Raw genomic sequence first — 53,202 nt, forward strand, 5'->3', positions numbered from 1 at the left:
TACGACACCAACACAACAGCCGAAGAAGGACTCTGGGCCCGATCAGGATGGGCCGGCAGAGCATGACACGCCCGAAGCCATCCACACGTTTTGGCCGATAAGCCGCGATAACCAGTGCCAACGAACGAGCCTGGTGACGGTACGACGGCAAATAAAAACCCGTTACCCCGCGAGTGCGAAGTGCCGGGTTTTCTTGGTGGTGCACCTCCCCGGACTTGAACCGGGAACCCACTGATTAAGAGTCAGTTGCTCTGCCAATTGAGCTAGAGGTGCGTGGCTTGGTTTCCTTCTCAGGGCAACCGAGGAACAACGTTACCATGAGTTAAAGCGACTAAGGAGCACAATGACCACGGAACCCACTCGACTTGCCGCAGGCACCCCCGCACCAGGCTTCACCATGCCTGATCAGGACGGAAAACCGGTGTCACTGAGCGACTTTTCTGGCAAGAAAGTGATTCTGTATTTCTACCCAGCAGCCATGACTCCCGGATGCACGACACAGGCTTGCGACTTTCGCGATCAGCTCGGCTCGCTGCAGTCAGAGGGCTACGTTGTGTTGGGTGTTTCGCGCGATACCCCCGAGAAGTTGACCAAGTTCCGCGAGCAGGAGGCGCTCACATTCCCGCTGCTCAGCGACCCCGACCATGAAGTGCACGAGGGGTATGGAGCCTGGGGCGAAAAGAACCTGTACGGCAAGCAAGTAGTTGGCGTCATCCGCTCCACCTTCGTCATCGATGAAGCCGGCACGATCGTTCTCCCGCTCTACGCAGTGAAGGCCACTGGCCACGTCGCATCACTACGCAAGAAGCTCGGGCTCAGCTAAGGAACATCGGGCGGAGGCCACTCATCGCCGTACAAGTTCGCCCTGACAGCTTATTGTACGCGCGAGAGTTACTCAGTCTTGGGATGCGCGAAGAGCCCCAACAGTTCGCCCACTCGATAATCTGTGTCAAGTGGGTGCCGCAACGGCATTGACGTGTTGAGTCGATAGGTGTTTCGGCGGCCTTCGCGCTCGCGTTCGAGATACCCGGCTTCTTCGAGTTCGGTCACGATTCGCTGCGCCGCACGCTCAGTGATTCCCACCTGAACCGCGACATTCCTCAACAGCGCATTCGGGTTCTCAGAAATGCACATCAGTACGTGCGCGTGATTTGTGAGAAAAGTCCACTGTGCCATGCCCAAATTGTACCTCAGCCGAAAAATATAACGTCATACGTAATTCAGGACTTAGAACATGTGCTACGTTTTTCGCGTATTAGTATTCGTCTAACGTGAGGATGTGGTGTGGATCTTTGGAGCCTCAGCGCCGCCGTGGCTTCGCCGTGGTTCGCAATCATATGTGTGGGTCTCCTTTCCCTGACAAAAGCGACCCCCCACGCCCGGGGGGTCGCTGCAAGCTCGATTACTGCCGCAGGCTTCGGTGTGGTCATCATCACCTCAGTGATTCCCAGCAGTTTGATGAGCGCAGGCACAAACGCACCCCTAGCACTCACACTTCAGTGGGACTCATTGGCCCAAATCATGTCGATGCTCGTGCTCGGCCTCAGCACGCTCATCCAAGTGTTTGCGCTTCGCTACCTCCGGGGAGATGCGCGGCAAACATGGTTCGTCACCTCCACCAACGCAGTAACTGCATTTAGCGTTCTTCTCGTGTGCGCTGGATCGGTCACATCTTTCGCTCTCGCGTGGCTTGGCGCCGGTTCGGCGCTTGTGGCGCTGCTGGGCACGTATCGGAATCTCGACCAAGCACGAGACGGGATGCGCCGTACGGCACGCCGATTCGCTATCGCAGATTCAGGACTACTGATTGGCTTGGCATTTGTGATCGTCCCGGCGGGAGGCGACGTGCCACTCAACGAAGTTCCCTCACAAGTAGCAGCCATGCCCAGCGCCATCCAAATGCTCATCGCGCTGCTATTGGTCGCGAGTGCTCTAGCTCGGTCAAGTCAGCTCCCGTTTCACGGATGGCTACCATTTACTCTTGCCGCGCCCACGCCAGTTTCTGCTCTCATGCACGCCGGAGTGGTTAATGCCGGCGCAATCCTGTTGTTGCGGTTCTCCGGAACAGTAGGGATTCACCAAAGCATCATGATTGTGATCTTCGTTATGGGATCGGCAACCGTGATTTATGCCTCTGCAGTAAGGCTTGTGCGCCCTGACGTTAAGGGCCGTCTGGTCTTTTCAACCATGGCGCAAATGGGCTTCATGATCATGACGTGTGGCCTAGGGCTATACGCAGCCGCAATCTTCCACCTCATCGCCCATTCACTTTTCAAGTCGGCGCTCTTCCTAGGCGCTGGCACCGGAGTACGCCAACGTGCGATCGAACGAAATCTCCCCGCCCCCGCTCCGGCCACTCCACTAACTGTTGTGGCCGCAATAACTGTGGCGTTTGTCGTGCCCCTCGCTTCCCTCATCGCCGCCAAAGTTGGCCTCACTCCGAACGGCAGCAACGCCGAGCTCGGACTGTTTGCGTTCGTCGCCCTGACCGTTGGGGTGACCCTCGGAGCTGGACTGCTGACCCACTTCTCGTTCCAGAGCCTCGCTCTAGGTGTGTTGATGACGATCGGGGTTGCCTTCGGATATGCCGCTGCGACACACGAGTTTGGCGCGGCGTTCAACCTCCCGACCTCAGCCGCGGCAGCGCCACCGTGGCTTCTGATCATCCCAGTCGCCGGCCTGCTCATTATTGAGGTTTTGACGCGAACGCGAACGCGACTCACCACACTTCGCGGATTGGTTTACACCCGGTCGCTCTCAACGACGGTTTCCCGGGGCGCTCTCTCGAAAGGACTCTCCCGATGAGCTTGATTCTCCGCGCTCACGTAGCCTTAGCTGCCCAACACATTGTGCCTTCTTGGCCACTCGATTCGTTTATTGCCGTCAACCCTCTCGCGGGCAAAGAAGCTTTCCCTTTTGACTCCCCCAAGACTGCTGAGTCAGCCATGACTCGCACGTGCGAGTCATATCTAGCCGAATTCACTCGCGGTCGAATAACCTCAGGCGATCTGGAGCAGGCAGTTCTCGAACGCACTCCTGAGCTGGCGGGGATTGCCGTCGTCGGCACCGAAAGTATGCCTGCAGCTCGGATCGCCGCGCTCGATATGCAGCTGACGGTCACGGGCGCAGATCCGACGTTCCGCGAAGCAGAAATTGATCCGATCGATGCTCGGATGTCTACGTGGGTGGCTGCGTACCTTTCACCGGATCCACTGTGGACGATGCCTCACAGAGCAGATGGCTTCTATCGCTCGTGGAAAGCGCTCGCCCGATTCGATCGTTCGTTGCCGCGGTCTGCTCGCCGCATGACAGCTGAACTTCTCCCGGAGCCCGAGCGTGCTCTAGCGCACGCACTCGAACACTTTGAGGTGGCTGACGACGCGATTGCCGCAACCCTGCAACGCGAGTTGGCGTTCCTGCCGGGCTGGGTTGCGTACATCAAATGGCGTGCGGCCAAAAAGGGCGATATTGACTTGACCACCTATCTCGCTGTGCGCTTTAGTCTTCGTGTGCTCCTCGACGCGCCCCCTAAGCGACCGCCCGAGACTACTGAACCTCCACCACCCGCCGTTAGCCTCTGGAACCGCGCTAGTCAGGTCGCGCGTCACGTCGCAGGCGACAACGCACGTACGCATGATGTTGCGATGGTGGCCCGCATTCTGGCAGTCCACGCCCCCCGCGACCACGCGTTCACGTGGCAGAAAGCGTATGAGCTGAACTACCGGAACTCACTCATCGACTCTCTCGCGCAGAGCAAATCCACCCCCGAGACACCGCAATATCAGGTCGTGATGTGCATTGATCCGAGGTCAGAAGGAATGCGCCGCCATCTCGAGACAGACCACACCCTGGAAACAGTGGGTTTTGCCGGATTCTTCGGTGTTCCTATCCGCTTTTCCCGTTACCAGGCTCGTGGGTCAATCAACTCTCTCCCAGCGTTGCTTGACCCACGTCACCACATCACCGAGCGGCCGCTGAGGCCCGAAAAGGTTCAGAAGAACATCCGGGCACGGAGGTTGCGGGATGCACTGCGCAGCGCACTTCACGCTGCCGAATCACACACAACGACTCCATTTGTACTTGCCGAAATCGCGGGTTGGCTCTTCGGGGCGGCCAGCGCCATCCGCACGTTTGCGCCCGCGCTCGCCGGAAGACTGGAAACACTCGCGAACAATCACATCCCTGAGCTCGACAGCGAAGTGACAGTCTCCGAAGCGTTCACTCTCGATGAGCGTGTTGCTCTTGCCGAAACGGCAATTCGGATGATGGGACTAACGCAGTTTGCTCCCCTTGTCGTCATTGCCGGACACACCTCTGAATCAGCCAACAACCTGTACCAATCTGCACTCGATTGCGGTGCGTGTGGCGGAAACCCCGGTGCGGCCAACGCCCGTGCTGCGGTCGCAATATTCAATGACGCAGAGGTCCGCAGCATTCTTCAGCGCCGAGGAATCAGCATCCCGGAGGACTGCATCTTCGTCGCAGCAGAGCACAACACTGTTACCGACATGATGGTGGTGCTGGATAGCGCTCTAATACCCGCGACCCACACCGAGCGCGTGCGCGGATTTGGTGTGGTTCAACGCCGTGCGGCTGACCAACTGTTGCATGAGCGGGCTCACGAACTTCCGGGTGCATCCTCTCGCTCGACTTCCGCAAGTCTCCGGCGCCGAGCATACGACTGGTCCGAGGTGTATCCAGAATTGGGGTTGGCCGGGAACGCAGCGATGATCATCGGTCCCCGCGAGCTAACCCGCGGCGTCGATCTCAGACGCAGAGTGTTCCTGCACTCCTACCGGCCCGAACTAGACGACAGCAACACGGCCCTCGAGACCATCCTGACCGCGCCAATGGTCGTCGCCCAATGGATCAATCACCAGTATTATTTTTCCAGCCTCCACCCCGAGACGCTGGGCGCTGGAACAAAGACTATTCACAATGCGATCGGAGTCGCCGGAGTACTCTCCGGTCAGGAAGGCGACCTGCGGCGAGGTTTACCTTGGCAATCCGTAGGTTTCGGCCAACATAGCTTCCATGAACCGATGCGCCTCGCGGTTTTAGTACAAGCACCCTTGAAAAATGTGGGAGAAATCATCTCGCGCAATCAAGTCCTTCGCGACCTCGTAGACAACGATTGGATCACCGTTACCGCTCGCGAAAATTCGCGTGCTCCCTGGTATCGACACACTTCTTTCGGATGGAAAAAGTACGTCACAATAATGGAAGGTTCACGACCATGAACGGCCTCACAAAAATGACTCGACTGGAGATCATTGCCCCCGCACGCCAGGCACCAGACCTTCGTGAGCTCATAACGTCTGCCGGGGCAACGGGCTTCACTTCCGTTTCGGGCGTCTCAGGAATCGGCCACCACGGCCAACACTCCGGCGCGCTGCTCTTTAACGAGTACGACACATTGACGATGATTATCACCGTACTTCCTGCCGCCAAGGCTGATGAACTTGTGCAGGCTGTTCACGCAATGCTCAGTTCGTCTAGCGGCGTGATGTTTGTCGCCGACACGTACGTGAGTCGCCCTGAATACTTTCAGTGACGCCTACTAGCGGGCGCGAGTGGGGTGAACACATCAGCCTTCGCGCCTCGTGGTCGCCTCTAGCACCGGCTTGGTGAACAACAAGATGAGCACGGCGATCGCGGGCAGAAGCAGAAGCCATCCGATGTCGGGGCGCGCAAAAATACCTTGAAAGCTGCCGATGGCCACAGAAATCTGCAGCACCTGCCACACCACCGCGGCACCGCGAATCCACGCCTGGCCTCGCAGCACGCCAATGCCGATCACTGCCACCCAGATGGCGGCCAGCGCAGTCAGCACGGTCAATGCGATCGCGCTCGGATACGACTGAGGCGTCTCGCTGCCCAGCTCAAAAATTAGGTAGGCGAGGGCACCAAAGAGCAGAGCACTCTCCAGAAAAATTACGAAAGCAAGCACAACCAAATTCAGATGGCTACGACTCGGTTTTTCTTCTGGGACAAGTTCGTCTACCATTTGCTCCCCGTTAAATCGCTGAAAAACCATTGCTTTGCATTGGTCGATATGCGATTCTAGTTGAGGTTGATTTCTGGCTCCCAGTGTTGCGAGCGAGACCCACACACTTTCTCAAGCTCGACGCCGATTCAGGCATATTTTTTGTGCGCTCGAGCAACGCAACACGCTGTAAGGAGCAACACATGGACTGGCGCGATAACGCTGCATGCCTCACCGCTGACCCGGAGCTTTTCTTCCCGGTAGGAAACACCGGTCCGGCAGTTGACCAAATCGAGAAAGCAAAAGCCGTCTGCGGTCGCTGCTCGGTTACTGAAATGTGCCTCCAGTACGCGCTCGAAACAAATCAAGACTCTGGCGTTTGGGGTGGCCTCAGTGAAGACGAGCGCCGCGCACTCAAGCGTCGCGCTGCACGCGCCCGTCGCGCGTCCTAAGACCGCACTGCTCGCAGCGCGCGCGTTTTGCACACCGCTCTAGCGTGAGCTAGAACTGCACACTGCTCTCGTGCGCACGCACGGCTTCGGATCGCGAACGCGTCGCGCTGCCACAACCCGCGCTATTTTGTGCGCGTGAGCCAGGTCAGCGGAATGTCGATAGTGACTTCGGTGCCGCTGCCCATGAGCGTGTGCCAGTCGATGGTTCCGCTCAGTTCGCCCTGAATCAGGGTGCGCACGATCTGTGTGCCGAGCCCCTCGCCTACTCTTCCTTCGGCGAGCCCAACACCGTTGTCGCGAACCTGCACAGTGAGCTTGTCTGCGGTGCGGCGAGCATCAATCTCAACCGTCCCATCCGCGCGCCCGGCAAGACCGTGCTCGACCGCGTTCGTCACAAGCTCCGTCAGAGCCAAAGCCAACGGAGTCGCATACTCGCTGGGCAGCGCACCGAAACTTCCTACGGATGTCGGGTGCACCGTCGTGTTGTGACTCGACGCCACCTCAGCGATCAGCTTCAGTACGCGGTCAAACACCACATCGAAGTCAACACTCTGGCTGAGGCCCTCAGAGAGGGTGTCGTGCACTACTGCAATGGCGGCCACTCGACGCATCGCGTGCCCCAAAGCTTCACGCGCGACCTCGCTGTGGGTTCTGCGTGCCTGAATCCTCAGCAGCGATGCCACCGTCTGCAAGTTGTTTTTCACCCGATGGTGAATCTCACGAATCGTCGCGTCCTTCGTGATCAGCTCGCGCTCCTGATGGCGCACCTCGGTCACATCGCGGCACAAAACAATCGCACCAACGCGTTCGCCACGATCGCGGATAGGAATCGCGCGTAACGACACCGTCACACCGCGCGCCTCAATGTCGGTGCGCCACGGCGCCCGGCCAGTAACCACCAGCGGAAGCGACTCATCCACCTCAGGCTGACCGGCGATAAGCGCCGTGGTGACCTCGGCGAGAAATTCCGCCTCCAGCTCACCAGAAAATCCGATGCGGTTGAACGCCGACAACGCGTTCGGGCTGGCAAACGTGACCAGACCATCAACATCCAAGCGAATAAGACCATCGGATGCCCGGGGTGCGCCACGACGCGGCGACGCCGGGGCACCCATGTCAGGAAAATCGCCGGCAGCAATCATCGCAAAAAGGTCGTTCGCGCAGCCATTGAAGGTGAGTTCTTGCCGGGAGGGTGTGCGGGCATCTCCCAAATTTGTGTGGCGGGTAATGATCGCGATGGGGGTTTCCGCGGTCGCGTTGCCACTGACTTTGAGCCTGCGCATCACAGGTACGGCCCGCACCCGCGTGGGTGTCTCTTCGTACCAAGATGGAGCCGCAGCATCGACAATGCGCGCCGTTGTGAACGCTTCGGTTACTTGCGCTTTCCACTCGGGCTTGACCTTCTGGCCAACAAAGTCCCGGTAGAAGAGGGTTGCTGAGCTGCTGGGGCGCGCGTGGGCAACCGCAACAAACTGGTTATTGTCGCTCGGGACCCACAACACGATGTCGGCAAACGCGAGGTCGGCAAGCAACTGCCAGTCGCCAACCAACATGTGCAGCCATTCGATATCAGCCTCGCTCGAATGGCCTTGCTCCTGAACTAGATCACTGAGTGTCGACACCCTTACAGATTACCTGCGCGCCAGCATCCTCTTGAACACTGAGCGTCGCGGCTGTGACTCATCGACTTCGGGCACTAGTCGGGAGGTTACAAGATCGCGAACTGCAAGTCGCGCTGGTGAACGCGGTGCGGAATCCACCAGCGTCTTGCCACTCAGCACTGCGCCGTCGAATGCTGCAAGGTCGTGAGGAACGAGAATCGGATGCTCGATTCCCCCGAACCTCGACAGCGTCTGAGTCACTTGTCCGTGCGGGTTCATTCCGCTCGCGCTCACCCGCACCTTGTTCATCACTACGCTCACGCTGCGTGTCGAGACTGTTTCGAGCAAATCTACGTGGGCACGCAAGAACCGCGAGAGGCCCACAGGGTCTGCCCCGCCAACCGCAATTACGTGGTCGGCGGCGCGCACCGCCGTAACGGCGGCTGCGTTGCGCCGGGGAGCAAAAAGGTCGCTAGTGATCTCTTCGTCATTCTCAAGACTCGAGCTGGTATCTAGCACGGTGTAATCGACCCACTGGCGACATTGCGCAACGGTTGTCCCGACTCTTTCTGCCGAAAGTTCTGGCCAGCGACTGGGCCTTCCTATGCCGGTGAGCACCCAAAAACCGCCGACAGGTGACTCATAGCGTTGCCCGATGCGGGCCAGCTCGTCTGTTGTGAGGGTGTCGGTTCCTGCTAGGCGACACGCGGCGGCAAAGCCGGGAGCCTCGTCGAGCATTCCCAATGCTGGCGCCACGGAAGCCCCGTGAGTGTCCACATCGGCAAGGGCCACGCTGTGCCCGAGCGCAGCCAACTCGGCGGCGATGGAGATGGCGATCGATGTGCGGCCGGGAGCCCCTCCGGGGCCCCACACCGCGATCACTTGCCCCCGAGTGCTCCGTGCAGAGGTTTCGGGTTCTGAACTCCACTGCGATTGGTCAAGCAGTGCATCCACCGCAGACCAGCCAGTCATGGCGTCGACGATGCCATAGAGCCCCAAGTCGCTCGCATAGCGCTGCTCGCGCTCACTGCTAGCAACCGCGATGAGTCTGACGCCGGCCTGATCACAGGCGGCAATCAGCCGATCGGTCAGGTAGCGCGCCTCGGAGGCGACCAGGGCAATGTCGACTTGAGCGCCCGCAACACGCGAAGCAAGCTCTGGGGCACTCACGGCGCGTAAGACGATCTCATGGCCGTGGTGCACGGCGTCGAACGCGAACTGGTCTTCAAGATTGACCGGCATCGCCAATGCGAACGTGGCCATCTCAGCCCTTCGCCGGAAGATTGGTGGGGATCACAGAAAGCACATCACCGTTAGCCATCGCCTCAAGCAATCGGGCAACTCGCGAGCGGGGAACGAGCAGCTCAAGCGCGCTGCTGCCCGCAGACGAAACGAGCGAGTCGTTCTCAACAAGGCGCACGACAACAGCACTCGAAATGATGACGCCCGGGGGCCCATACGCTCCGTCGTCTCCCTCGGCACTTGCCCACACATCGACGGATGCCCCAGAGGCCACGGTCTCGGCCAAGCCACCCTGAGGCGACACAACAACGGCGGTCAGCGACAGCCCCTCATGGCTTCCTAGGGAGGATGTCGGGATCAACTCCCCCGCACCGATCGGCCGTGTAGCGATGAAGCCTTCAGCCGGCAACTCACCCCGCGCAATGTAGAACTCGCTCGATTCGTTGAGCTTTACGCTCCGCACGACGAGGTCGCTGCTCATCACGCGGTCGCCCGGGGTCAGGGGCGAGGCCGCCGCATAGACCTCGATCGAATCATCTGCCGTGGCAACGAGGGAAACCACGCCAACGATCGACGCGACGACAAGCACGATGCCGATAGCCAGGCGAGGGTCAAGAGCAAGAGCTCGCGCACGAGCTTGAGACTGGGTGCGGCCGGAACGACGGCTCACGGTGCGCACTTCACGGGTCGGGTGTTGATCATTGCACCATCGTTCGTCACTGCTCACAAGTGGCGCGAGAGTTATCCACATCAGCCCCATTCACAGGTGCACGGGAGCATAATCGAAACATGAACGCGATCAATCCAGCAGAGGGCCTCGGGCGATTTCTCACCCTGGCCGATACTGCCGAAGTGCTCAGCGTCTCTCCGCACGAGGTTCTTGACTTGGTGCGTTCGGGCGAACTGCCCGCAATCAAAGTTGGCAGCAAAGGCCAGTGGCGAATCGAGAACTCGGTGCTTGAGTCCTACATAGAGGCTTTGTACGAAGAGACTCGCCGCATGAGCCTCTGGAACCAGTCAGACATTGCCGCCGTGACCGAAGTGAACTTCGGCGAACAGCGCACGCGCTAGAGCTAGGGCCGCACGAGCACAAGACTCGCAAACGGCACCAAGCGGTATTCAGCCACCGCTGTCTCACGCCGCACCGCCCCTCGTTCGTGGACAGCAATATCTAAGTGGTCTCGCCCGACCCGATCGATCGTGCCGTGCACTTCGCCTGCAACCAGCAATAACGACACTGCACGGCGACGACGACACAGATCTCGCAAAACATAACTCAGCCCCAAACGCTGCGAGAGACTCGGATGCCCGCTTGACGGCATCGTCGCGAGGCTCGGGGTGATGTGGGCTGACCCCAGCGAGATGCCCGCCATCGCAGCGAACGGAACAATGCACTGCGCTGGGCGGTCGCTGTCGTCAACAAGGTCAGCCGACATCCAGTCCCGTCCAATGATTGCCGGGCGGATGATGAGCCGCGTTCCCGTGACTAGGACAACGGAAAGCGTGAGCGGCGATTGCTCGGAGCCGCGGGCATGCAGAGACACAATACGGTCGCGCATGCTGAGCCGCCCTAGGCGAAGTCGCTCCTCTTCAGCATCGACCTCGAGGTCGTCAGCAGTGATCTCGTTCTCAAGCTGACTTTCGAGGTCGTCAAAGAGTTTGTCCCAGCGCATGGGCTGACGGTACTGGCGAGAGAGCAAAACGAAGCAATGTTATCCACAATTGAAAATTAGTCATAGACAATTGGTCTCAGTACTGATTGAGTGTGGTCTACCCCCCAACGGGGGTATACATCGCCGTCTTGACCTTTTACCCGGGAGATCATGAGTACCGAGCCGCTCCGCAAGCCTTCGCCGAGTGAGGAAACCCCTCCACCACCACGACAGCGCACCGGAACCCTTCCCTCCAAAATCATTCGTCCACGCTTCGTGCCCGACGAGTTTTTTGGCCACCAGCCCACCCCAAGCGCCGAGTTGCCAGATCCGGCTCCTCTGGTGGAAAACCTCACCCGCTGCGTCATCGAGGTTCTTGCCGGCGCCCGCGACCTTGAGCAGATAGCCCGTTGGGTCACCGACGATGTGTATCGACACCTGCTAAAACGCACTGTTTTATCGGCGCGTGCTCGTCGCGCAAAAGGGCAGCCTGTCACGCGCCCAAGCTTCACCATGGGCTCGATCCGCCTCTGTGAGCCCAGCGACGGCGCGGTAGAAGCTGTCGTGATTGTGCGCGGTCGAGCACGCACTCGCGCGGTAGCCATGCGCCTCGAAGGACTCGACAAACGCTGGCGAGCCACCGCACTCAACGTTCTCTAGCCAGCACAACGCTGACTTAACGACGTATGCCCCCATCGACCGAGCGGTGGGGGCATACGTCGTTGCTCATGTCTATTTTTTTCGCTTCTCCTGCGCGCGACGCTGCGAACGGTTGAGTGGGCCGTCGTCTGTGCCCTCTGCCCGCTGGCCGAATGCACCACGCTCGCCGCCCTGAGGCTTCTGCGCCTGCTGCGGTTGCTGCGGTGCCGCCTGCTGAGTCTGGCGCTTCTGTGCACCCGCAGTCGCAGCGCGCTCGACCTGGCCGCGCTCATTGCGAACCTCAACCTCGCCTGCGGCATCAGCGCTGGGCGCCGAGTAGCTGAGCGCTGCGGCCTGTGAACTGGCCGGATCCAAACCTCGCGCCTGCACGGTGGTGGACTCGCCACCGCCGCTGACCTCAACATCAAGATTGAACAGGAAGCCGACAGACTCTTCGCGAATCTGTCCCATCATGGTCTGGAAGAGAGCAAAACCTTCGCGCTGGTACTCAATGAGCGGGTCGCGTTGGGCCATTGCTCGCAAGCCGATTCCGTCTTTGAGGTAGTCCATCTCATAGAGGTGGTCTCGCCAGCGGCGATCGATAACGCTGAGCACAACGCGGCGCTCGAGCTCGCGCATGGCTGTTTCACCGAGCTGCTGCTCGCGACGCTCATAAGCGATCGCCGCATCCGAGTGGAGCTCTTTGGCAATGAAAGCGCTTGTCAGCTTGCCGCGCGAACCGCCCTCGGTCAGAACCTCGTCAACCGTGATGCCGATCGGATACATGGTTTTGAGCTCGGTCCACAGAACGTCGAAGTCCCAATCCTCAGAGTGGCCCTCTGCGGTATGCACGTCGACGACCTCGGTCACAACATCTGTCAGGAAGCGCTGAACGCGGTCCTTCAAGTCGTCACCCTCGAGGATGTGACGGCGGTCGCTGTAGATAGCTTCGCGCTGGCGGTTTAACACGTCGTCGTACTTGAGCACGTTTTTGCGGATCTCAGCGTTGCGCGATTCCACCTGTGACTGAGCACTGCGGATGGCGCGGCTAACAACCTTGGATTCGATCGCCAAGTCGTCGGGAACCGTCGAGCGCCCCATGAGCGCTTCGGCTGCACCGCTGTTGAACAGGCGCATCAGGTCATCCTGAAGCGACAGGTAGAAACGGCTCTCGCCCGGGTCACCCTGACGACCTGAACGACCACGCAGCTGGTTGTCGATACGGCGCGATTCGTGACGCTCGGTGCCCAACACGTAGAGGCCACCGACATCGACGACCTTCTTGGCTTCTTTCTCGACGCCAGCCTTTACATCCGCGAAGACGTCATCCCACGCGGCTTCGTAATCGTCCGGAGTTTCGGTGGGGTTGAGACCGCGACTGTTCATCTCGGCTACGGCCAGGAACTCGGCGTTTCCGCCGAGCATGACGTCTGTCCCACGGCCTGCCATGTTCGTAGCAACGGTGACGGAACCCAAGCGCCCGGCTTGAGCGACGATCGCAGCTTCGCGAGCGTGGTTCTTGGCATTCAGAACCTCGTGCTTGACGCCCTTCTTGGCGAGCATCCGTGAAAGCAGCTCGCTCTTCTCAACGCTTGTTGTTCCCACGAGAACGGGCTGTCCAAGTTCGTGACGCTTTGCGATGTCGGCAACTACCTGCTCGAACTTTGACTGCTCGTTCTTGTAAATCAGGTCGGACTGGTCAATGCGCTGCATCGGCTTGTTAGTCGGGATGGCAACCACACCAAGCTTGTATGTGGACATGAACTCGGCTGCCTCAGTCTCGGCGGTACCCGTCATTCCCGAAAGCTTGTTGTAGAGACGGAAGTAGTTCTGCAGCGTGACCGTGGCGAGTGTCTGGTTCTCCGCCTTAACGGCAACACCTTCCTTGGCCTCGATCGCCTGGTGAATACCTTCGTTGTAGCGGCGACCCTGAAGAATACGACCGGTGTGCTCGTCAACAATCAGTACTTCGCCGTTCATGACGACGTAGTCCTTGTCTTTCTTGAAGAGGGCACGCGCTTTGATCGAGTTGTTCAAGAACGAGATCAGCGGAGTATTTGCGGACTCGTACAGGTTGTCGATACCGAGGTAATCTTCGACCTTCTCGATGCCGGGTTCGAGCACACCAACGGTGCGCTTCTTCTCATCAACTTCGAAATCAACTTCGGGGATGAGCTTCTTTGCAAGACTGGAGAACTCGGTGAACCAGCGGTTTGCCTCGCCTGACGACGGCCCCGAAATGATCAACGGCGTACGAGCCTCGTCAATCAAAATTGAGTCAACCTCGTCGACCACAGCAAAGTGGTGTCCTCGCTGCACCATGTCGCTCGCCTGCCACGCCATGTTGTCGCGCAGGTAGTCGAAACCAAACTCGTTGTTGGTTCCATAAGTAATGTCTGCGGCGTACTGCTCGCGACGTTCCACAGGGGTCTGACCCGAGACGATACAGCCGGTGGTCATTCCGAGGGCACGGAAAATGCGCCCCATAAGTTCTGACTGGTAGCTGGCCAAGTAGTCGTTGACCGTAATCACGTGCACGCCCTGCGCTGCAATCGCATTGAGATACGCAGCAAGCGTCGCCACGAGGGTCTTGCCCTCGCCAGTCTTCATTTCGGCGATATTACCCAAGTGCAACGCAGCGCCGCCCATGAGTTGAACCTCAAAGTGACGCATGCCGAGAGTGCGGCTCGCCGCTTCACGCACGGCGGCGAACGCCTCCGGGAGCAGATCATCGAGCGACTCGCCTGCGGCATAGCGCTCACGCAGCTCAGTGGTCTCATGCTTGAGCTCATCGTCGGTCAGAGTCTTGAAGTCTTCCTCAAGGTGATCAACTGCTTGCGCATAGCCTTTCAGACGTCGAAGAAGTCGACCCTCGCCCACACGAAGTGCGCGTTCCAAAACATTCGCCACCGAATACTCCCATTCTTGTCGGACGGGTCCGACACTGGCACTGCTCGACGAAGCGCAGCCTTTAGACGCTTACGTCGCGGCAACGCGGTGCGTGCATTCAGCGCACAGCCGCGTTACCGGTTCGTAATCGTATCAAGTTCAAGCCAGAAACTTGGTGTGCTTAGCCGTTGGCGACCTTACGCTTGCGCGAACGACCGCCTTCAACCGCCTCATCGGCCTGCTCTTCTAGTCCAATAACACCGTAATCCCAGCCCTTGCGACGGTAAACCACGCTCGGACGATCGGTCTGGCTATCCACAAAGAGGAAGAAGTCGTGACCGACCAACTCCATGTGATCGAGTGCCTCTTCTACAGTCATGTGACTCGAAGGGAACACCTTGCGGCGGATGACAACGGGCGAATAGTCGTCGTCGCCGGGCTCTGGCTCGGCGTTCTGTGCCGGAACCGAACCGGTAGCGACACTTTCAATGACTTCCGGACTCGCTGGAGTGATATCGACGACAGCAAACCCACCGGCACTAGCCTCACGCAGAGACGTCGGGCGGTGGTTTCCCCGGTGCACTTTCTTGCGGTCGCGAGACTGGCGAATGCGCTCAATGAGCTTTGACATGGCCAGATCGAAAGCAACATATTTATCCGAACCAGCAGATTCCGCTCGAACAAGCGGTCCTGGTCCGATCAACGTCAACTCAACACGATCGTCTCCACTTGACCCATTGGTTTCGTGGTGGCGGCTTACCTTGATCTCGAAGGCAATTGCCTTATCGGCCAGGTGAGCGACCTTTTCAGACTTTTCGATCGCATACTCACGGAAACGATCCGTGACTCCTACATTTCGTCCGTTGACGGTGATTTCCACGGCGACCTCCTAGACATCATGCGCGGCCGCCCCGTGAGGCGGCTTTTATTGTGCGCCCTTTTCCTTACCGTAGCCCTCGCTGCTGGCAATGTCACGAGCCGCTCCGGTTCTTGGAGTGAACCCGATGGTTACGGCCGCAATGACGGTGCCACCGGCAGCAGAAATAGCCCGCGCCGCCTCGTCGATCGTGGCTCCGGTCGTGAGAACGTCATCCGCAATGATGACTCTGCTCGCTCCAAGCCAGCGTGTCGCAACGAACGCGCCATGCACATTTGCCGCCCGCTGCTGTGCACCGAGGAGCTTTTGGCTCCTGGTCTCTTTGGCCACCCGCAACACTCGTGCGTGTCCAATTCCGGCCGCGCGCAGCACGAGCGATACCGGATAATAGCCCCGCGTTCGATAAGCACGCTTGCTGGTGGGAACCGCCACAATCTGCACCGGGCCTCCATCCACGCCGACCGCATCCGGCATGTCGAGCGCCATTCTCAGTGCGGAAAGAAAGGCTAGAGACAGCGGCCGCGCCTGGTCGGTGCGGTGCTGATTTTTGAACGCGAGCAGCACCCGGCGCACTGGTCCCTCATAACGCAGAGCAGCGTAGACGCGCACGTGCTGAGGTGTCGAGTGAATCGTGGGTTCCGCGACGAGGCTGCGAGCGCACTCGTGACACAGCGCGCGATCGTGGCTCTGACATCCGGCACACTCGACCGGCATGAGCACAGCCCAGGCATCCCGCAGCGCCTCGCGTACGGTTTCGGTCAACCAGCGCAGAGACTTGTCGTTGTCGTTGTCGTTGTCGTCATCTGGGAACGTCATGCTCCGAGCGTGCACGCGCTCCCCTGGGCGCGTGCAGCCCCGCGTGAGGTTGGTGGAGAGACTCTACTGCTGCACTGCCATGTAGGAGGCGTCGAGGCCGGTACGCACCCACTCCTTGCTGCCCTGCGGGCGCCACACTTCGCCATCCGCGAGAAGCCTGAGGCCATCGGTGTTGGTTCCGGAACTCACGAGCTGCCGCGCGCCATCAACGTCGCCAAGACTCTCTGTTGGTCCACCGAGGCTGAAGGCGGTGACTGCAACAGAATCGTCATTCGCCGAGAGTGTTGCCACCGTACTTGAGCCGACCCAGGCCGCATCGATGGGAGTGCCTGACCTGGCCGGCAACACGGTGGGCTCCACGAGTTGAACAGGCACGTTGCCCTGTTGCCGCACGATTCCATAAACCAGCAACTGTGGCCCCGACGGCGAGGAGAGGTACACGAGCAATCGCGCGCCGTCGCGCGAAACATCCAGCGACACAATCTCTGAATCTGACGGCAACGATGACTGGATCGGATGCTCAGTGCCATCTACCTCGAACGTAGATAGTGACGCCGCATTCCCCCGCTGCGCCGACCAAATGAATCGGAACGGATCGAGCGATGGTCCGGCAAGCCCAGAGCGATCGTCGATAATGCGGGGTGCAACTCCGACTGAAGCAAAATATGAGCCACCGTCACCCGCGCGGTAGGCAACTGAGAGGCGGTCGGCCGAGAGTACTGCTGCGGTTGCGCCCGCGTCGGCAACAAGAGCACTGAGCTCGCTGATTTGACTGAGCCCATCGCTGGTCTTGAATCCGAATTCGCTTGCGGTTCCCACGACTAGCGGACCGCCGGAGCTAGGCTCAATGACGGCAGCGTTCTGCCCGGAACTTGAACTCGGCAGTTCACGTCCATCAACAGTGAGCACCACAATCGGCGTGTGCAGCGTTGCCGCGAGTTGCTGTCGCATCCGTTCGCGCGCGACAGTATCTGCTGACAGCGCTTCTGAGCTGAGATCAACGACAGCCCGACCACTGATCAGGCTGCTCGCGTTGCCCAGAGTCGTGGCTGTCGGGAATGCGGTCAGCACGACGCCCTGTTGGAGCCAAGGCGAATCTGCTGAGAGAAGAGCCTGAACCGCTCGTGACTGTGACGATTGACGCACCGCGAACCAGCGCAGATCGGGGATTAGGTAAGCAAAACTGGGGTCGAAGTAGTAGAGGGTTTGCTGCTCGAAGCTAACCTCGAACCCGTTGCTCGACAACACAATTCCCGGTGGCGCTGAGGCAATTCGCCACTCACCGCCGCGACGCTCAAAGTCGAACGTCAAAGTTTGCGATGCCGGTGAACGCAACTCTGAGTACACCCCCCGCTCATCGATCACAGCCTGAGCCGAAAATGAGTAGGTGAGCGCGTCTTCTTCGGGTGCTGGCGAGACCGTCGGAAGCTTATCTCGTTGTCGAATTGTTGCGCTCGCCGCAGGCGCCCACGAGTCGCTCATCTCTTGAGTCAAGAACTCTCGAGCAACGGAGTAGTCCCGAGTTGGTGCACGCACGGCGTTCATGAAGTCGGTAAGAATCTGCTCCTGAGTTGAGCCTGCGACTGGACCCTCGGCAACAATTTCAAAATTGGGATCGAGCTGCTCATCGATGAGAGGGCCAGTCTCAACCTCGCTCGAAGTTGGCACGCCAACGCAGCCGCTTAGGGCAGCAATCGCTATGCTCGCGACGATGAGATAGGCAAGCTTTGATGTTTTAACCATCCAAAGCCTCCAAACTTGGCACCTCGTCGCTCGGGGGAAGCTCTAATGGGGACGACCGCAGTTCAGTACCTCGAATGCGCGGGATCGTCAGCCGGAAGCACGAACCGTTGTCTCCATCCGACCACACTTCAAGCCAACCGCCATGCAATACCGCGTCTTCGAGAGCGATCGCTAAACCGAGGCCAGTGCCACCAGTGGTTCGTTGCCGGGACGGATCGGCGCGCCAGAAACGGTCAAACACGCGCTCAAGGGCCGCCGTGCTCATTCCTACGCCGTAATCGCGCACAGCAATCGCAACAGCATCCTGATCACTATCGACCCAAATAACGATGGGCAGACCGTCTCCGTGGTCAATCGCGTTGCTCACCAGGTTCTGGAGGATACGACGGATGCGGCGAGGGTCGACATCCGCTTCAAAGTAGCCGCCGGGGGCCACCAGCCGCAGCTCAGAGCCCTTGCTTGCTGCCAGCGATGTGAGACTCTCGATTGCCTCTTCAACGAGCCGTACGAGGTTCGTCGGCTCAGTCTCCATGTCGACCGCACCCGCGTCGTAACGGCTCATTTCGAGTAGGTCTGCAAGCAGAAGCTCAAAACGTTCAACCTGGGTATGCAGCAGTTCCGCCGTGCGCGCAGTCGCCGGTGGGAAGCTTTCGCGTTGGTCATAAAGCACATCGCCGGCGAGCCGAATTGTGGTGAGGGGTGTGCGCAACTCGTGCGAAACATCCGACACAAAACGCTGTTGCACTTGAGACAGTGCCGCCAGGCGCGTGATCTGCTGCTGCATGCTCGTAGCCATGCCGTTGAAGGAGCGTGCCAGGGTGGCTATGACGTCATCACCGTGCACGGGGATGCGCACCTCAAGCTCGCCTGCCGCCAAACGTTGGCTGGTTTCAGCCGCAAGTTTTACCGGCCCGACGACGAGGCGAACAACAAGATAGGTTACGGCTCCGATAAGAGCGAGCAGTGCAAAACCACCGAGACCAAGAGTGCGCTGAACGACAACGAGAGTTTCTTGAGTGTCGCTGATGTCATACACGAGATAGAGCTCGTATTGCGCCCCACGAATGTCGAGTGTCGATCCGACCACCAGCCCCGGATGGATCGTGCCATCGGTCGGGTGGTTCAGTGCGACCGACTGCCAGTAAGTGCGCTTCTCGGTTGATTCACCGACAGTGTCTCTGAGTTCTTGCGAGATGACGACGTAAGAGCTCAGATCCTGCGACTGAACGTTTGTGGGCACGCGAGCGCCATCTTGGCCTGGGCTGCGAAGAATGGCATAACTCGTGCCACCGGTGCTCGACGCAACGCTCTCGATGACCCCAGCAGCGTCACCCATCATGACGTCGAGGTCTTCGAGCCCGAGCCCTTCGTCTGCTGCATCAAAGAACTGCTGACCGGCAAGCGACGCGTTTGCAGACGTGCGGGTGAGTTGTTCACGACTCGCGTCGAACAGGTTCGCTCCGACGCTCAGCGACATATACCCGGCGATAACCGCAACGGCCACCGACGACAACAGCACTGTGATCGCCACCGTGCGCAACTGAAGCGACGAGCGCCACAGTGCAGCGAGTCGCTGCACTAACTCGCGCCAGTCGAAATAGCGCATACCTGTTACGCGCTGCTGCCCGCGCGGTAGCCAACGCCGCGAACCGTCATCACAATCTTGGGATTGTCCGGATCTTCTTCAACCTTGGCCCGCAGCCGCTGAACATGGACGTTCACCAGGCGAGTATCTGCTTTGTAGTGGTAGCCCCACACTTGCTCAAGCAGCATTTCGCGCGTGAAAACCTGCTCGGGTTTCATCGCAAGAGCGAGAAGAAGCTCAAATTCGAGAGGCGTCAGGTTGATTTTGGTGTCGCCGCGGCGAACCTCGTGGCCCGTGACATCCAACTCAAGGTCACCAACAATGAGGGTTCCCGTCGCTGCATCGCTTGCGGGACGCAACCGGGTGCGCACGCGGGCAACGAGCTCTTTGGGGTTGAAAGGTTTGACAACGTAGTCGTCGGCGCCACTCTCGAGGCCTTTAACTACATCTGCTGTATCGCTCTTAGCGGTCAGCATGATGATCGGAACCCCCGATTCTTCGCGGATGCGCGCACAAATTTCGATGCCGTCCATACCGGGCAGCATCAAATCGAGCAGCACAAGATCGGGCGCGGCCGACTTGAATGCGTCTAGTGCTAGGGCACCGTCTTGGCAAAAAAACGGTTCATATCCTTCAGTGCGTAGAACGATTCCGATCATTTCTGCCAGCGCAGTGTCGTCATCGACTACAAGAATTCGCGGGTTCACGTGTCCTCGATACTTTCTAGCTCTCGGGCTAACAGGGTGAGAAGCTTTCGCATAAGAATAGTCGAGTGTGAAAGCATGAGTGCGATTCAATTGGCACAGTTGGTTAATCAAAGGTGAGACGTGAGCAATAACAGTCCGTGGCAATCGCCAGATAGCAGCGCAAATAGCAGCGAGTCCGGGCTCTATTCACCACCGGAGTCTGCCTCGAGCCCTCAGCAGTACGCTACCCCGGCTCCTAGCTGGACGCCTCCACCAAAACCCGGCCTCATTCCGCTGCGCCCTCTGACGCTCGGCACGGTGCTCTCGGCATCCCTGATGGTTATGCGCCGAAATCCTCGCCCTATCTTTGGGCTTTCAGTGATCGTCATGGGCATCATTACTGTTGCATCGCTCATTTTGGTCGGCATCGTCACCTTTTCCAATCTGGAACGCAACCTCAGCGCAAGCGAGGCGGATGCCGCAACTATCGAAGCAGGCACGATCGCGAGCATCATTCTCGCGGGCCTCTTCGCGGTCTCGCTGTCACTCATCGGCGGCGCAATTCTGCAAGGAATCATCTCGCTCGAAGTTGCCAGGGGCGCCGTCGGCGAAAAGTTGCGCTTGCGCGGCCTCTGGAATGCCGCGAAAGGTCGGCTGTGGGCTCTCATCGGGTGGTCTGCACTCGTTGCCGTTGTTTCAGTCATCGGCATTGCCGTGTTCGCTCTAGTCACCGCACTCTTCTTTGCAATTGGTGGTACCGCCGGAGCCGTATTCGGGGTGCTCGCTATTCTCGCCGGAATCGTCATCGGGCTCGTGATCATGGCGTGGCTCGGCACATTTCTGGCTCTCGTACCCAGTGCACTCATGATTGAACGTCTCACCCTCGGGCGCGCCATTCGCCGCTCCTGGTCACTCGTTTCTGGAAGCTTCTGGCGCACCTTCGGCATCCTCGCGCTGATCATCATTATTGTGCAGACGGTGGCAGGGATCGTCACAACTCCACTGAGCTTTATCGGCAGTTTCGGCAGTGTGCTCCTCAACCCCACCGGCAACGAATCTGTAAATACTGCTTCGTTTATTGCGATTTATCTTGTGACCACGGTCATCTCGGTCGCGATCGGCGCTGTCACGATCATCATCCAGTCCGCAGCCCCAGCATTGCTCTACATTGATTTGCGGATGCGCAAGGAGGGCTTCGATCTCGAACTTACGCGATTTGTTGAAGCTCGTCAGGCCGGCGACAGTTCCGTGCCCGACCCCTACCTGACGCCCGACAGCAAAGCCGCGCGCTCAGCTGAGCCGTCACCCTACGCGGTTTCATGACCCTAGCGACTCTCACGTCAACCGCGCCCGCAGCGTTGCCTCACTGGCTTGCTCGCGCGGTATTTCGCGAGGTTCCGGTCGACCCCGACTCGGATCAAGCGACCAACTGGCTCATCGACGAGCTATCTGGAGCGTCATATCAAGCCGCTAAGCCAACACTGTTTGACCGCCTCTCCAAAGCATTTAGCGACTGGCTTGATTCACTGACCATCGGTGATGGCAACACGATCCCCACAGTGGCGCTTGTCGTTCTCATCGCACTAGTCGCAATAGCGATAGTCGCCGCGATCATTGTCTACGGCATCCCCCGCCTCAATCGCAAGAGTCGCCACCAGGACGTACTTTTCGGCGAAGCTGATCGCCGAACGGCAGCCCAGTTGCGGGATGCCGCCGAAAGAGCGGCCGCACGCGAAGACTTTGCCAGTGCCATTGCCGACATGTTCCGCGCGATCGCTCGCGGGCTCTCTGAACGCACCCTCGTCACTATGACCCCCGGCACCACAGCACACGGCTTTGCCGTGCGAGCCGCGCACGTTCTCCCCGAATGCTCTGACGAACTCGCGCGCAGCACAGACACCTTCGACCTTGTCCGCTACATGCGTAAGCCTGCGACGCGGGATCAATACGAACAGCTTCGGGCGTTGGAACTGCGTGTTCGAGCCGCCAAACCGAACCTCACCGAGGCGGTGCTGTGAGCGCCCCAACGGTAGTTACCCCGCGCATCGGCACCACTCTTAGACGAGCGCTGTTCTGGATCATCGCAGCGCTATTTCTGTTGAGCGTGGCAATCGTGAGCTTGAACCTAGTGGGAACTTCAGTCGAGGGCCCGCCGCTCGACCCCACCAGCCCTCACGAATCAGGAACGCAGGCGCTCGCTGAGGTCTTGCGGCAGCAGGGTGTCGACGTGATTGTCACGACTAGCCTCGATGACACCCGTGACGCGCTGGCAGAGTCAGACGACAGCACCCTGTTCTTCTCCAACCTCGGCGGTTATTTAAGCGACGACCAAACCGTTGAAGCTTCCGGCCTGGCGAGCACGGTCATTCTGGCCGAACCGGGAAGCGAAGCACTGCACGCCGTGGCTCCCGAAGTCGCCAACGCGGGCACCAGGGTCGGCACCATAGCGGCAGAGTGCTCTTCGCCTCTCGCGCCGAAGGCCCCCGAGATCACTGCTGGCCCCTCCAGCCTGCGGATTATCGATGCTGATGCCGAAGCTACTGGCTGCTATGGAAGCGAAGACCTCGGCTACGGTCTCATCGCCCTCGATCGAGGCACCACTCAACTACTGCTGCTCGGGGCAACCACTGCGCTGACCAACGGAGACATTACTACCGCAGACAACGCCGCCTTCGCGTTGCGAATGCTCGGCCAACACGAGACCCTCGTCTGGTACACCCCCAGCTTCGCCGATGGCTCAGACAGCAGCGGGGTCAAAACCTATGACGAACTCGCGCCGGACTGGGTACTGCCCGTCGTCTGGCTCACGGCGCTCACGCTGCTCGCTGCCGCACTCTGGCGAGGCCGCAGGTTTGGGCCGCTAGTCATCGAAAAGCTGCCAGTGACCGTGCGCTCTAGCGAAACGATGCAGGGCCGCGCGCGACTGTACGAAAAGACTGCGGCACGACTTCACGCCCTCGATGCTCTGCGCATCGGATCGATCCGGCGACTCGCCGCCCTGTGTGGCATGGCGAGCACAGCATCCGTCGACGACGTCATCAACCGGATCGCAGTTCTCATCGATCTTCCCGTCGCACAATTGCGCAGGCTGCTTGTTGATGTCGCGCCCACCAACGACAACGATCTGCTTGCACTCTCGGATGAACTGCTCACGCTTGAACAGCGCGTCGAGTCTGCGGTCCGCCCCGTCTAAACGCTCCGCACCGCTTACACCCTCAGCACCACGTACACCCTCAGCACCACCGAGCCAGAGATAGAGAAGAATCGAGATATGACTGACGAGCAACTGCGGCACGCATTCACTCAACTCCGCACCGAAGTAGGCAAGGCGGTTGTTGGCCAGGATGCTGCGGTGACCGGGCTCACGATCGCTCTACTCACCGGCGGACATGTTCTGCTCGAGGGCGTTCCCGGCGTCGCAAAGACACTGCTGGTTCGCACCCTCAGCCGTGCCCTGCAGCTCGATACCAAGCGCGTGCAGTTCACCCCCGACCTCATGCCCGGTGATGTCACTGGCTCGCTGGTCTATGACTCCAAGTCTGGCGAGTTTGAGTTTCGCAAGGGACCGGTGTTCACGAACATCCTGCTGGCGGATGAGATCAACCGCACCCCACCCAAGACGCAGTCATCTCTGCTGGAGGCAATGGAAGAACGGCAAGTTTCTGTTGACGGCCAGTCGCTGAAACTTCCCGTGCCGTTCATGGTCGCCGCAACGATGAACCCCATCGAATACGAAGGCACCTACACGCTGCCAGAAGCCCAGCTCGACCGCTTTCTGCTCAAACTAGTGCTCGACCTTCCCGAGCGCGACGCCGAGATTGAGGTTCTCACGCGCCACGCTGCTGGCTTCAACCCGCGCGACCTTGCCTCTGCCGGCGTCACCCCCGTGCTCGATGCCGCAATGCTCGCTGCCGCACAAGCCGCCGTTGCCCAGGTAGGGGCAAGCCCCGACGTGATTGCGTATGCCGTAGACCTCGCGCGCGCCACACGCCAGAGCCCCTCAGTGAAGCTTGGCGTGAGCCCCCGTGGTGCCATTGCACTAATCTCCGCCGCGAAGGCGTGGGCCTGGCTGACCGGCGCCGACGCGATCACGCCTGACCACGTTCAGAGCATGGTGTTGCCCGTGCTTCGCCACCGCATCCAGCTTCGCCCCGAAGCCGAGCTTGAGGGCGTCTCTCCCGACGTCATCCTGCGGTCGATCGTGCAGCAAGTGCAGGTACCGATCTAACAATGGCGCTCTCTGGATGGTTCGTTGCCCTCGTTGCGTTCGGGATTGTTCCGATCGTCATCACTGGTGAGCCTGCCGTGCTTGTCTTGTGGCTTCCCTTTGTGATCGTGCTGGGGCTCATCGACATGGCGTTCGCAGTGTCGGTGCGCTCGTTGCGTTTTGAGCGAACCTCCCCCGATCGGCTGCGCCTCGGCGAAACCACGAGCGCAACGCTACGAATCACCAACCCCGCACGACGCCGACTGCGCGCCATCGTGCGCGACGGATGGCAGCCCTCCGCAGGAGCACACACCAACCGTGCCCGACTAACGGTGCCAGGGCGCGAACGCCGCGAACTCACCACGGTTCTCACTCCGCTGCGGCGGGGAACGCGTGAGGCAGCGCACATCACTGTGCGTTCTTACGGACCGCTCAGGCTCATCGCCCGTCAAACCACCGTCGTCGTTCCCGGTTCGTTCACAGTGCTGCCGCCGTTTAATTCCCGTAAGCACTTGCCGTCTCGTTTAGCGCGGTTGCGCGAACTCGATGGCGCTACGAGTGTCATGATTCGCGGCCAAGGCACCGAATTCGACAGTCTGCGCGACTATGTTCGCGGCGACGATGTGCGTTCAATCGACTGGCGTGCCACTGCCAGGCGCTCTGAGCTAGTGGTTCGAACCTGGCGCCCCGAACGCGACCGACGAGTCGTAATTGTGGTCGACAGTGGGCGCACGTCGGCTGCTCGCATCGACGACGAACCCCGTATCGATACCGCATTTGAGTCTGCACTGCTTCTTGCCGCTCTCGCCTCCAGCGCCGGCGACCACGTGGATTTCATCATCTATGACCGCCGCGTTCGTGCCCGCGTTCAGGGAGCCGCCGGCCCCGATCTGCTCTCAAAAATGGTCGACGGAATGGCACCGGTTCAACCAGAACTCATCGAGATGGACTGGAGTTCAGTGCCAGGACTCGTGCGCCAAGCCACATCACAGCGGGCGCTCGTGGTGCTCGCCACAACAGCGGAATCTCCCGGCGCGAGCCGCGGACTGCTCGCGATGCTCCCCCAGCTGACAACCAAACACACCGTTGTGGTGGCATCCGTCGCTGACCCAACGATTGTGGATGCTACGCGCGACCGCTCGACCCGTGACGCCGTTTACCAGGCAGCGGCTGCGGAGCGCGCTCTCCTCGATCAGTCGCGCGTGGCCACCGCGATCAACCAGCTCGGAGCTTCAGTAGTGTCGAAGCGCCCCACTGAGTTGCCGCTCGCTCTTGCCGATCACTACATCGCTTTGAAAGCTGCGGGCAAGCTCTAGCCTGAGAAGCGGCGCCCAGGTTGTGCGCAACCGAACTCGGTTCCCCCTCTCACATCAGTCGAGGGTTGTTGCGGGCGCTCAATTTGGTCCGTGCTGCGAGCACTACAACGCCCCGCCTGCCGATGCTGGGGCCGATGCATCGTTGCCCTCGCCGACGCTCTCGCGCACCAGATAGTTCTCGACATCGAACAAGTTCTCTGCCCGGTTCATGATGGTGAGAAGTGTTGACATAGAGGCGACTTCTTCGACCTGCTCTTTCAGGAACCAGAGCATGAACTGCTCACCGAGCGCGTCATTTTCGGTGCGCGCCACAGCAAATAGTGCCTCAATTTGCTTTGTGACCCGCTTCTCCTGCTCGAGCGCGAGCGCGATCGGCGCACTCTCGTCGGTGAAATCGTTGATCACAGAATCAATGCCCGGGATTATGATCCCGAGATCCCGATCGAGCCGGTACTGCACGAACATCAAGGCGTGGTTGCGTTCTTCGATGGACTGCCGGTAGAAATGCTTGGCCAGCTGGGGCAGGTCGCGGTTGTCAAACCAGACAGCGATAGCGATGTACTGCTGCGAGGCGGCGAACTCGTGACCGATCTGCTCACCAAGCAGTTGGTCGAAACTTGTTTTATTCATACCTCGACGGTACTCGCGACCGCCCAAGGTCGCCACAGTGCCGTAAGTCGGGTGCCGAGAAGTTCTCGCACTCACCACCGGTTATTGGTACGGCCCTAGTTGGCGACGATGTGGGTTGCACCGGCATCGAATTCGCTGAGGTCGCCTGTGTTGCCGGCGCCAGCGCTTCGCCCGCCGAGGGTCCACTGGTACGCCAAGAAGCCGGCAAGCGCGATAGTGCCGATGCCAATCTTGATGGGCCAGGGCCAGTCTTGACGGGTGACGAAGCCCTCGATGATGCCGGAGACAAGTAGCGCGAGTATTAGCCCGACGACGATCGTGAAAAGCGCACGACCGTCTTGGGCGAGAGCTTGAGCGCGGGTGCGAGCGCCGGGCGCAACCCAGGACCAGAAAATCATTATGCCGGTAGCACCGGCAACAAAGATCGCGTACAGCTCTAGTTGACCGTGCGGTGCGATGTAGAGAAAGAAAACATCGAGTCGGTCGAACTCGTTCATGATTGCGGCGGTGAAGCCGAGCTGTTGTGCGGTGTTGAACAGCAGATAGGGCACGTAGACGCCAACGATCCCAAAGGCAATGGACTGTGTAGCGATCCACGCGTTGTTGGTCCACACGAAGCCCGTGAATGACCCGCCAGAGAATTCTGAGTAGTATCCGACGAAGTCGTCGCGGGCTAGCGCCTCACGCTCAGCCGGGCTGCCAAAATTGGCGAGCACCTGCGGGTTTGAGATCGCCCACCAGGCGAAGAGGAACCCGACAAGGAACGTGGCAGCAGCAAGGGCGAGCGACATCCACCGCACTCGGTACAGGGCTGCCGGAAGCTGCACAACAAAGAATTGGGGCAGTTGGCTCAACAGGTTTGCGGAGGCGCCGGTGAAGCGCAGGCGTGCGCGACTGAGTGTCAGCGAGAGGCGATCTGCCTGTGCCGACTGACCGCTGCTGGTCTTCATGGCCGAAAGATTGGTTGCCCCCGACTGGTAGAGGTCGATAAGTTCATCGACTTCTGCACCGGAAAGTCGGCGTTGTGACCCCAATTGGGCAAGCCGATCCCAGTCTTCGCGGTGCGCGGCTGAGTATGAGTCGAGATCCATCTGCTTAAATGATGTCATGCCCGGCACACAAATGAGCAACACTCTTGCCTATGACGATGAACCCGACGAATTGGTCACCGGCGAAGCGGTGGCGCTAGAGCTTCACTCAGCAAGTTTTGTGTTGCGCGCTGCTGGTTCGATCATCGATTTCTTGGCCTATGGAGCTGCCCTCGTCGGTCTGCTTTATGGGGCGTTCACGTTCGCCACAAATGTTGGCCTCGACTCCGCCATCGGCCAAGCGCTGACTGTCAGCTCGCTAGTGATTTGCCTCGTCGTACTCCCCACCGCTGTTGAAACTCTGAGCCGAGGAAAGTCTCTCGGCAAGCTCGCAATCGGAGCGCGCATCGTTCGCAACGATGGTGGCGCAATCGGGTTTCGCCACGCCTTTATCCGCGCCCTTATCGGTGTGCTCGAAATTTTCATGACGGCGGGAGGCCTAGCCGCAATCGTCGGTCTGCTCAATAACCGCGCACAACGCCTCGGCGATCTTGTCGCTGGCACCTACAGCCAGTACGAGCGTGTGACCAAATTTGCCAACCCCGTCGTGCAACTTCCCGGGCAGTTGGCCGAATGGGCTCGAACGGCAGACGTCGCCAAGATGCCGGATGCTCTGGCTCGACGCATCTCACACTTCTTGGTTGCGGCACACGGGTACACGGCTGTTACACGTCGACAGCACGCAGCCAATCTCGCCAACGAAGCCGCCGCTTTCGTGTCACCGGTACCTCACGCTGAACCCGAGGTCTTTCTCTCGGCTGTCAGCGCTGTTCGGCGAGAGCGAGAGACGGTTGCGCTCACGGGCGAAAAGACCCGGCTCGATGCTCTAGAGCCAGCGCTCACAAGTGTTCCGCGAGGCTTTCCGAGCAACCGCGGTTAGGCGCGGATGAGGGCAAGGGCGCGGTCGCGAATCATCGCTAGCTGCGCCGCCGAACCGGCCTCAACGTTCAAGCGCAACAGCGGCTCTGTGTTTGATGCACGCACGTTGAACCACCAGAACGATTCCTCATCACTCGTGATACCCGTGACCGTGAGGCCGTCAAGCTCATCGAACTCGGCCTCCTGGGCAAAAGCTTCGCGAATGCGGGCCGTTGCGGCAGGCACATCGTCAACCACGGAATTGATCTCACCGCTGTTGGCGTAGGGCGAATAGCGCTCGGAGATCACCGAGAGGGGCCCGGGTTGCATGCCGAATTCGGCAAGCAAATGCATCGCGGCGAGCATCCCATTGTCAGCACCCCAGAAATCGCGGAAGTAGTAGTGCGCGGAGTGTTCGCCACCGAAGATCGCACCGGTTGCCGCCATCTGATCCTTGATGAGCGAGTGGCCAACGTTCGTGCGCACAGGAATCGCCCCAGCGGCAACGATCGTCTCCGGCACAATGTTCGACGTAATGAGGTTGTGGATGACAAAGATGTCACCATCCGGCTGCGACGCACGCACACGCTGAATCTCTCGCAAGGCCACGACCGCAGCAACAGCACTAGGACTCATCGCGTTTCCGCGCTCATCGACAACGAAGCAACGGTCGGCATCGCCATCGAAGGCAAGCCCCAGATCTGCACCGTGTTCGATCACAGCTTTCTGGAGGTCAACAATGTTGGCCGGGTCGAGCGGATTTGCTTCGTGATTGGGGAAGGTGCCATCGAGCTCGAAGTACAGGGGGATGATTTCGATCGGAAGCTCTGGAAGCCCTGCGGCTGTTGAGAGCACCGCTGGCACCGTCATGCCGCCCATGCCGTTGCCGGCATCTACAACCACGCGAATGGGCCGGATGCTCGTCAAGTCGACGAGTTCGCGCAGATAGCCCGCATAACCGGCGAGAACATCAACCTCGCGCTGCGAACCCGGCTGGGCCACTGCCTCAATTCCCGACTCGAGATAGGCCTGGGCACGATCGCGGATTGCCCTCAAACCGGTGTTGAAGCTGATGCCCTGAGCACCCGCCCGGCTGAACTTGATGCCGTTATACGTTGCCGGATTGTGGCTGGCCGTAAACATTGCGGCAGGAGCATCTAACGATCCGGATGCGTAATACGTCTCATCGGTAGAGCACAGCCCGATCAGTACAACGTTGCCACCGCGAGCACGAGCACCCGCCGAAAATGCTGCCGCGAAACCCGGTGAGGAATCTCGCATGTCGTGACCGACAATGACCTCGCTGCCCGCAGCATCCACTTCGTCGACGAAGGCCGCGCCGAGCGCCTCAACCACATCATCAGTGAGCTGGGAACCGACAAGACCACGAACGTCGTAAGCCTTAATGAAGGGAGTTAAATCGATGGCGCTAGCTTTGCTCATGCCCCAAAACTACATGCCGAACGACCTGCCACCCCAGAGGCACAGAGAGACGTTCAGCATGACGGGCGCACAAATCGTAGCTGTGTGGCTCTGCGTTGTAACTCAGCGGCCCCAGTACGGCCATGGAGTCTGAGTAGACATACGTGAGAGTGGCCTCGGCTTCTTCGTTGCAGGAGACCTTGCTACACGGGCGCTGAATCATCGTGACCCCAGCCTACGACCGTGCACCCCCAGGTGGGCAACTACGGGCCGTAGAATGGTCTCGTGGTTAGATCATCGAGGCGAGTGCAGAAACGCTCTGTACGCGGCAACTGGCGGGATCGTCACGGCCGCGGCATCCGCGCTGCCGTCACCGGGCCGCACCTGCCGCTTTTGCGCAGTCGCCACGGCAACTTCGAGCTCACGGTCGCCTCCGCCGCCCAGTTCTTGAAAGAAATGTGGCCAGAAGAACTCGCCAACGCGCGTTTCGAAGTTGGGCTCATGCCCGGCAGCAGCCCAGAAGGCACCAAAGTTGCCCGCTGGAAAGTGGTCGCCGACGAACACCGCATCGTCCTCTTTCGCCTGCCCATCGAGCGAATGGCCAGGTTGCACCGCGATGACGAACTACACCGTCGGATGCTGATCGAAAGCTGCGTGTTCCGTGCCGTTGCCGAATACCTCGGTAAAGAACCGTGGGAACTCGCTCCAGATCGCTTTCGACACTTTTAACGCGCGCAGCGCCTTACGGAAAGACCGTCAACGGCGAAGACCCCGGAGTTTGCGGGTCGATTGCGTATGCCGCAATGAAACCGTTTTGCGACTGAGTCACACTGACATGCACCGGAGCGCTGTGCCCGAGCATGTACGTGGTTCCGTTCGATACCGGAACCCGCAGCGCAGCCTCCGGTTCAATCGTGAATTCCTCGACGACACCGGCCGCGGATGTTAACGTCACAGTCGCTGCATCATCGCCAGGGTTCACAATATTGAGCATCGCCGCCAGACCTGCTGCAACCGTGAACTGGGTGTCGTCTGCTAGCGCTGGGCTCGCCGTGAACCACGCAAAATCTGTCGCTGTCACCTTGCCGCCCTTAAGCAAAGCGGAGGTTGTGCGCGCCGAGGTGACAATCGGAACATCAGACTCGATCTGCAACGAATAGGCGCCCGTTTCGAGTTCTTCAATCGGAATGTCTGTGACCACACCCGCACTCAAATCAAGGCTGAATTTTATGGGAGCACGCTTGGGATCCGCCGGAGTCAGCGTCGCTGAAATTTCGGCGGCTTTCTCACCAGGAACGAAAACCCGCACGACGGCGATCAGGTCATCAGATTGCGTCACAGTTCCGCGAAGCGCCTGCACTGCCTCAAGGTCGGTCACAACAATTCCAGGGATCACGACGGATCGCGACGGCAGGGGCGTAGGCCCCACAATTTCTACGCCACCAGGATCAAGACCGCGCACGATCGACTGCTGAAGTTCGGCAGTGATTTGACCGCCCGTGCTCGTGACATGAACTACCGGTGAGGAGACACCGGGAGCAAAGCCCGCCAACGAAAGTACGCGCTGCCCATTTGGTGGCACCACAATGCCTGCAGTACCCGCCGCCGACACAACGCCGCGCTCATCGAAGATATCCAGGGTGACCGTAGCAGCCACCTCCGTGGGGTTAGTGAGCGAAACGAGGGTAGTGCGACCCGTTGTCGTTGCCCCACCAACCAGCCAACTGTCGCCACCGACAGCCCGGCATCCCGCGGATGCAAAACCGACGTAATCGCCGATACTCACCGACTGCGATTGTGCGCCGCTCAGTCGCACCATGCTCTGCGGATCCTGCGCGTCAGGGGCTGCGCTGAGCACGAGAGGGGCTGCGACTGCCTCGCCGGTTTCGGCATCCGAAGCGCTGATACGTGCTTGCTCGACCGCACCAGAGCTTGACGAGAATCGTGTGATCGCTTGGCCAAGGGTGAATACCGAGGATGCTGCCGCACCTGACTCGTCAGACAGTCTCAAGAGTGGCCCAGGGCAGGTGAGCTGCTGTGCCGTGGGAACCGGGACAATTACCGCGCTTGGCGGCTCGGCGCTCAGCGAAGGCAAGTCCACAAACGTCGCGCCCAAGACCACCGCAGCCGCCGTGCCGATTCCGACGACGCCAACGATTACGCGAGCGCCGACCAGTGCAGCCGCCTTTGCCGACACCGGACGTCGAGTGCTCGATTCCGGTTCGACAGCGCCGGTCAACTCAGAATCGTCATCAAACTCACTGCCAGTGGGTTCGTCAGGCAGGGCTGCTGCCTCGTCAGGGGTGGAGTCGCTGCCGGTCATTCGCTCGCCTCAATCACGGTCACGGCACTCTCTGCCTTCGCCGCACGCAGCCGCCGGCGACGTGTCGTAGGGATCGCCAACAGCAGGGTGAGGCCAAAGATCAGTGCCTGCCCAGCGAGGATCGCCTGCCCTAGCTGAGTTCCGATGTTGCTCGGTCCGATGGTTCTCGTCGTCTCACTGCCCCCGGGATAGTGCCAGAGGTAGCCCTGATCGGTGTCGCCGATCGGGTTGAGCAAGCTGTTGCCATCGAGCGCTTCGATGATGCGCTGATGTGTTTCCGCGTTGTCCTGGTTTAACTTTGGAGTCAGCACAATGAAGGCGATCTGAAGTTCGTCGAGTTCAGCCGCGCTATCAAAACCGCTGCGTGATGCGATATTGCCCGCGAGTGTTGCGCTTCGTTTCGCTGCGGCCGACAGCTCGGTGCTTGTCGCCGCAATCGTCGACTGCTCGTCAAGCCCAGAGCCGCGGCCACGATGTACATCTACCGCGATGGTCGAATCTGAGGTGACGGTTAGCTGCAGCGTGCCGAGTCCGTCGCGTTGAGTTGATTCGGCCGAAACGAAAGCAGGGAGCAAACGGCCGTTGCTTGCCGATACTGGGGCGGCTCCGGATGTCAGCGACCACAGTGGTGCCGCTGCAAGCACGATCACTCCGGCCAGAGCAACCAGCGAGGGCAGCGCCGCATGTCGTTCGAGGCTTTCAACAGCGACGACAACGGCACCACAGAGCCCCAACCAGTAGAGGCTGAGGGCCGCGCCCGCCCAGAGCACAACCGACGATTCACCCGCCGAACTCACCGAGACATGCGTGACAGCCACTGCGGTCACAAAACCCAGCAGCGCTAGCGCTAGCGACGGGATCGCGCGGCGAGATCCCGGCACGAAGAGACTCATCAGCGCGAGTACGGCAAAAGGAGACAACAGAAGTGCAACCAGAAGCGGGGCGTATTGGTCATTGAGGCCCAGCGTCGACAGCAGTGTGCTCCAGCCGTTTGAGCCAGGAACAACGCTTCCGATCGCAAGCTGCCAGCCGTTGGAGGCAACGCGAGCTACTGGCACCCCTGGATCAGCAAAGATTGCCCACACAGTGCCGCGCGCAACCTGCTGCATTACCAGCGGAGCGAACAGAGCGGCCGCCGGGAGCACAATCCAGAGCAGGCGATGCGAAGACTTGGGTCGCGCAATGATCCACGCCACCAGTGCGATCAGCAGCGCAGGAATCACGCTCGGGGCCGACGCTGCAATCGCTGCGAAGAGAATGGCCGCAATTGCCGACATCGCCCAGTTGTGGGCAGCCCGAAGCACCGTGAGCACAAGCCACGGAAGCAGGATGTGCACGAGTACAGCACCCAATTGCCCCTCGCCGAGCGAGATCAAGAAACTGGGCGCTAACGTCCAGGCTGCAGCTGCGAGAGTCGGTGCCCACGTGCGCTCAGAGATGGATGCCGCACACAGCCAGGCTGCGAGCGCGGCGAGCGGAAGCGCGACCAGATACAGCACGACGATACTGAACGATGGATTCCAGAACGTGAGCGAGCCCATCACGGCTAGGACTACAGCAACGGGATCCGCCGCAACGACCTGTTGCGCCAAATCGTTCCAGCCATAGCCGATATGAGTCCAGAGTTCAGAAACGCTCGACGACAGCGGGAGCAACGCTCCCCCAGAGAGAGCCTGAACATCCACAAACCGGGAAAAGCTGATGACGCCAGCGACCGCAGCAAGAAGCACAACCCACGCGCCTCCATTGTTGAAGAAGCGAGGACGAGCAACTTCGAACACGGCGTCTGGCGCATCACCGCTTCGCTCATGGGCACGCAGCTCGCGCAGCTCCGCCCATGACACCCGTAGCGGATCGACCGCACCAAAACTGAGCCGCTTGTTGCGCTTGAGATTGAGCCTCGCTGCAACTACGCCGCCATCAAAGATCGCCGCAAAAGCGGCAGCGAACTCACCGGCAAGCGCTGTAGGTCGCTTGGCCACCAAGTGCCCGAGCGAACGCAGAATCGCAAGCGGCAGCAGCGTAAGCCAGTGCAAGGGCACCGCAAATCCTGGCGCATAAACCAGACGCCGGTGCAATTGGGCAAAGCGCTGAATCCGATTGTGGGCGGCCGCCGAAACAGAACGCTTGCCGAAGAGTTCAGGCCCGCCGGCGCTCGCAACGCGGGCATCGGCGACTGCGACAACCCGGTGACCGGCCAAACGCGCGCGAACACAGAAATCGAGTGCGGCATCCACTGATGGCAGTTTCGGATCGAAGCCGCCCAAGGCGCTCCACACTTGGCGCCGCACAAGCATTCCTGCGCCGGCTACGCCTAAAGTGTCGGTCTGCACATCGTGCTGAGCCTGGTCGAGTTCATCATTGACGAGTCCGAGCGAGCGCCCGAGGGGTGTCAGCGACTCACCAAAGTTGGAGATGACTGCAGGGTCGTCCCAACGCACGAGCTTGGGGCCAGCAACCGCAACCGACGGCGCAATCTCCACCGCACCAAGAAGGGCACGCAGGGCATTCGGATCGGGAGCGCTGTCATAGCTCAGCAACCAGAGCCACTCATTTTCGGATGCTTGCGGCGCTGCGGACTGCAATGCCTGAGCAATTGCGCCGCCAAAGGTTCGCCGGCCGTGAGCGTCAGCGATCTGTGCGGGCGCTGTCTCGACCATGATCGACAACGACTCGTCGCTGGAATCGGCGTCAACAGCGATCACCGAATCGGGTCGCCTAGTCTGCGCCGCAATCGCGGCTAGCGTGCGTGGCAGATATTTGGCGCCATTTCGGGCGACGATGACTGCTGTGACTCTCGGCTGCATTTGTTTGAGACTATGCGCGGAGGGCACTCAACAACACTCGACTCGCTGCGGTTGAGCGAGTCTGGGAGTTGCCCTCAACGAAAGGTCAAGGCCTTAGCTGGCGCGCTTGCGTAGCTTGCGACGTTCGCGCTCCGACAGACCGCCCCAAATTCCGAATCGCTCATCGTTTTCGAGAGCGTATTCGAGGCACTGGCTGCGCACTTCACACGAGGAACAAATCTTCTTCGCGTCCCGAGTTGAGCCGCCCTTTTCAGGGAAGAACGCTTCAGGATCAGTTTGGGCACAGAGTGAGTCTGTCTGCCACGAGAGCGCGTTGCCGTCTTCGTCGGTGAGCGGTTGCCGCACACCAGGGACTCCGAGTCGAACGGGGTCGACAAACCAGTCGTCAGGAACCCCTGAGCGGTATCCGCTGTTGCCCATCTGGTCTCTCTCCCCTCCGCTTTCAATGCTTCGCATCAAATCGCGTTACATAATTACACCGGTGTAGTTCCCGAGAGTCAAGTCGCAGATGATAATTGCCTCGACCAGAACTTAAGGGTTATGGCGCGCCGTGACTTCAGTTAACTCAGCAAAGCGAGATCATGATCGACCATTGCCGCCACGATCTCATCAAACTTCACCGTTGGCGACCAACCTAAAACCTTACGGGCCTTGCTCGCGTCCCCCAGCTGTAGGGCTGCATCCCCTGTACGCAGAAGAGTTTCAGACACGCTAACGCGGTCCTGCCAGTCATCGACCCCGGCGCGTTCGAATGCTGCCGCCACAAAGTCTCGAACCGAGTGCGAGACACCAGTGGCGATAACAAAGTCATCAGGCTTCGAGTGTTTAGCTGCTCTCATCAGGGCGTCAGCGTAGTCAGGCGCCCAGCCCCAATCGCGCTGCGCCTCCATGTTTCCGAGTTCGAGCGTCTCTTGTTTTCCAGCCGAAATGCGGGCAGCAGCGGCCGTGATCTTGCGGGTCACAAATGTCTCAGGACGTCGCGGAGACTCGTGGTTGTACAAAATCACTGACGATGCAGCCACACCAGCGGTGCGATAGGCGCCCACAAGGCCGTGTGCGTACGCTTTCGCGGCCCCGTACGGGCTTGTCGGGCGCACGGTCGTCTCTTCGTTCTGTGGCGACTCATTGGGCGCACCGAAGATTTCAGCGCTTGACGCCTGCACAAAGCGGATGTCGGTGTTGCCGCGATCGTGGATCAGCTTCACCGCTGCCAACATTTCGGCAACCACAGCGCCATTCAGCCGCGCGGTGAGAGCCGGATTTTGCCACGACTGGTAAACCGAACTCAGGGCAGCAAGGTTGTAGATCTCGTTCGGCTCAACGTCTGAAATGAGTTGTGCGATCGCGCTGTCAGTGGCGAGGTCAAGTTCGTGCGCGACGACACCGTCGGTGACAACCTCATCCGCATCGCGCGTAACGCCGTGTACCTCATACCCTCGGGCAAGGAGGAGTTCTGCAAGGTACGAACCGTCTTGGCCGGTGACCCCGGTGATCAGTGCCCGTCTCGTGATCGGTGCGCGTGTCATTTGATGCCGGCGAGCTCTTTCTGCTCGACGAGGTCTGCCTCGACCATCATCGCGATAAGTTCGGGAAACTTGACTGTCGGCTTCCAACCGAGTTTCGCTTGTGCTTTGGCCGAGTTGCCCACGAGGAGGTCGACTTCTGCCGGGCGCATGAAACGCTCATCCAACTCGACATAGCTGCTCCAGTCATGAATGCCGACTGCAGCAAAAGCATGATCGAGGAGTACGCGGATGCTCTGGGTCTCGCCAGTCGAAATGACGTAGTCATCGGGCTCATCCTGTTGCAACATCAGCCACATTGCCTCGACGTAGTCGCCAGCGAAGCCCCAGTCGCGTTGAGCGTCAAGGTTGCCGAGAGTGATCTTGTCTTGCAAGCCGAGGGAAATGCGTGCCACAGCGCGGCTGACCTTGCGTGTCACGAATTCTGGCCCGCGGCGCGGAGATTCGTGGTTGAAGAGCACACCAGAGGAGGCGTGCATGCCATACGACTCGCGGTAGTTGATGGTCATGTAGTGGCCGTAAACCTTGGCAACGCCGTAGGGCGAGCGCGGCCAAAGAAGGGTGTCTTCGTCTTGCGGCACGGTCTGCACTTTGCCGAACATTTCTGAACTCGAGGCCTGGTAGAAGCGCACTTGCTGGCCGGTCGCAGCCATGTGAAGGCGCACCGCTTCGAGAGCGTTGAGCACGCCCATGCCTGTAACTTCGCTGGTGAGGTGCGCGTTCTCCCACGAATATGCCACGAACGAGATTGCGCCAAGGTTGTAGAACTCGTCGGGCTTAGCAACACTCATTGCGCGCATCAGGCTCGACAGGTCGGTGAGGTCGCCGGTCAGAATTTCGACATCCGGAAGCTCCCGCTCGAGCAATTCACGCTTCGGGTTGTTCTGCCCGCGCATGAGGCCGAAGACCTTGTAGCCCTTCGACAGCAGCAACTCTGCAAGGTAGAGGCCGTCTTGGCCGGTGATACCTGTAATGAATGCGCGCTTCATAGTTGTCTCTCTTGCTTGCTTGCGGCCGGCTGTTTCCGGGTTCTGAACCGAAACTTCGGCGGATGCAACGCTACTGGAACTTGAGCCGTCGTGCAGGGCCCGGCAGCTGAGTCAGTGGCGCAGGTTAGATCTCGGTCGGTGCGTTGCCCGGTCTCGTGGTCGCCACGATGAATGAACCGGCCTTCGCCCGTAGACGCCACACGAACAACGCCTGGGTGCACACCGATACGGTTTCGCCGATCGCTAGCCCCCACGCCCCGCCCGCAGCCCCGTAGGTTGCGCTCAGCAACAGGATGGCGGGCACTCCGACTGCGGCCGCGAGCAGCACGCTCAGCATGAACTGGCGGCGAGCGCCCATCCCGACGAGAGTGATACGCCCGAGCGAGGTGCCCAGAGCGATCCCCAGGGTTGCAACGCCAAGGCCAAGCGCCGTGGCTTCGTTGATGGCGACCTCAGCGCCGAAGAGCACTTCAGACAGCCACGGCCCCAGAACAGCAAACGCCGTGAGGCCTGCGAGCCCAAGGCCAGCGTGCACAATAAAGGAACGACGGATGCGGTGACCAAACTCTGCATCGCCCGCCTCGACAACCCAGCCCTGAAGCGCGTTGCCTAGCGCAGAGACCGAGTACTGGCCGATTCGATACAGCTTGTCGCCGGAGACGTAGGCCGCGGCTTGAGCGCTTGCTGCTGTTGCTCCGACGAAGGTGACAGCCAACGAGTTGTACGCTCCCCCAGCAACCTCTGTTGTCACGGCAGAGCGGTTCGCCCGAAACACTTCGCGAATCGCGGACTTGTCGCGACGCATCAGTTCAGCGAGACCGGCGGTGCGAATCGCAAACAGGCTAACGCTCAGCAGCGAGGCTGCCACTAATAGCACGGGGTACCAGAGCACGTCACCGGCGTTCAACACGATCACCGCGGCGATGACGGTTGCCACAATTCGCGGCGAAATCTCATAGATCGCGATCAGGCTGGCGCGTCCGAGCCCAATCATGAACCAGGCACTCGACAGCCCGGTCAGACTCATCGCGACCGCCATGACTGCGGCATCCACTCGATAGTCACTCGGCGACACCGCGGCAGCAATCGCGCCCGCAAACAATGCACTCGGCATCCAGACCAGAAGGCGTGCCTGCACGCTTGTAGCCAGCAATCGGGGGCGGATGCTCGGCTCAGCCAATGCGATCAGCGGAGGCCCGACCGTGTTGAAGCCCAGCGCGACAATCAGCGCAAAGAATCCGCCACTGGATTGACCGACCGCGATCGCGAGCCAAGCATCAGCTCCGGCAACTCTCGCCAAAATCGGCAGGAACAAAAATGGGGTGATCAGCGACAAGAACGGCAGCCCCGCAAAGCCGAGGATGCGTTTAGCGAAGCTTCCTCGCGCGGTCATGACAGCAACACTATTGCGTTGCCGCCACAAACAACTGACCGGCTCCCTGAATTTTTAGGTGGCGCTCATCGGCTGAAACGAATACTGATCCACCACGCGCGAGTGTTGCAGATCCGCTCGCTCCCTCGACGACGAAATTGCCCTCGGTGCAGAGCACGATCGCAGCACTTGAGATGTCGAGCGAGCAGTCACCGGCAATCTCCATCAGTTGAAAATCGCGAACCGGCGGCTGGAATACTTGCGCGGCGCTGCTCAGCGCGTGGGGGCGCAGGTACGGCACCGGGCTAGCCGAGAAATCGAGCACACTCAACAGCTCAGGAACATCAACGTGCTTGGGAGTGAGACCACCGCGTAACACGTTGTCTGACGCTGCCATCAACTCAATACCGAGACCCCGAAGATAGGCGTGGATATTGCCAGCAGGTAAGAAGAGCGCTTCGCCCTTAGTAAGAGTCACATGGTTCAGCATGAGCGCGATCAGAACGCCAGGATCCCCGGCGTAGTGCCCCGCGAGAGTGCGCACGAGCGCAAACTCTTCTGCGGCGGTTTCGGCGAGCGCGGTGACACGTTCCACAAGCTCCGGCACAGGGTCGCCGGCCGAAATCAGCCACTCGAACATCGCCCGCAAATCGGAGTCTTCGCGAGCGAAGGCCAACCATTCTGCGAACAGGGCTGGCTGCGGGCTGGTGCTTGCGGCATCCAACTCGGCTAGCCGTTCGATGGATGCCCGGGTGTCGGCCATTGACCGAAATCCGCACAGCGCCTCAAACGTGTCACTCACCGCGACAATGAGTTCTGGCTTAGCCGAGGCATCTTTGTAGTTGCGGTTTGATGCCGTAAGCGGAACGCCAGCCGCGTTCTCGCGAGCAAAACCTTCGGCCGCTTGTTCGGGTGTGGGGTGTGCCTGCAGGGACAGCGGCGCACCAGCCGCGAGCACCTTCAGCAGGAATGGTAGCTGGGTGAGGCCGTCGCCAAGAATCTGTGCACCGTCACGCTGAATCCACTCGTTGAGATCGCCAGCGCCTCCCGCCTGAGCCGGGTCGACGATGACGCTCGGGCAACCAGGATGCGCGCCGAGCCACAGTTCCGCTTCGGGCTTTCCGGTCGGCTGGGTTCCCAGAAGTGCGGAAATTTCTCCCGCCGAACCCCAGGCATAATCGCGCGGAGTATTAGTGATGCCTACAAACATTCAGTCCACTCTTCTCGAAGCCTTAGACCAAAGTACCAACGGTCTAGAAGCGACGGGTGCTCACGCTTTAGGCTCACAATGATTTCGATAAGCAATGGAGCGACGACTATGTCATTTGAGACCCTCAGCAGCGACTTCTACGGCTACGAGAATGCACTTACCGATCAGGAAAAAGACACAATCCTGAAACTGCGTGCGTTCCTCGACAAAGAGGTGCGCCCGATCGCAAACGATCTGTGGGCAAAAGCCGAGTTCTTCGATCGCGATGTGGTCGTCAAGGGGCTTGCCGATCTCGGGCTCTTCGGACTCCCGTGGGCTGAAACCCAGCCGTTCAAGAACTCTGCAGTCTTCCGTGGCTGGGTCGCGCTCGAGCTTGCTCGCGTCGACGCCAGTGCCGCAACCCTCGTTGGTATGCAGAACGGTCTCGTCATGGGGTCGATCGGCGTTGCCGGTTCCCAGGAGCAGCGCGATGAGTGGCTACCCAAGTTTGCTTCGGGCGAGTTGCTCGGTGCCTTCGGCCTGACCGAACCCCTCTCGGGCTCAGACACCGCACAGGGTCTACAAACTGTTGCCAAGCGCGACGGTGACAACTGGATCATCAACGGTTCCAAGCGCTGGATCGGCAATGGTTCAATCAGCGACGTGACCATCATTTGGGCGCGTGACGAAGCCGACAATCAGGTCAAGGGATTCATCATCCCCACCAGCACCCCCGGCTATTCCGCAACACGCATCGAAAACAAGCAAGCACTACGCATTGTTCAGAACGCCGACATCGTGCTCGACAACGTCGTCGTGCCGGAAACCAACCGTCTGCAGAAGTCGGAATCGTTCCGCGAGACTGCTGCCGTGCTGCGCCTCACCCGAGCCGAAGTGGCGTGGGCCGCGGTCGGAAACTCCATCGGCGCCTACGAGGCTGCTCTCAAATATGCCAATGAACGCACCCAATTTGGCAAGACCATCAGCAGCCACCAGCTCGTTCAAGAACACCTCGCCAAGAGCCTCGGCAACATCACCGCGTCGATCGGCATGGTGACGCGCGTCTCCGAAATGCTCGATGAGGGCATCCAGAAAGACGAGCACGCCGCACTGGCCAAGGAATACACGACCAGCCGGATGCGCGAGACCGTCGCCTGGTGCCGCGAACTGCTCGGCGGCAACGGCATCGTGCTCGACTACGGCGTGATGCGTCACTTCGCCGACGCCGAGGCCATCTACTCGTATGAAGGAACTCGCGAAATGAACACGCTCATCGTGGGTCGCGCGATCACAGGCAAGGCGGCATTCGTCTAATCTTGCGTAATGCGACTGATTGAGCACCCGAGGGCGCGAGCCTGGTACCTCGCTCTCTCGCTACTGATCCTGTTTGGCGGGGATGCCTGGCGCTACTCGGTCGGCTGGGTCGGCTGGGGAGTTGCTGCGGTTGCCCTCGCGGCGGCGTCCGTGGTGATTCTTGTTCAGTCGAGGAACCGCTGGAGCATCGGCGGGCTCCCATACCCGTTCGTCGCGTTCATGGCTTTAGCGACGGTGTCGCTTGCGTGGTCGCAGTATCCGGCCGCAAGCGCGCTTGGGCTCCTGACAACCTGGCTCACGGTACTTGGCGCGCTTGCTCTCGCCATGAGCTTCACGTGGCAAGAACTGCTGAACGGGCTTGCTCGAGTGCTGCGCATCCTGATCGCGGTCTCCCTAGTGTTCGAGCTCGTCGTCGCCACGATTGTTCGGGGTCCGATCCTTCCGTGGACGACACAGCCTGAAGTTGCTGTGCCTGGCTACGACACCATCCCTAAGATGCTCTATTGGTCGCGCAACGAACTGTTCGAGACCTTCGACGACGGTCGCATTCAGGGCATCGTCGGCAACGCCAACCACCTCGGGTTCCTCGCGCTTCTCGGCGTCATCGCGTTCTCGATTCAATGGGCAACCGGCAGTATTAGCCGGCGGTGGTCGATTACTTGGATCGCGCTGGCGACGTTGACCCTGTTCTTCACTCGTTCCGCGACCGTAACGGTGGCGCTCGCGGCTGTCGCTCTCACTGCGGTGGGATTGCTCGTCATTCGCAACCGTCGCACTGAGCGTGCCCGCCGCTGGAGCGCTGTCGGTTTCGTTGCACTGGCAGGCGCGGGCATTGCTATCGGGTTTGCGCTTCGAGGCACTATCTTTGGGCTCCTCGGCAAGAGCAGTGATCTCACTGGTCGCGCGGACATCTGGCAGACGGTCATCGGTCTTGCCGAGCAGCGCCCAGCGTTTGGTTGGGGGTGGATCAGCTTCTGGATGCCCTGGGCCGAGCCATTCAAGGGACTTGTTATCCGCAACGGGGTTGTGCAGGTTCAAGCGCATGACACGTGGCTAGACCTGTGGCTGCAACTGGGAATTGTCGGAGTCGTGGTGTTCGGTGCGCTGGTGGCCTCAGCCCTGCTGCGAGCGTGGCTTGCTGCTGTGGATCGCCCCCGCACAGTGCCTGGCGCGACAGATTCGTATTCAGCGCTGACACTTTTGCCAATCTTGGTGATGGTTGCGCTGATCGTGCAGAGCATCCCTGAAAGCCGTCTGCTCGGCGAATATGCGCTGGCGATGCTCGTGATTATTGCGGTCAAGACAAAACGGCCTGACTGGATGGTGCGCACCTCATGATTCAGCCTCCGCCCCGCTACCGCGTCGTGATCGACACGGGTGCCGCAATTCTCGGTTCCGCGCGGATATCTTCGGTGCTCTCGACGGTAGCGGTGGCGACTGCGCTCTGCGCGTTCGCGCTTCGCCAAGTAATTGGCACTGCAGGCCTTATCGCTATCTTGTTGAGCCTGGTGGTTCTCGTCGCCGCGTCGCTCGCCGCACAATGGGGCAACATCGGCTGGCGTGCGCTCGTTCCCATCTCGCTGATGGTGTTCACTGCGTGGGCGTGGATCAGCATTTTCTGGAGCCAGTACCAGTGGGCATCGCTTGCAGCACTCAGCTACCTGCTGGTGTTCACTGTGCTCGGAATCTACATCGCATTGGTTCGCGACACCATCCAAATCGTTCGCGTATTCGGCGATGTGATGCGCTTTGTTCTCGTAGTGTCGATTGGGCTCGAGATCCTCACGGGGCTCGTCTTCGACACCTCCTTCAAGGCTCTCGCGATCGCGGGAAACCTCGGCACCGCTGACCCGATCCAAGGTATTTTCGGTGCACGCAATCAATTGGGCATTATCGCCGTTATTGCGCTGATCACTTTCGCTACCGAACTGCGCACGAAGTCGCTGCGGCGCGGGTACGCAATTGGGTCGCTCGTTCTCGCTGGAGTCGTGCTGGTGCTCTCACAGTCTCCGCTCGCCTTCGGCACAGCGCTAGTAGTTCTTGTTGCGAGCGCCGCACTGTATGGGCTGCGGCGAGTTCCTTCGGGGCGTCGCCGGTATTGGCAATTCGTCTTGATCGGATTCGTTGCCGCTGTTGCTCTTATCAGCTGGCTATCGCGGATGGCGATTGTTGCCTCCTTCGATGCGAACGGCGATCTGTCGTACCGACTTGGCGTGTGGCGCCAACTCTGGTCGTTAGGTGAAATACATCGCCTTGAGGGCTGGGGTTGGATAGGCCCCTGGAATGCCGATCTTGCGCCGTTCACGGCATTCGGTAATTTTGGGGGACGGGTTCCCGGCTCCGCGCACAATGCGTATCTCGACGTCTGGTTTCAGTTGGGCCTCGTCGGCTTCCTGATCTTCGTCGGCCTTCTCGGGCTCGCCTTTATGCGCTCGTGGTTGCTTGCGTCGCGACGGCGCAGCGTTGTCTATGCGTGGCCTGCCTTGGTGTTGCTTGTCCTGGTGATTAGCGCGTTTGCCGAGAGTTCACTGTTGATCGAGTTCGGTTGGCTGACCTTTGTGGTGTGCTGCGTGAAGGCTGCGCGGGAGCTCAGTTGGCGGAATGCCCTAGACACCAAGCCTCAGTCGTCCGTGTAGCTCGCGTCGTTCCGAGCACAGTTCGTCGCTCTACGGTCGCGCAGAGAGTGCTTCGAAGTGCTGCCGAGATAACCAGGCGGACTCCACGATGTCGCTGACGGTGTAGCGCGCGCTCCACCCGGTTAGTTCACGGATGCTGTCCACAACGCCCACGACCGCGGCCGGATCTCCCGCGCGGCGGTCGAGAACTGAGGCAGTGAGACCGCTGCCGGAAACGTGCAGAATCGCATCCACCATCTGGCGCACGGTCGTCCCAACACCGGTACCGATATTGAGCACGGTGTTGGCTGGTTGTTTGGGCAGCGCGTCGAGAACAGCAAGGTGCGCTTCTGCGACGTCACTGACGTGCACATAGTCGCGAACGCACGTGCCGTCGAGAGTGTCGTAGTCGTCCCCAAAGATCAGGGGTGCTTCGTTTGCTGCGATCTGCTCAAAGCAGATCGGAATAAGATTGAGCGCTTGTGTGTCTCCGAGCTCAGGGCGACCGGCCCCGCCCACGTTGAAGTAGCGAAGGCTTGCGGCACGGAGCGGCCATGCGCGCGATGACGCGCTGATGAGTTGCTCACCGACAAGTTTGGTAGCGCCGTAGGGATTGATGGGTTTAGTCGGCGCATCTTCTGCGATTGCCCCTGAGGCTTCGCCGTAAACGGCGGCTGACGAAGAGAACACGAGCTTGTGAACCTTGGCCGCTTCCATTGCCATTAGTAGTTGCGCCACGCTGCCCACGTTTTGCTCGTAGTACCAGGCTGGCTTCTCGACAGACTCGCCTACCTGCTTTTGACCGGCAAAATGAATGACTGCGTCGATGCGGTGGCTGCGCATGATCTCGGCGAGCTCCTCGGCGCAGTCTGTGGCAAGGTTCATCTCAAAAATTGGAATGTCAGGAACGCGATCCGGTTTTCCTGTGACGATGTCATCGACGACCACTACATGATCGCCGCGAGCGTCAAGCAATCGAGATGTATGGGCGCCGATGTACCCGGTTCCACCGGTGACGAGAACTCGCATCCACTCAGTCTAAGAGGCCCATCGCATAGATCGTAAGAGACTTCGGCGAGCGGAGGGAATTATGTCGCCAAGAAAGAACGTAGCGCCTCGGCAGAGCGAGCACCACTGTGAAAAGCGTTGACAAATCGAAGCCCGTCGGATGCCACCGTTTGGTACTTCGCTCTGTCATCGAGAATCCGTATGATCGCGTCCGACACACCATCTGGTTCTGTGTGCACGATCGGCAAGTCGCACCCTGTCTCACGGCGAACAATTTCAGCAATTTGCTGGTCGATAGCCGACACCACGACCAGTCCTGCCGCCATTCCCTCGCACGAGGCGACACCGTAGTTTCCGCTTCCAACGGAATCCACCAAAATGTCCGCATCTCCAAGAACTTTCGGCATTTCCGAGTTGGGCACACCGCTGATTCTTCGGTAGGTGATCGTGCCTTGCTCGTGGAGAGCCGCCAGCGCTGCATCCACTAAGTCGGAACGTTTCATGATCTCTCGACTGGGCGCGTGAACAACCACGGGAGCGTCTTTGGTGAGCGGGATCCGTCTGCTCGCCCACTCCTCAACCTTGATACACACGGGCAACCATGTAGCCTCCGGATGATCGCGCACCAGACCAGCGGTCGAGACAAACCAGGGCACTCCTAGCTCTTTGATGAGTGCTTGATTGCTTTGAGCGACCCGTTCCATTGAGGCCACGCGCTCCGGAGCCATGACGTGGAATGGCGAGAAAGCGTATCTCTGAGCATGGCCACTCGGCTGTCGCACTTCACTTCCATGGCTGATCATTCCAACTCGAACGCCACGCTTCTGGAGTGCATCAATCTCGCGCCTGACATCACCGTCGAATAGCGACCCGAAGACGGGCATACAGGCCTCAATCAATACATGACTAAACCCAGAAACGACGTTTTCGAAGTGCCGACGCTGCCAGCGCGTAGATGCGTAGGATACCGATGACGGCACAGTGAAATCCGACGAAAAGCGTATTGTTCCCCTAATTACGGTGAGGTTTGCGGCGCGCACACCCAAAGTCTGTTCGACAGCCCGCGCCCACTGAAATCCCTGACCGGCAAAGTTGGCTGGAGCGATGTACAGGTTCGGCTGACCGCTCGTGGCTTCAGGGACCGGCGGCACTTCCGCTACTCGGTAGCGAAAGCGCTTGGCTCGCAATTGGCTAGAAAGTCTTTCAGGAAGCAACTCACGCAGAGTTAAGAGAAATCTTGTGAACCAGTGCTTCATAAGGGCAATGATGTCAGACGATCTTGTTCGGCGTCACAGAAGAGCTGAAGGCCTCGGGTAGGGCAATAGCACGGGGTGGCTGTGGGCCAGAGTTCCCGTGTGGTTGGTCAGCGGGCGCACTAAAATGCGCCCTCGCGATTTTCTATCTGCTGCAGTTATTGTAGGTAGCCACGCCCTGGCTGAGCGCCCCTGTGCCACCGAGGACGAACACCTTAGTGGCTGCCAGATCCTTGACAGCCTGCAGCACTGGCTTAGGCACACACGTTGGCTGCACTATGTAGAGAGGAGCACTAGTCGCCCCGGCAATGGCCGCGCCCGAAAGAGCGTCGGGGAAGTTGGTGCCCGTCGCGAAGTAGACCGAGCTCGCGGTCGAAAACGCAGCACGGTTGATTAGCTGGGACGTTACAAAACGGTTTGAGCCTCCGTAGCGTGTCACATTTGCGCCGCCGAAGATCCCGTCAAGTTGAGCCTCAATTCCGGTCGAGACAACACCGGTACCGCCCGCAATGAAGATTTTCGACGCCCCTAAAGTTGTCAAGAGGTCGAGCGTTTGCGAGTCAAGTGAGGAGTTTCCGCCCTTCACCAGCACCAACGGCCCGCCAATGCTAGCGGCAGCAGAGCTGGCCGAGAGCGCGTCGGGGAAGTCCGTTCCGGTCGCGATGTAGACCGACGTGGTTGCTCCCGCTGGGAATGCGTCGCTCGCAATCATTCGAGATGTCTCGTAGCGATCGCCGCCATAGAGCCGCTGCACAGAGCCTGCCAAGGTTTTCAACTCGCTTACGACCGCGTTTGAGACGACCGTGGGCCCGCCGAGTACGACAATTTCTTTCGGCTGCAAGCGCGTGAGTTCGGCTCTGACGCTTGACGGAATCGAGCCAGCTGCGACAAGAAGCAGCGGCGATTGCGTTGTAGCAGCCGCGGTCGAAACGCTGAGTGCGTCCGCGAATGCCACACCGGTCGCAACGTAAATGCGATCGACGCCCGGAGTCGGGTAGTTCTTATTTGTGAGCGCGGCGGAGACTGCGTAGCGGCTACCGCCACCGATCCGTTCCACAGCTGCGGTCGGAGTGATATCTGTCGGGTTACCGAACCATGAGTAGTAAATGTTCCAGAAGTTGCGGTTGCCACGCGAGGAACAACTGTCGCCCGTGCCATTGAGGTTAGCGAGCGCTGCAGCATTGGGGACGTATGGCGTGTAGTTGTAGAGCGCAGCGGTCGCGTAGTTCTGGATGGCGATCGTCTTTGTTCCGCACGCGGTGTTGAGGTGATAGAGAATTTTGTGGGTGCCTGGTTGCCTTTTGAAGTTTGCCGCTTTGTATGCCTTGAATTGCCGGGTTCCTTCATAAACTTGGTATCCGAATCCCTCATAGGCGGCAGAGCAGCCGCCGTCGTCTGGGCATCTGTTGCCGAGCGCATAGTTGATGTTCCAATAACTCGGGTTTGGGTTCGTTATCAAACTCTGTTCCTTTTGCAGAGTAACGAGGATGACTTTGGCGCTGATTCCACACGCGACCTGTGCCCGATAGATGATCGTCGACGCGAGCAAATTACTGCCGCCGTTGATCGCTTCGCATATCAGATTCCCGGTGGTTTGCGAAACCTCTTTAGGCCGGGTGTCAACGTTTTGCCGCAAACTCTTGAGGATGCCCGTCTTAGAGTTCAAAAACGACTGAATCTGGGCCTCAGTCATCGCGCTACCGTTGTAGAACTCGTCATCGCTGATTATGTTGCCGGGGTCGAACTCACTGCCGCTGATGGCCGCTGCGGGAGTAGCGGGCCCCTGAACAACGACTCCGGCGGCAAGCACCGCTATCGCGCCAACCATCGCGGTTAGACGATATAAACGGCCTTTTGCTGCCACAAACTTATGCATCGAACATCCCCCCGGCGAACCTACGTTGTTAAAGGATATGCCTTATGGGGGAATTGTGAAGTCCCTCTTTGAGTGACACCGTGCGTTGCACCACTTGAGCGCAAAATTTGCGCTAACGCAGGAAGGCCTCAAGCACTACGGCAGAGCGCCGACCGTCATGCACTTCGCGCACAAACTCAGGGCCCCGTTTCGCGTGCTCAATAAAGCGTTCTCGGTCTGCGCAGATGGTTCGCAGCGTCGCTTCCAAAGTGTCGACGGTTGCATCGATCACGGGGACTGCTAATCCCGTCACGGACTCAGCATGCTCCCGCACGTCGGGAAAGAGGTGAGCAATCACAATTCGTCCAGCAGCGAGAGCCTCAACCGCGGTAACGGAGTAGGTTCCGATGCGGAATTGTTCCAGAACGATGTCAGCTTCCCGGTAGAGCGCTGGCATTTCTGCAGAGGGAACCCCAGCAACCCTCTTGTACTCAATAATCCCAGCGTCATGGAGGCGAGTAAGGACCGGTTCAATCAGCTCCGAGCCCTTAATCCAAGCATTAGAAGGAGCGTGAAGCACAAGCGGCCGTGATCGCACCAGAACAGGAGACTCGTTCTCCCAGCGCTCAGGCTCGACTACCAGCGGGACCCATGTTGCTGATGGCCAGTCCCCCAGCAGGTCAGGGGTCGTCACCAGCACGGGAGCACCCAATCGCTCTAGGGAAGCCCGGTTTTTCTCCGCAATCGCTCGAAAACGGTCAGCTCGTGGATTGCTCTCGTGAAATGGTGACCAGCGGTCCCGCTCTCGGTGCAGGTCGGGTGACCGAAGATCCGATCCGTGAGAGAGCATGACGACGTGAATCCCGTGCGAGCGCAGCTTCTCCACTTCTGCTTCAACCCCGCCTGAGAAAAGCTCCCCGAAGAGGGGCATTTCGGACTCATAGATGACATGGGTAAAGTTCGCCAACACGTAGGCAAGTTGCTGCTTTTGCCACCGCCGCGAGGACCGAAAGACATTTGGAGGCACAGAGATATCAGCGGGAAACCCGAACGTACCGGTGATCCGCTGCATACTCACTGCGCCGACTCCTGGGAGCGAATCGATCGCCCGCGCATATCGGTAGCCTTGGCCGGCATAATTTGCGGGACCAATGAATACACGAATCGGAGTTGACGGAACAGCGCTAAGCAGAGGCACATCCGAAGCCCGGTACCTGAACTTCTTAGAACGCAGACGACCACCAATCCAGTCAGGAAGTCGCGACCGAAGTTCTTGAAGGAATCGATTCACAAGGGAAGTGTCTCACGGGGCAGCACGGCCCCTGGACGACGTTCCCGGCACACGCTATACGACACATCTGAATCGACGGAATAGGATGGAGCCTGACCTGCCGCTCACCCCGCGATCGCTACGGAGCATGAATGCACGAATCGAATACTCTGCGACACCCCAGCGCTGATATTGCCGCGACAGCGACGCTCGCAGAGAGTGTTCGTGTGTGGCACTACGCCCAGATTCGAGAGAACGCGAACCTCGGAGAGAACTGCATCGTCGGGCGCGGTGCTTATGTCGGCACTGGCGTAGAAGTCGGACCCAACTGTAAGATTCAGAACTACGCGCTCGTCTATGAACCAGCGAAGCTTGCTGCCGGGGTTTTCATTGGCCCCGCAGTTGTGCTCACGAACGACCACTTTCCTCGTGCCATCAATGCGGATGGCACCCCCAAGTCTGCAGATGACTGGCACCCTGTGGGGGTTGACATCCGCGAAGGTGCTTCCATCGGCGCCAACAGCACGTGCATCGCGCCGATCGTGATCGGCCGCTGGGCTCTTGTAGGAGCGGGTTCCGTCGTCGTCAAGGATGTGCCAGATTTCGCGCTCGTCGTGGGTAGCCCCGCCAAGCGAGTCGGCTGGGTAGGTACTGCCGGGCATCCGCTAAAAGAGACTTCTCCCGGCGAGTGGGCATGCCCCGTCACCGACGCGAAGTATCGCGAAATAGCTACCGACCAATTGATTGAGGTGCAGAGTAAGTGATTCCCGCAGCTAGGCCAGAAATCGGCCAAGAAGAACGCGATGCCGTTGACCGCGTCATGCGTTCAGGGATGCTTGCGCAGGGCCCCGAAGTAGCCGCATTCGAGACCGAGTTCTCGGCAATCGTTGGTGGCGCGCACTCAGTCGCCGTCAACTCCGGAACTTCCGCACTCCACATGGCTTTTGTCGCAGCAGGCATCGGCCGAGGCGATGAAGTTATCGTTCCCTCGTTCAGTTTTGCAGCCACCGCAAACGCCGTCGCGCTCGCCGGTGCAACGCCGGTGTTCGTCGATATCGAGAAAGATTATTTCTCGATCAATCCCGCAGCAGTTGACGCAGCAATCACGCCAAAGACTCGCGCGATCATGCCCGTTCACCTCTACGGCCACCCAGCGCTAATGGTTCAACTCACCGAGATCGCCAAGAAGCACGACCTGCTTGTCTTTGAAGATGCGGCTCAGGCCCATGCTGCCTCGGTCGACGGAATTCCGGTCGGCAACTGGGGTATTGCGGGATCGTTCTCGTTCTATCCCACGAAGAACATGACCTCGGGCGAAGGTGGCATGATCACCACTTCCTCCGACGAGTTGGCTCGTATGGCCCGCGTGCTGCGCAACCAGGGCATGGAACGCCGCTATGAAAACGAGGTTGTCGGCTTCAACACCCGCATGACCGATATCCACGCAGCTATTGGGCGAGTTCAGCTCGGCAAGTTGTCCGGATGGACGAAGCAGCGCCAAGACAACGCACAGTTTTTTGACGAGAACATTTCGGGCGTCGTCACGCCGCCAACAGCCGAGGGTTCGGTTCACGTGTACCACCAGTACACGATCCGTGTCGTTGACCACGACCGTGACGCGTTTGCTGAAGCGCTGGCCGCTCGCGGCGTTGCTACCGGCGTCTACTACCCCACGCCCATCCACCGCCTGCCGTCGTTCAAGCTCGACCTCGACCTCCCCGTCACCGAGGAAGTCGCCACGCAGGCGCTGTCACTGCCCGTTTACCCCTCACTGACCGAGCAAGAACGTGACACCATCGTGGAGTCAGTAAACGACGTGGCAAAGGCAGGCAGCTAAATGACACTACGCGCAGGCGTACTCGGGCTCGGAGTAATGGGCCGTCACCACAGTCGTGTTCTCAACGAGCTCGAGGGCGTTGAGTTCCAAGGGGTCTACGACCCCTCGCCCACCGTCGCCGACCAGATCGAGGGAAAGCCGGTCGTTCGTGACTTGGACAAATTCCTCGACATGGGCTTCGACTACTGCGTAGTCTCGGCACCCACCACGTACCACCTCGACATCGGTCGCACGCTTGCCGAACGTGGCATCCATGCCCTAATTGAGAAGCCCGTTGCTTCGACAACAGCAGATGCGATTGAACTTCGCGACCTGTTCGATAACGCAGGACTGATTGGTGGCGTCGGCCACATCGAACGTTACAACCCCGCCCTGCAGTCCGCACGCAAGCGTATCGAAGAAGGTCTACTCGGTGACATCTACCAGATCACGACCCGTCGCCAAGGTCCATTCCCCGGGCGGATTGCAGACGTCGGCGTAATCAAGGACCTCGCTACTCACGACATCGACTTGACCGCATGGGTCACTCAGCAGGAGTACGTGTCGATCAATGCGCGAACGGCGTTCCGCAGCGGTCGCGAGCACGAGGACATGGTCGTCGCCGTGGGCACCCTCAGCAAGGGCACGATCGTTAGTCACACCGTGAACTGGCTGACACCGTTCAAGGAGCGCACCACAATCATTATCGGCGAGAAGGGTGCGCTCGTTGCGGACACTCTTACCGCTGACCTGACCTTCTTCGAAAACGGGGTCGGTCGCCACGAATGGAACGATATTTCACAGTTCCGCGGTGTGAGCGAAGGCGATGTGACTCGCTTCGCGCTCGACAAGAAGGAGCCGTTGCGCGCTGAACACGAAGCGTTCAGAGACGCAGTGCTCTCGCGTGGAACTGGTGCGATCGTCACTCTCGCTCAGGGCGCAGCCGTTGTTGCTATTGCCGAGAAACTGGTTGCCGACGGCTTAGAGCACCGCATTACCGCGCTGTAAGCACCCGCCAAGCGCGCTAGTCGTCCAGATTGTTGTGCTGAGCCTGCTCACTTGTGAGTGCCAGCTGCCGAGCAATCTCGGTCATGTCGTTTTCTAGACGGCGAAAACGGCGATACGTCGCGCCGACGAACGCGAGGAACGCGAGCACTGTGATGTAGAGCAGCAGGTCTGCACCACGCCCAACGCCCAGTAGGCGTGCAGCGAAAGTCCATACCTGCGGCGCGATGATCGACGATCCCGCGGCGAGGATAAAGATGAGCATGAATAGTCGCTGAACTGCCTGACGTCGAGCTCCACCTCCACGGAGAGTCAGCAGCGCAACTAACACCACTGCAACGAGTGCAAGAATCTGAAAAATGATAGTCACGATGCCCTACTTGAAGATAATTTCCACGAGGATATTTACGGAGTTGAGCACAGACTGGCCCTTGCCGCGGGAGTAGTCGGTATAGACAATATGTGTGGGGTGTTCAGCCCATTTAGCGTCGTTCAGGCGAATTTGGTCAATGAGTTCAGACGCATGCGCCATGCGGTTCTGCTTGAGTTGCAACTTCATAAGAAGATCGCGTGAGATCACTCGAAGTCCGTTGTGAGCGTCGGTGAGCGCCATCCCTGTCGTCATTCGCGTATACGCAGTCGCTAGTCGCAGAACACCACGCTTGAGCCGGCTCATGTCCGTACGATCGTCCAGAAAACGCGACCCGATCACGATGTCTAGGTCTTCATCACGAAGCTTCTGAACCATCTCAAGTGCGTCCGCGACCTGATGCTGACCGTCCGCGTCAAACGTGACAATCTCAGTCATCTCAGGAATCGCTCGCACAAACTCGAAACCGGTTTGAAGGCTCGCACCCTGGCCAAGGTTAATGGGATGACGTACAACAATCGCGCCGGCTGATTCTGCTTGAGCGACGGAATCGTCACTCGAGCAGTCATCGACGCAGACGACGTGAGGAATTGACTTACGAAGCTCAGTAATGACCGACGCGATGACGCTTTCTTCATTGAACATCGGGACAACTGCCCAAGTTTGCGCCATACTTCTAGTTTCGCACAATCCAGACGCCCCGGGTTCTAAGCGGAAGTGCAACACCTTCTAAGTTGTGGTTATTGAGATCACTCCGAGAAGGGTTGCACTTCCTTGACCGCACATTACAGACATTTGATGATC

Annotated in this window: 49 protein-coding genes and 1 tRNA gene; 20 read left to right on the forward strand and 30 right to left on the reverse strand. The window is 59.5% G+C overall.

What is annotated here, in order from left to right; all coding sequences use genetic code 11:
• Positions 1–197: 197 nt before the first annotated feature.
• Positions 198–273 (reverse strand) — tRNA-Lys (locus ABD112_RS13345).
• Between the two features lie 70 nt (positions 274–343).
• Between ABD112_RS13345 and bcp the strand changes: the two genes are divergently transcribed.
• Positions 344–823 carry a thioredoxin-dependent thiol peroxidase gene (gene bcp / locus ABD112_RS13350; protein ID WP_343926632.1) on the forward strand — a complete coding sequence of 160 codons (480 nt, stop codon included), beginning with the start codon at positions 344–346 and terminating at the stop codon, positions 821–823.
• Positions 824–891: 68 nt separating this feature from the next.
• On the opposite strand, the gene ABD112_RS13355 is transcribed toward bcp, so the two are convergent.
• Positions 892–1,176 (reverse strand): helix-turn-helix transcriptional regulator, encoded by a 285-nt coding sequence (locus ABD112_RS13355; protein WP_343926634.1) that lies wholly within the window; start codon positions 1,174–1,176, stop codon positions 892–894.
• Between the two features lie 282 nt (positions 1,177–1,458).
• Between ABD112_RS13355 and ABD112_RS13360 the strand changes: the two genes are divergently transcribed.
• The 3 genes from ABD112_RS13360 to ABD112_RS13370 are packed head-to-tail and all read left to right on the forward strand — an operon-like array spanning position 1,459 to position 5,554.
• Positions 1,459–2,805, forward strand: coding sequence for a proton-conducting transporter transmembrane domain-containing protein (locus tag ABD112_RS13360; RefSeq protein ID WP_343926635.1), 1,347 nt, complete (start codon positions 1,459–1,461; stop codon positions 2,803–2,805).
• The gene (locus tag ABD112_RS13365; RefSeq protein ID WP_343926637.1) at positions 2,802–5,240 is read left to right on the forward strand and encodes a DUF2309 domain-containing protein; all 2,439 of its coding nucleotides are present in this window, start codon (positions 2,802–2,804) and stop codon (positions 5,238–5,240) included. The genes ABD112_RS13360 and ABD112_RS13365 overlap by 4 nt, the downstream gene beginning before the upstream one ends.
• Positions 5,237–5,554: a DUF190 domain-containing protein gene (locus ABD112_RS13370; protein WP_343926639.1), complete on the forward strand. Its 318-nt coding sequence runs from the start codon at positions 5,237–5,239 to the stop codon at positions 5,552–5,554. Before ABD112_RS13365 ends, ABD112_RS13370 begins: the two co-directional genes overlap by 4 nt.
• Before the next feature lie 33 nt (positions 5,555–5,587).
• Here the strand turns inward: ABD112_RS13370 and ABD112_RS13375 are convergent, their stop codons facing one another.
• Positions 5,588–6,007 carry a hypothetical protein gene (locus tag ABD112_RS13375; protein ID WP_343926640.1) on the reverse strand — a complete coding sequence of 140 codons (420 nt, stop codon included), beginning with the start codon at positions 6,005–6,007 and terminating at the stop codon, positions 5,588–5,590.
• A 182-nt stretch (positions 6,008–6,189) separates the two neighbouring features.
• Between ABD112_RS13375 and ABD112_RS13380 the strand changes: the two genes are divergently transcribed.
• Positions 6,190–6,438 carry a WhiB family transcriptional regulator gene (locus ABD112_RS13380; protein ID WP_009772809.1) on the forward strand — a complete coding sequence of 83 codons (249 nt, stop codon included), beginning with the start codon at positions 6,190–6,192 and terminating at the stop codon, positions 6,436–6,438.
• A 122-nt stretch (positions 6,439–6,560) separates the two neighbouring features.
• Here the strand turns inward: ABD112_RS13380 and ABD112_RS13385 are convergent, their stop codons facing one another.
• The 3 genes from ABD112_RS13385 to ABD112_RS13395 are packed head-to-tail and all read right to left on the reverse strand — an operon-like array spanning position 6,561 to position 9,951.
• On the reverse strand, positions 6,561–8,060 hold the full coding sequence (locus ABD112_RS13385) for a sensor histidine kinase (RefSeq protein WP_343926644.1): 1,500 nt from the start codon (positions 8,058–8,060) through the stop codon (positions 6,561–6,563).
• Positions 8,061–8,069: 9 nt separating this feature from the next.
• Positions 8,070–9,302 (reverse strand): CpaE/TadZ family protein, encoded by a 1,233-nt coding sequence (locus ABD112_RS13390; RefSeq protein ID WP_343926646.1) that lies wholly within the window; start codon positions 9,300–9,302, stop codon positions 8,070–8,072.
• Position 9,303: 1 nt separating this feature from the next.
• On the reverse strand, positions 9,304–9,951 hold the full coding sequence (locus ABD112_RS13395; protein WP_343926648.1) for a CpaB family protein: 648 nt from the start codon (positions 9,949–9,951) through the stop codon (positions 9,304–9,306).
• 119 nt (positions 9,952–10,070) lie between these two features.
• Between ABD112_RS13395 and ABD112_RS13400 the strand changes: the two genes are divergently transcribed.
• Positions 10,071–10,352: a helix-turn-helix domain-containing protein gene (locus tag ABD112_RS13400; protein ID WP_343926650.1), complete on the forward strand. Its 282-nt coding sequence runs from the start codon at positions 10,071–10,073 to the stop codon at positions 10,350–10,352.
• Positions 10,353–10,354: 2 nt separating this feature from the next.
• Here ABD112_RS13400 and ABD112_RS13405 read toward each other — a convergent pair whose 3' ends face one another.
• Positions 10,355–10,954 carry a hypothetical protein gene (locus ABD112_RS13405; RefSeq protein WP_343926652.1) on the reverse strand — a complete coding sequence of 200 codons (600 nt, stop codon included), beginning with the start codon at positions 10,952–10,954 and terminating at the stop codon, positions 10,355–10,357.
• A gap of 150 nt (positions 10,955–11,104) precedes the next feature.
• On the opposite strand from ABD112_RS13405, the gene ABD112_RS13410 reads away from it, so the two are divergent.
• A complete protein-coding gene (locus tag ABD112_RS13410; RefSeq protein ID WP_343926654.1) occupies positions 11,105–11,593 on the forward strand; it encodes an Rv3235 family protein in 489 nt (162 codons plus the stop codon).
• Between the two features lie 72 nt (positions 11,594–11,665).
• On the opposite strand, the gene secA is transcribed toward ABD112_RS13410, so the two are convergent.
• From secA to mtrA, 6 genes are all read right to left on the reverse strand, one after another.
• Positions 11,666–14,482: a preprotein translocase subunit SecA gene (gene secA / locus ABD112_RS13415; protein ID WP_343926656.1), complete on the reverse strand. Its 2,817-nt coding sequence runs from the start codon at positions 14,480–14,482 to the stop codon at positions 11,666–11,668.
• A 160-nt stretch (positions 14,483–14,642) separates the two neighbouring features.
• Positions 14,643–15,341, reverse strand: coding sequence for a ribosome hibernation-promoting factor, HPF/YfiA family (gene hpf / locus ABD112_RS13420; protein ID WP_343926658.1), 699 nt, complete (start codon positions 15,339–15,341; stop codon positions 14,643–14,645).
• 45 nt (positions 15,342–15,386) lie between these two features.
• Positions 15,387–16,154, reverse strand: a complete 768-nt coding sequence (locus ABD112_RS13425; RefSeq protein ID WP_343926660.1) for a ComF family protein — start codon at positions 16,152–16,154, stop codon at positions 15,387–15,389.
• Between the two features lie 63 nt (positions 16,155–16,217).
• Positions 16,218–17,897, reverse strand: a complete 1,680-nt coding sequence (locus tag ABD112_RS13430; protein WP_343926662.1) for an LpqB family beta-propeller domain-containing protein — start codon at positions 17,895–17,897, stop codon at positions 16,218–16,220.
• Positions 17,890–19,503 (reverse strand): MtrAB system histidine kinase MtrB, encoded by a 1,614-nt coding sequence (gene mtrB / locus ABD112_RS13435; protein WP_343926664.1) that lies wholly within the window; start codon positions 19,501–19,503, stop codon positions 17,890–17,892. Before mtrB ends, ABD112_RS13430 begins: the two co-directional genes overlap by 8 nt.
• Positions 19,504–19,508: 5 nt before the next feature.
• Entirely contained in the window at positions 19,509–20,189 is a 681-nt protein-coding gene (gene mtrA, locus ABD112_RS13440; RefSeq protein WP_343926666.1) for an MtrAB system response regulator MtrA, read from the reverse strand.
• 120 nt (positions 20,190–20,309) lie between these two features.
• Between mtrA and ABD112_RS13445 the strand changes: the two genes are divergently transcribed.
• The 5 genes from ABD112_RS13445 to ABD112_RS13465 all read left to right on the forward strand — a co-directional run bounded on the left by ABD112_RS13445 (position 20,310) and on the right by ABD112_RS13465 (position 25,691).
• Entirely contained in the window at positions 20,310–21,491 is a 1,182-nt protein-coding gene (locus ABD112_RS13445; RefSeq protein ID WP_343926668.1) for a DUF7847 domain-containing protein, read from the forward strand.
• Positions 21,488–22,186: a DUF4129 domain-containing protein gene (locus tag ABD112_RS13450; protein WP_343926670.1), complete on the forward strand. Its 699-nt coding sequence runs from the start codon at positions 21,488–21,490 to the stop codon at positions 22,184–22,186. Before ABD112_RS13445 ends, ABD112_RS13450 begins: the two co-directional genes overlap by 4 nt.
• Positions 22,183–23,361, forward strand: a complete 1,179-nt coding sequence (locus ABD112_RS13455; RefSeq protein WP_343926672.1) for a DUF4350 domain-containing protein — start codon at positions 22,183–22,185, stop codon at positions 23,359–23,361. Before ABD112_RS13450 ends, ABD112_RS13455 begins: the two co-directional genes overlap by 4 nt.
• 78 nt (positions 23,362–23,439) lie before the next feature.
• On the forward strand, positions 23,440–24,396 hold the full coding sequence (locus ABD112_RS13460; protein ID WP_343926674.1) for an AAA family ATPase: 957 nt from the start codon (positions 23,440–23,442) through the stop codon (positions 24,394–24,396).
• A gap of 2 nt (positions 24,397–24,398) precedes the next feature.
• The gene (locus tag ABD112_RS13465) at positions 24,399–25,691 is read left to right on the forward strand and encodes a DUF58 domain-containing protein (protein WP_343926675.1); all 1,293 of its coding nucleotides are present in this window, start codon (positions 24,399–24,401) and stop codon (positions 25,689–25,691) included.
• A 102-nt stretch (positions 25,692–25,793) separates the two neighbouring features.
• Here ABD112_RS13465 and ABD112_RS13470 read toward each other — a convergent pair whose 3' ends face one another.
• Both ABD112_RS13470 and ABD112_RS13475 read right to left on the reverse strand, forming a co-directional pair.
• Positions 25,794–26,321 (reverse strand): ferritin, encoded by a 528-nt coding sequence (locus ABD112_RS13470; protein ID WP_343926677.1) that lies wholly within the window; start codon positions 26,319–26,321, stop codon positions 25,794–25,796.
• Positions 26,322–26,416: 95 nt separating this feature from the next.
• Positions 26,417–27,412 carry a stage II sporulation protein M gene (locus tag ABD112_RS13475; RefSeq protein ID WP_343926710.1) on the reverse strand — a complete coding sequence of 332 codons (996 nt, stop codon included), beginning with the start codon at positions 27,410–27,412 and terminating at the stop codon, positions 26,417–26,419.
• A gap of 16 nt (positions 27,413–27,428) precedes the next feature.
• On the opposite strand from ABD112_RS13475, the gene ABD112_RS13480 reads away from it, so the two are divergent.
• Positions 27,429–28,289, forward strand: coding sequence for an RDD family protein (locus ABD112_RS13480; protein ID WP_343926678.1), 861 nt, complete (start codon positions 27,429–27,431; stop codon positions 28,287–28,289).
• On the opposite strand, the gene ABD112_RS13485 is transcribed toward ABD112_RS13480, so the two are convergent.
• Together ABD112_RS13485 and ABD112_RS13490 are read right to left on the reverse strand one after the other, a co-directional pair.
• Positions 28,286–29,710: a phosphomannomutase/phosphoglucomutase gene (locus tag ABD112_RS13485; RefSeq protein ID WP_343926680.1), complete on the reverse strand. Its 1,425-nt coding sequence runs from the start codon at positions 29,708–29,710 to the stop codon at positions 28,286–28,288. The genes ABD112_RS13480 and ABD112_RS13485 overlap by 4 nt on opposite strands.
• Positions 29,697–29,912 (reverse strand): DUF3499 family protein, encoded by a 216-nt coding sequence (locus tag ABD112_RS13490; RefSeq protein WP_343926681.1) that lies wholly within the window; start codon positions 29,910–29,912, stop codon positions 29,697–29,699. The genes ABD112_RS13485 and ABD112_RS13490 overlap by 14 nt, the downstream gene beginning before the upstream one ends.
• Positions 29,913–29,974: 62 nt before the next feature.
• Here ABD112_RS13490 and ABD112_RS13495 point away from each other — a divergent pair, with 62 nt between their 5' ends.
• Positions 29,975–30,418: a metallopeptidase family protein gene (locus ABD112_RS13495; RefSeq protein WP_343926683.1), complete on the forward strand. Its 444-nt coding sequence runs from the start codon at positions 29,975–29,977 to the stop codon at positions 30,416–30,418.
• 13 nt (positions 30,419–30,431) lie between these two features.
• Here the strand turns inward: ABD112_RS13495 and ABD112_RS13500 are convergent, their stop codons facing one another.
• From ABD112_RS13500 to manA, 7 genes are all read right to left on the reverse strand, one after another.
• On the reverse strand, positions 30,432–32,012 hold the full coding sequence (locus ABD112_RS13500) for a DUF5719 family protein (RefSeq protein WP_343926685.1): 1,581 nt from the start codon (positions 32,010–32,012) through the stop codon (positions 30,432–30,434).
• Positions 32,009–34,819: a glycosyltransferase family 2 protein gene (locus tag ABD112_RS13505; protein ID WP_343926687.1), complete on the reverse strand. Its 2,811-nt coding sequence runs from the start codon at positions 34,817–34,819 to the stop codon at positions 32,009–32,011. Before ABD112_RS13505 ends, ABD112_RS13500 begins: the two co-directional genes overlap by 4 nt.
• 93 nt (positions 34,820–34,912) lie before the next feature.
• The gene (locus ABD112_RS13510; RefSeq protein ID WP_343926689.1) at positions 34,913–35,239 is read right to left on the reverse strand and encodes a WhiB family transcriptional regulator; all 327 of its coding nucleotides are present in this window, start codon (positions 35,237–35,239) and stop codon (positions 34,913–34,915) included.
• 140 nt (positions 35,240–35,379) lie between these two features.
• Positions 35,380–36,345: a GDP-mannose 4,6-dehydratase gene (locus ABD112_RS13515; protein WP_343926691.1), complete on the reverse strand. Its 966-nt coding sequence runs from the start codon at positions 36,343–36,345 to the stop codon at positions 35,380–35,382.
• Positions 36,342–37,331 carry a GDP-mannose 4,6-dehydratase gene (locus ABD112_RS13520; RefSeq protein ID WP_343926693.1) on the reverse strand — a complete coding sequence of 330 codons (990 nt, stop codon included), beginning with the start codon at positions 37,329–37,331 and terminating at the stop codon, positions 36,342–36,344. The genes ABD112_RS13515 and ABD112_RS13520 overlap by 4 nt, the downstream gene beginning before the upstream one ends.
• Before the next feature lie 124 nt (positions 37,332–37,455).
• Positions 37,456–38,724 (reverse strand): polysaccharide biosynthesis protein, encoded by a 1,269-nt coding sequence (locus ABD112_RS13525; RefSeq protein WP_343926695.1) that lies wholly within the window; start codon positions 38,722–38,724, stop codon positions 37,456–37,458.
• Positions 38,725–38,734: 10 nt separating this feature from the next.
• Positions 38,735–39,913 carry a mannose-6-phosphate isomerase, class I gene (gene manA / locus ABD112_RS13530; RefSeq protein ID WP_343926697.1) on the reverse strand — a complete coding sequence of 393 codons (1,179 nt, stop codon included), beginning with the start codon at positions 39,911–39,913 and terminating at the stop codon, positions 38,735–38,737.
• A gap of 108 nt (positions 39,914–40,021) precedes the next feature.
• On the opposite strand from manA, the gene ABD112_RS13535 reads away from it, so the two are divergent.
• From ABD112_RS13535 to ABD112_RS13545, 3 genes are read left to right on the forward strand one after another with little or no spacing between them, the layout of a single operon-like run.
• Positions 40,022–41,206 (forward strand): acyl-CoA dehydrogenase family protein, encoded by a 1,185-nt coding sequence (locus tag ABD112_RS13535; protein ID WP_343926698.1) that lies wholly within the window; start codon positions 40,022–40,024, stop codon positions 41,204–41,206.
• A 9-nt stretch (positions 41,207–41,215) separates the two neighbouring features.
• Positions 41,216–42,544 (forward strand): O-antigen ligase family protein, encoded by a 1,329-nt coding sequence (locus tag ABD112_RS13540; RefSeq protein WP_343926699.1) that lies wholly within the window; start codon positions 41,216–41,218, stop codon positions 42,542–42,544.
• Positions 42,541–43,842, forward strand: a complete 1,302-nt coding sequence (locus ABD112_RS13545; protein WP_343926700.1) for an O-antigen ligase family protein — start codon at positions 42,541–42,543, stop codon at positions 43,840–43,842. Before ABD112_RS13540 ends, ABD112_RS13545 begins: the two co-directional genes overlap by 4 nt.
• A 30-nt stretch (positions 43,843–43,872) precedes the next feature.
• On the opposite strand, the gene galE is transcribed toward ABD112_RS13545, so the two are convergent.
• The 4 genes from galE to ABD112_RS13565 all read right to left on the reverse strand — a co-directional run bounded on the left by galE (position 43,873) and on the right by ABD112_RS13565 (position 49,228).
• Entirely contained in the window at positions 43,873–44,850 is a 978-nt protein-coding gene (gene galE, locus ABD112_RS13550; protein WP_343926701.1) for a UDP-glucose 4-epimerase GalE, read from the reverse strand.
• Between the two features lie 59 nt (positions 44,851–44,909).
• Positions 44,910–45,557, reverse strand: a complete 648-nt coding sequence (locus ABD112_RS13555; RefSeq protein WP_343926702.1) for a glycosyltransferase — start codon at positions 45,555–45,557, stop codon at positions 44,910–44,912.
• Positions 45,558–46,227: 670 nt separating this feature from the next.
• Positions 46,228–47,958 (reverse strand): cell wall-binding repeat-containing protein, encoded by a 1,731-nt coding sequence (locus ABD112_RS13560; RefSeq protein WP_343926703.1) that lies wholly within the window; start codon positions 47,956–47,958, stop codon positions 46,228–46,230.
• 112 nt (positions 47,959–48,070) lie between these two features.
• Positions 48,071–49,228, reverse strand: coding sequence for a glycosyltransferase (locus ABD112_RS13565; RefSeq protein ID WP_343926704.1), 1,158 nt, complete (start codon positions 49,226–49,228; stop codon positions 48,071–48,073).
• 131 nt (positions 49,229–49,359) lie between these two features.
• Here ABD112_RS13565 and ABD112_RS13570 point away from each other — a divergent pair, with 131 nt between their 5' ends.
• The 3 genes from ABD112_RS13570 to ABD112_RS13580 are packed head-to-tail and all read left to right on the forward strand — an operon-like array spanning position 49,360 to position 52,031.
• Positions 49,360–49,971, forward strand: a complete 612-nt coding sequence (locus ABD112_RS13570; protein ID WP_343926705.1) for an acyltransferase — start codon at positions 49,360–49,362, stop codon at positions 49,969–49,971.
• Positions 49,968–51,044, forward strand: a complete 1,077-nt coding sequence (locus tag ABD112_RS13575) for a DegT/DnrJ/EryC1/StrS family aminotransferase (protein WP_343926706.1) — start codon at positions 49,968–49,970, stop codon at positions 51,042–51,044. The genes ABD112_RS13570 and ABD112_RS13575 overlap by 4 nt, the downstream gene beginning before the upstream one ends.
• Positions 51,045–52,031, forward strand: a complete 987-nt coding sequence (locus tag ABD112_RS13580) for a Gfo/Idh/MocA family protein (RefSeq protein WP_343926707.1) — start codon at positions 51,045–51,047, stop codon at positions 52,029–52,031.
• Between the two features lie 16 nt (positions 52,032–52,047).
• Here the strand turns inward: ABD112_RS13580 and ABD112_RS13585 are convergent, their stop codons facing one another.
• Positions 52,048–52,398 carry a DUF2304 domain-containing protein gene (locus ABD112_RS13585; RefSeq protein WP_343926708.1) on the reverse strand — a complete coding sequence of 117 codons (351 nt, stop codon included), beginning with the start codon at positions 52,396–52,398 and terminating at the stop codon, positions 52,048–52,050.
• 6 nt (positions 52,399–52,404) lie between these two features.
• A complete protein-coding gene (locus ABD112_RS13590; protein WP_343926709.1) occupies positions 52,405–53,070 on the reverse strand; it encodes a glycosyltransferase family 2 protein in 666 nt (221 codons plus the stop codon).
• Positions 53,071–53,202: the final 132 nt, after the last annotated feature.

The organism is Rhodoglobus aureus (assembly GCF_039527955.1).
GTDB lineage: Bacteria > Actinomycetota > Actinomycetes > Actinomycetales > Microbacteriaceae > Rhodoglobus > Rhodoglobus aureus.

Excerpts from the sequence above, each read along its gene's own strand:
- galE (WP_343926701.1), bottom strand. The coding sequence starts at position 44,850 with ATGCGAGTTCTCGTCACCGGTGGAACCGGGTACATCGGCGCCCATACA.
- ABD112_RS13515 (WP_343926691.1), bottom strand. The coding sequence starts at position 36,345 with ATGACACGCGCACCGATCACGAGACGGGCACTGATCACCGGGGTCACC.
- ABD112_RS13480 (WP_343926678.1), top strand. The coding sequence starts at position 27,429 with ATGCCCGGCACACAAATGAGCAACACTCTTGCCTATGACGATGAACCC.
- ABD112_RS13545 (WP_343926700.1), top strand. The coding sequence starts at position 42,541 with ATGATTCAGCCTCCGCCCCGCTACCGCGTCGTGATCGACACGGGTGCC.
- ABD112_RS13590 (WP_343926709.1), bottom strand. The coding sequence starts at position 53,070 with ATGGCGCAAACTTGGGCAGTTGTCCCGATGTTCAATGAAGAAAGCGTC.
- ABD112_RS13510 (WP_343926689.1), bottom strand. The coding sequence starts at position 35,239 with ATGGGCAACAGCGGATACCGCTCAGGGGTTCCTGACGACTGGTTTGTC.
- ABD112_RS13410 (WP_343926654.1), top strand. The coding sequence starts at position 11,105 with ATGAGTACCGAGCCGCTCCGCAAGCCTTCGCCGAGTGAGGAAACCCCT.
- ABD112_RS13380 (WP_009772809.1), top strand. The coding sequence starts at position 6,190 with ATGGACTGGCGCGATAACGCTGCATGCCTCACCGCTGACCCGGAGCTT.
- ABD112_RS13570 (WP_343926705.1), top strand. The coding sequence starts at position 49,360 with ATGCACGAATCGAATACTCTGCGACACCCCAGCGCTGATATTGCCGCG.
- ABD112_RS13450 (WP_343926670.1), top strand. The coding sequence starts at position 21,488 with ATGACCCTAGCGACTCTCACGTCAACCGCGCCCGCAGCGTTGCCTCAC.
- ABD112_RS13470 (WP_343926677.1), bottom strand. The coding sequence starts at position 26,321 with ATGAATAAAACAAGTTTCGACCAACTGCTTGGTGAGCAGATCGGTCAC.
- ABD112_RS13365 (WP_343926637.1), top strand. The coding sequence starts at position 2,802 with ATGAGCTTGATTCTCCGCGCTCACGTAGCCTTAGCTGCCCAACACATT.
- ABD112_RS13560 (WP_343926703.1), bottom strand. The coding sequence starts at position 47,958 with ATGCATAAGTTTGTGGCAGCAAAAGGCCGTTTATATCGTCTAACCGCG.
- ABD112_RS13360 (WP_343926635.1), top strand. The coding sequence starts at position 1,459 with ATGAGCGCAGGCACAAACGCACCCCTAGCACTCACACTTCAGTGGGAC.
- ABD112_RS13390 (WP_343926646.1), bottom strand. The coding sequence starts at position 9,302 with ATGGCCACGTTCGCATTGGCGATGCCGGTCAATCTTGAAGACCAGTTC.
- ABD112_RS13465 (WP_343926675.1), top strand. The coding sequence starts at position 24,399 with ATGGCGCTCTCTGGATGGTTCGTTGCCCTCGTTGCGTTCGGGATTGTT.
- ABD112_RS13580 (WP_343926707.1), top strand. The coding sequence starts at position 51,045 with ATGACACTACGCGCAGGCGTACTCGGGCTCGGAGTAATGGGCCGTCAC.
- ABD112_RS13405 (WP_343926652.1), bottom strand. The coding sequence starts at position 10,954 with ATGCGCTGGGACAAACTCTTTGACGACCTCGAAAGTCAGCTTGAGAAC.
- ABD112_RS13370 (WP_343926639.1), top strand. The coding sequence starts at position 5,237 with ATGAACGGCCTCACAAAAATGACTCGACTGGAGATCATTGCCCCCGCA.
- ABD112_RS13540 (WP_343926699.1), top strand. The coding sequence starts at position 41,216 with ATGCGACTGATTGAGCACCCGAGGGCGCGAGCCTGGTACCTCGCTCTC.
- ABD112_RS13355 (WP_343926634.1), bottom strand. The coding sequence starts at position 1,176 with ATGGCACAGTGGACTTTTCTCACAAATCACGCGCACGTACTGATGTGC.
- ABD112_RS13485 (WP_343926680.1), bottom strand. The coding sequence starts at position 29,710 with ATGAGCAAAGCTAGCGCCATCGATTTAACTCCCTTCATTAAGGCTTAC.
- ABD112_RS13525 (WP_343926695.1), bottom strand. The coding sequence starts at position 38,724 with ATGACCGCGCGAGGAAGCTTCGCTAAACGCATCCTCGGCTTTGCGGGG.
- ABD112_RS13475 (WP_343926710.1), bottom strand. The coding sequence starts at position 27,412 with ATGGATCTCGACTCATACTCAGCCGCGCACCGCGAAGACTGGGATCGG.
- bcp (WP_343926632.1), top strand. The coding sequence starts at position 344 with ATGACCACGGAACCCACTCGACTTGCCGCAGGCACCCCCGCACCAGGC.
- ABD112_RS13490 (WP_343926681.1), bottom strand. The coding sequence starts at position 29,912 with ATGATTCAGCGCCCGTGTAGCAAGGTCTCCTGCAACGAAGAAGCCGAG.
- ABD112_RS13460 (WP_343926674.1), top strand. The coding sequence starts at position 23,440 with ATGACTGACGAGCAACTGCGGCACGCATTCACTCAACTCCGCACCGAA.
- manA (WP_343926697.1), bottom strand. The coding sequence starts at position 39,913 with ATGTTTGTAGGCATCACTAATACTCCGCGCGATTATGCCTGGGGTTCG.
- ABD112_RS13375 (WP_343926640.1), bottom strand. The coding sequence starts at position 6,007 with ATGGTAGACGAACTTGTCCCAGAAGAAAAACCGAGTCGTAGCCATCTG.
- ABD112_RS13555 (WP_343926702.1), bottom strand. The coding sequence starts at position 45,557 with ATGGCTCCGGAGCGCGTGGCCTCAATGGAACGGGTCGCTCAAAGCAAT.
- ABD112_RS13430 (WP_343926662.1), bottom strand. The coding sequence starts at position 17,897 with ATGGTTAAAACATCAAAGCTTGCCTATCTCATCGTCGCGAGCATAGCG.
- ABD112_RS13400 (WP_343926650.1), top strand. The coding sequence starts at position 10,071 with ATGAACGCGATCAATCCAGCAGAGGGCCTCGGGCGATTTCTCACCCTG.
- ABD112_RS13535 (WP_343926698.1), top strand. The coding sequence starts at position 40,022 with ATGTCATTTGAGACCCTCAGCAGCGACTTCTACGGCTACGAGAATGCA.
- ABD112_RS13500 (WP_343926685.1), bottom strand. The coding sequence starts at position 32,012 with ATGACCGGCAGCGACTCCACCCCTGACGAGGCAGCAGCCCTGCCTGAC.
- mtrB (WP_343926664.1), bottom strand. The coding sequence starts at position 19,503 with ATGCGCTATTTCGACTGGCGCGAGTTAGTGCAGCGACTCGCTGCACTG.
- ABD112_RS13520 (WP_343926693.1), bottom strand. The coding sequence starts at position 37,331 with ATGAAGCGCGCATTCATTACAGGTATCACCGGCCAAGACGGCCTCTAC.
- ABD112_RS13505 (WP_343926687.1), bottom strand. The coding sequence starts at position 34,819 with ATGCAGCCGAGAGTCACAGCAGTCATCGTCGCCCGAAATGGCGCCAAA.
- ABD112_RS13425 (WP_343926660.1), bottom strand. The coding sequence starts at position 16,154 with ATGACGTTCCCAGATGACGACAACGACAACGACAACGACAAGTCTCTG.